This is a genomic window from Caballeronia sp. RCC_10, from assembly GCF_041360715.1.
GTDB classification, from domain to species: domain Bacteria; phylum Pseudomonadota; class Gammaproteobacteria; order Burkholderiales; family Burkholderiaceae; genus Caballeronia; species Caballeronia grimmiae.
In genome coordinates, this window is the sequence record NZ_JBFUPT010000004.1 from 285,005 (window position 1) to 340,413 (window position 55,409).

A 55,409-nucleotide genomic window follows, 5' to 3' on the forward strand; every position below is an offset into this window, starting at 1 on the left:
CGGCGGCATCGCGCGAAGCGTTGTCGAAGCTGGTTCAGGAGGACGATCCGGGCACTGCTTTCTCGCGCTGGCTGAAGATTCTCGGCCGCATGACGCTGCGGCTCGTGCCGGAGTACATCGTGCTGGTGCTGCTGCTGGGCGCGGCGCGGGCGTGGCTCTTTCCGCACATCGGGCCGGATATCGGCAATGCTGCGCTGTGGATCATCGCGTTCGCGGTAGCGGGCACGCTATTCGTGATCCCGACGGCGGGCGAGGTGCCCATCATTCAGGCGATGCTGTCGCTCGGCATGGCGACGGGTCCGGCGGGCGCGCTGCTGATGACGCTGCCGCCGGTGAGCGTGCCGTCGCTGGTGATGCTCGGGCGGTCGTTTCCGCCGAAAGTGCTGGCGTTCGTCGCGGCGTCGGTGGTCGCGTTTGGGGTGATCGGCGGCGTGGTGGCGGGGTGGTTGTTCTAGGCGATGAGTGAGCAAGGGTCCGATTGGCCGACCCGCTCAAGTCGATGACGCTGCGCTTCGTGCTGCTTTGCGTCGGTTCTAACCGGGCAAAGCGGCTCGACTGACGTTGAAGGCGATTCAGGGCTGCGTCAGGCTCGCTGTACTAAGCGCTAAGCATCGAACCGGAGCAGAAGCCAATGCGTCAAAACCTCTGGTCGACACCGCCGGGAACGCGGCTACTGCACTGAACCGCACGTAGCCGGCTCCCTCGCAGCGACAACTCAAAACCCCGCCGCAGTCCCCCACCGGATCAGCAACTTGAATGGCAGCGCGAGCAACATCGTCGCGCCGACGCCAGCGGCCCAAAGCGCAAAGAACCAGAAAACGCCGCGCATCCGCTTAGTGATAGTGATGTTCGCCATGGCGCACCTTCCCTCTGAATACCCAATACCCCAGCGTCGTGTAAGCGACGATCACCGGCAAGATCACCGCAGCGCCAACGATCGTAAATAGCTGGCTCGAACGCGGCGACGCCGCATCCCAGATCGACACGCCCGGAAAGATGTCGTGCGGCGAAATGCTCGCCACCAGTCCGGCATAACCGAGCAGCACGAAGCCGAGCGCCATCGCGAACGGCCGCTTCTCGTGACGCGAATCGATCGACCGGCGCATCGCCCACGCGCACGCCGCGACGAGCACCGGAACCGGCAGCATCCGGTAGAACAGCGGCGAATCGAACCAGCGCGACGCAATGCCCGCATCGAGCAGAGGCGTCCACACGCTGACGACAGCGATCGTCGCGAGCTGCAGCAGCGTCAGCGGCCACACGACGCGATACATCCGCCGCTGCAAGTCGCCTTCGGTCTTCGCGATCAGCCAGCAAGCGCCGAGCAGCGCATACGTGACGACGAGCGCGCCGCCGGTGAACATCGCAAAGGGCGTGAACCAGCCGAAGGCATCGCCGGAGAAGCGTCCGTCCGCAACGGGGATGCCTTCGAGAAACGCGCCGAGCGCCACGCCCTGAAAGAACGTCGCACCCGCCGATCCGCCGATGAACGCAAGGTCCCACAGATGCCGGGTGCGCGTGGCCTTGGACCGGATCTCGAACGACACGCCCCGGAAAATCAGGCATACGAGCATCAGCACGAGCGGCAGATAGAGCGCCGACAAGACAGTCGAATAGACCATCGGAAAGGCGGCAAAAAGCCCTGCGCCGCCGAGCACGAGCCAGGTTTCGTTGCCGTCCCAGACGGGCGCGACGGTGTTCATCATCACGTCGCGGTCGTGCTGGTCCGCAAAGAACGGAAAGAGAATGCCGATGCCCAGGTCGAAGCCGTCGAGCACCACGTACATGAAGAGGCCCAATGCGATGATCGCGGCCCAGGCAACTGTCAGGTCCATGTCGTTACGCTCCTTCGATGGACTGGGTAGGCAAGGAAAGCGGCCGGCGCGCGGTGCCTTCCGATGAAGGCTCGTGCGGCGTCTGTCCCGGCAGCGCGGGGCCCTGACGCAGCAGCTTCAGCAAGTAGTAGATGCCCGTGCCGAACACGATCGTGTACACGATCACGAACGCGAGCAGCGACACGCCCACTTGCTGCGCGGTGACGGGCGAGACGGCATCAGCCGTGCGCATCACGCCATACACGACCCACGGCTGACGCCCGGCTTCCGTCGTGACCCAGCCCGCAAGCAGCGTGATGAAACCGCTCGGGCCCATCAGCAACACGAAGCGATGAAACCAGCGTGCCTCGAACAACCGGCGCTTGCGATGCAGCAGCCACGACGCCACCGACATCACGATCATCAGCACACCGAGGCCGGCCATCACGCGAAAGCTCCAGAACACGATCGTCGAGTTCGGGCGCTCGTCCTTCGGAAATGACTTGAGACCGCGAATTTCGCCATCCCAGCTATGCGTGAGGATCAGGCTGCCGAGATGCGGGATTTGCACGGCGTACTTCGTGGTCTCCGCTTCCATGTCGGGGATGCCGAACAGGTTCAGCGCCGTGCCGCCTTTCTCGGTTTCCCAGATGCCTTCGATCGCCGCGATCTTCGCCGGCTGATGCTCCCGCGTGTTGATGCCGTGCGCGTCGCCGACGAGCGCCTGAAGCGGCGTCAGCGCGAGCAGCAGCCACAGCGCCATCGAAAAAGTCTTCTTGATCGCCGGGTCGCGCCGGCCTTTCAACAGGTGCCATGCGCCCGTCGCCGCCACCACCAGCGCCGCGACGATGAACGCGGCAATCGCCATATGCGCGAGCCGGTACGGGAACGACGGATTGAAGATGATCGCGAACCAGTCGACCGGCACGACATGATCGCCTTCGATTCGAAAGCCTTGCGGCGTCTGCATCCAGCTATTGGATGCGAGGATCCAGAACGTCGAGATGAGCGTGCCGATGGCGACCATCAGCGTCGCGCCGAAGTGCGCCTTCGGGCCGACCTTGTTCCAGCCGAACAGCATGATGCCGAGAAAGCCCGCTTCGAGGAAGAACGCGGTCATTACTTCGTAGGTCAGCAGCGGCCCCGTGATAGGGCCGGCGAAGGTGGAGAAGCCGCCCCAGTTGGTGCCGAATTCATACGCCATGACGACGCCCGACACCACGCCCATGCCGAACGCCACGGCGAAAATCTTCGACCAGAACAGGCAGAGTTCCTTGTAGACCGGCTTGCCTGTTTTGAGCCATGCGCCTTCGAGCACGGCGATGAAACTCGCGAGTCCGATGCTCAGGGCAGGAAAGATGATGTGAAACGATACGGTGAACGCGAACTGTATCCGCGCCAGGTCGATTGCTTCCGGAGTCGAGTGCATGATGACTTGTCTTTTTGAAATTCACGCGGCCGTTCGTGGAGGTCTGGCCGGTTGTGTGTCGCGACGAATGCGTCTGATCACGGCCGGAGCTTAGCGCCGAAAATGAACGACTGTTGCGCTGCGTCAGAGAGGCCGCATTGTGCGGAAATGCCGCAGTTTCAACGAGTTGCTGGCGTTATCCGCTTGATATTTATGCGTTTTCGAGGTGGCGACCCGCGTTGCGTGGCCGGGTGCGCGACGTGCTTCTCGCGACAATCGACCGCACTGCATCAGACGGACTGAAGCGGAATGCGCGGACGAAGTTTCACCTGTGTGCGGTGCAGAATCCGCGGAGCGCGCGGGTACGATACTGGCTTTCCAGAAACGCATGACGCGCGAACACAAGGAGAACCTACATGCGCCTCGATGATGAAAGTGAAAGTCAGAACGTCGAAGACCGGCGGGGGTCGGGCGGCTTCGGCGTCGGCGGGGGAACAATAGGCATCGGCACCATCGTGCTGGCGCTGGCTGCGTCGTACTTTTTCGGCATCAATCCGATGACGATCATCAACGGCGCGCAAGTGCTGCAAGGCAATGCGCCGCAACGTCAGGCCGCGCCAAGCAATGCGGAACCGGCGCACGATGCCGGCGCTGTGTTCGTCCGCCGCGTGCTCGGCAATACCGAACGCACCTGGCAGCACATCTTCCGCACGGAATTCAATCAGGACTATCCGGCGCCGAAGCTCGTGCTCTTTTCGGGCGGCACGCAGACCGCCTGCGGCACGGGGCAGGCCGCCATGGGCCCGTTCTACTGTCCGGCGGACCGCAACGTGTACATCGATCTTTCGTTCTATCGCGAACTGCGCGACCGCTTCGGCGCGAGCGGAGACTTCGCGCAGGCTTACGTGATCGCGCATGAAGTGGGGCACCACGTGCAAAACGTGCTCGGCGTCTCGGACAAGGTCGATCGCGCTCGCGCGCGAATGTCGCGTGAGCAGGCGAATGCGCTGTCGGTGCGAGTCGAGTTACAGGCGGATTGCTTCGCGGGCGTTTGGGCGGCAGTCGCGCAGCAGCAGAACGCGAAGCTGATCGAGCCGGGCGATTTCGAGCAAGGGCTGAACGCGGCGGCCGCAATCGGCGACGACCGCTTGCAGCAACAGACGCAAGGGCGGGTCGTGCCGGAGGCGTTCACGCACGGGACGAGCGCGCAGCGACAGAGATGGTTGAAGCGCGGACTGTCGTCCGGCGACGTTCGCCAATGCGACACATACTCGGCGCAGACGCTTTAATTTTTATGCGCATAACACTTCACCACGCAAAGGCGAACACGGTATCAATAACCGAAATTTGACGACGTTCCGTCCCGATATGTAATGATTTCCGAAAAAACACTTGACGAGTAAGCGAGCAACTAAGAGGATTGCACCAAACACTTAAGAATATTCCGACCAAATGCTCGCGGAACCCGTCTTTGACAAACGACCGGCTCTTGTCCGTCTGAATGCAGCCGATATCCCGCTGAAAGCGCCGCTCGAATGGCCGATCCTCGCACCCGATGGCGCGGTGCTGTTCGATAGCGGCACCGTCGTCCCCGACGAAGCCGCACGTGCTTTCCTCTATCGTCATTTCGAGCCGCATCGTCCGTCGCGGGAAGCGACGCTCGCCTCGGCCGCCATCGACACCGCCGCCGATGGAGCGCCGACACTCGAGGACATGGGCCTCGCCATTGGCGGACGCGTCGGCTTGCGCGGCGGCAGCATCTCCGGGTCCGCGATGTACGCGAGCCGCGTGATCGGCTTCTCGAATCCGCGTCGCAACGGCGAACGGTCGCTTTTCGTCACGCAGCCGGTCATGGCCGGTTCCGGTCCGCTCGAACTGACGCGCGGCGAGCAGGTCGATCTTGTCGCGCTGACGGGACGCGGCGTGTTCCGCTTCGCCTGCACCGTCGATGCAACCAGCCGGGAGCCGTTCAACTACGTGGTGTTATCGGCGCCGGGCGCGATCCGCCGCTTGCGGGCGCGCAAGTTCGCGCGGCTCCCGACCTGCCTCGGTGCGCGCTTCTCGACGGCAGCCGCAGCGAGCGCGGTGCCGCAACTCGGCCGCGTCGCCGATATCAGCCCGTACGGCATGTCGCTGTCGGCGCCCACGGCGACTGCCCGCGCCGGGGACCGCCTGAAACTTTCGTTCCGGTTCTGCACCGATGGCGTCGATGTCGAAATCGATACGACCGCGATCGTGCGTCACGTCGGCCCGGCTGAGTCAGGCGCGCCAGGCGCGGCCTACGGACTCGAGTTCGAAGCGCTCGATGCTTCGCAGCGCATCGCGCTGAAGTCGTTCATGGCGGAGCACAGCTAGACGGCTGCGCGCGCCGATGTCAGCTTCCCGGAAATCCGTCCGGGAACAGCCGCTCGATGGCGGCTTCGTAGTGCTGAATCGGCGCGGCGCCGCGCAGTGCGATCGGCGGCGGCGGTTCCTGGCCCGGCGCCGGTTCGCGCGACAGCACGGCGAACGGCACGCCGCTGATGCCGAGTTGCTTCGCGAATTCTTCGTCTTCGATGACGAGATCGGTATACGTGCCGTCGTCGAGCGATTCTTCCAGCAGTTCCGGGTCGATGCCGCAGGTGGCGGCGATGTCGATGAGCGCGTCCGGATCGCCGATATCGATGCCTTCCTCGAAGTAAGCCTTGAAGATGGCGCGATGCACGAGGTCGTATCGGCCGGACTCACGCGCGAACAAAACCGTTTCGAACGCCTTGCGGCTGCGCGGCGCGACGGACGGCAGACGCATCAAGAGGCCGCGTTCTTCGGCGAGCGGACGCACCGATTTTTCCCATGCCTCGTGGATCGTGTCGCTGTTCGGATCGAGCAGCGGCGCGGGTTCCGGGCGCAGCTCGAACGCGTGCCAGCGAACCTCGACGGCGTCCCCGTAGGCGTTGCGCAACTGGTCGAGCACCGGCGTTTCCAGATAGCAGAAAGGACACACGAAGTCCGACCAGACGTCGACATACAACAGCGGCGTGGATGCCATGAAAGCCTCTAGCGATGATTGCGGCGGCCAGCGCGCGTGCGCTGGCCGCAAAACCGGTATGTTAGCGCGCCGCCTCGCGCCGCGCCGCATCGTCCGATGCGCTCAGAAGCCGCCGTCCAGTTCGATGCGGCTGCCGTCGAAGAAGCGCGACAGGCGGAACGCATGCGGATCGACGAGGGGCGCATCGTTGGCGACGAGGTCGGCCATCAGCTTGCCCGCGCCCGGACCGATGCCGAAGCCATGCCCCGAAAAACCCGTCGCGATGAACAGCCCGCGCGTGCGCTCGACACCGGAAATGGCGGGCACCGCGTCGGGCGTCACGTCGATATAGCCGGCCCAAGCCTGCTCCACGGTGACCGGCGAGAGCGACGGGAAGATCGCGCGAAACTCGGCGAGCGCGGTCTCGTTGAACGCTTCGACGGGCGCGGGATCGAGCGTACGGACGGTTTCGAAGACCGTCGGCTGATCGAGCGGCCAGCGGCGCGGACGCCGCAGTTCTTCAAAAAAGCGCGCGTTGAAACTGAGCTTGATCGAGCCGAACTGGCTTTTGAGCGCGGGAAGGAATTTGGTGAAGAGCCGGAAACTGTCGGGCGTGATGTCGCTATAACTCCGGAAGGCATTGGCAAGCGTGTATCCGCCATCCATCCGCTTGCGATACCCCAGCGCCTGATTGCACGCGCTGACTTCGGGCCCGCCGGGAAGCGCGGCCGTACGCATGACCGACGAGCGCACCATCAGTTGCGGCACGTCCACGCCCAGATTGCCCGCGAACAGACGCGTCCACGCTCCGCCCGCGACAACCACGCTCTGGCAGCGAATCCGACCGTGTTCGGTCACCACCGCGCTTACCGCACCGCCGCTTGTTTCGACGCCGCGCACCGCGCACGGCATTGCGATCTTGACGCCGCGCTGGCGCAGCGCCGCGGCCATCGCGGGGACGGCGCGTTGCGGTTCGGCGCGGCCATCGCTCGGCGTGTAGATGCCGCCCGCGAATCGGCGCGCCGCGCCGGGCATCAGCGCGGCGGTTTCGTCGGGCGACACGATGCGTGAATCGATAGCGTCGCGGCCCACTTTCGCGACGGCGCGCGCCAGCCAGGCTTCGTGATCAGTGAGCGCCCGGGCGTCGTCGGCGGCGTAGAGGATGCCGCATTCGCGATAGCCGCTGTCGATGCCGAGATCGGCGTCCATGCGCCGCCACAGCTTCAGGCTTTCGAGGCTCAGTTCGAGTTCGCGCAAATCGCGATGCGTCGCGCGGCACCAGCCCCAGTTGCGGCTCGACTGCTCGCCGGCGATATGTCCTTTTTCGCAGACGGCGACCGACAAGCCCTTCTCCGCGAGAAAGCGCGCCGTGCTGATGCCGATGACGCCGCCCCCGACGACGACCACGTCGACGCTTTCGGGCAACGCCTTGTCTTCCGCGATGCGTTCGGTTGGCGGCCCCATCTTATGCGGCCTCTTCGCGTGCAGTGCGTGTCATGTGTTCCTTCGTTTGCGGTCGAACATCCGGCGAGGATGCTAAGGGAATCGGCGGGCTTTGACCATCGGCGCAAAAATCTCAGGCACCGGGTCCGCGACGCGGGCGCTGCATCGCCGGGTGCGATCCGCTACGATGAAAGCGATGCATCGCGTCATCGGCGCCGGGCACGGTGCGTGCAATGAGTCCGCGCTGCTGACGCAGTAGCTCGGCCGGCAAGGCCGGTCATCGCAATCTCATCTCTCATGGAGAACTCTCGTGCAAAAGACTGCATCGGCAAAATGGAGCGGCGGCATCAAGGACGGCAAGGGATTCATCTCGACACAGACCGGCGTGCTGAATGACGCGCCGTACGGGTTCAAATCGCGCTTCGAAGAAGGGCCGGGCACCAATCCCGAGGAACTGATTGGCGCGGCGCATGCGGGCTGCTTCACGATGGCGCTCTCGCTGCAACTCGAGCAGGCGGGCATGAAAGCCGAAAGCCTGGAAACGAAGTCGACGGTCACGCTCGAGAAAGACGGCGAAGGCTTCACGATCACATCGTGTCAGCTCGATCTGAAGGCGAAGATTCCCGGCGCCGACAAAGCCGCGTTCGACAAGGCCGCGCAAGCCGCCAAGGAAGGCTGCCCGGTTTCGAAACTGTTCGCCGGCAACGCCCAAATCACACTGAACGCGCAATTGGAGTCCTGATCGGGCCCGTACTGTCCGCGTCTCATCGCCGGCCTGCGCGCATCAATGCCGCAGGCCTTTTTTCTGCGCCATCTTGTGCGCGTACATCTGGCTGTCGCTCGCCGCGAGCAGATCGATGACCGTCGCATGCCGCGCGGGATCGTACTGCGTCTGCCCGACGCTGAAGCGAATGTCGTAGCCACGCTCCGCCGCCGCTTCGTGACCGGCAAGCGTCGCGCGCAGGCGATCGAGCGCGCGGGCTGTTTCGTCGTCGCCGGCATCGGTCAGGAGCGCGACGAATTCGTCGCCGCCGAGCCGGCCGATGACATCGGTCTGGCGAAACGAATTGCGCAGCGCGGCGGCGAAGGTCGCGAGCGCGCGGTCGCCTTCGGCGTGGCCGTAGCTGTCGTTGATCTGCTTGAAGCCGTCCAGATCGAAGAACAAGAGCGATGCGCGATGCCCCATGCGCTTGCAGACGTTCAGCGCATGTTGCGCGAGCGCCTCGAAGCCGCGACGGTTCGGAATCAGCGTGAGGTCGTCGACCGTGGCGAGTTCGATCGCCGCCAGTTCCTGCTCCGCGATACGCGCGAGGTCGAGCAGCAGTCCGCGCTGCTCGGCGTCGAGCGTGCGCGGGCGTCGATCGATCAGGCATAGCGTGCCGAGCCGCGCGCCGTTGGGCACCGTGAGCGGCTGGCCCGCATAAAAGCGGATATTCGGCTCGCCGACGACGAGCGGATTGTCGCGAAAGCGGCTGTCGGCGCGGGCGTCGGGAATCATCAGCAGGTCGTCCTGCAGGATGGCGTGCGAGCAGAACGACACATCGCGCGGTGTCTCGCGTGCTTCCAGGCCGGTACACGACTTGAACCACTGGCGGTTCTCGTCGATCAGGCTCACGAGCGCGATGGGCACGTCGAACAGATGCCGCGCGAGGCGGGTGAGCCGGTCGAAGCGTTCTTCGGGCGGCGTGTCGAGGATACGCAGCGTACGGAGCGTGGCGAGGCGGGTCGATTCGTTCTCGGGTTTCGGGGCGACGAGCATGAAGTCTCGGTTCCTCCTGCAGGATTGGTGCGTCGAGCGATGCAAGCGGACGTATTGTCCGGCAAATGAGGAATCTGCGGTTGGAAGACGGAAAATTCCACCGCGCAACCGCGCCGGCCGCATCCGGCGGCTATTATGCCGATGGCAGGCGGGCCTTTGCCGCAGCGCTTTCATCGCACGCTCACAGCGCGGGCGGGTCGGATTGTTTCGCCGACTCGCCCCGGGTCATGTACCGACCATCCCCTCCACCGATTCCCCCGGAACGCCGATGAAAAACAAGCTCAACTGGACCACCCTCGCGCCGATCGCCGCGATTGTCGTGCTCGCCGGCGCAGCGTTTGTCCATAACGCGTTGGCGACCGGCCTGTCCGCGATTGCGCTCGCGCTCGCGGTATTCGCAGCGGTGCATCACGCCGAAGTGGTCGCGCATCGCGTCGGGGAGCCGTTCGGCACGCTGGTGCTGGCGATCGCCGTGACGGTGATCGAAGTGGCGCTGATCGTCTCGGTGATGCTTTCCGGCGGCCCGGAGAAAGCCGCACTGCCGCGCGACACCGTGTTCGCCGCGATCATGATCTGCTGTTGCGGAATCGTCGGAATGTGTCTGCTCGTCGGCGGCCTGCGGCATCACGTGCAGGATTTTCAGCTGCAGGGCGCAAGCGCGGCGCTCGCGAATCTCTGCGCGCTGTCGGTGCTGACGCTCGTGCTGCCGAACTTCACGAGCACGGTCGTGGGTCCGGCGCTGTCGACTTCGCAACTGGTTTTCGTGGGCGTCATTTCGCTCGTGCTGTACGTGGTCTACGTGTTCGTGCAGACGATCCGGCATCGCGATTACTTCCTGCCCGCCGCCGCGAAAACCATCGTCGACGAGGACGAGGCCCCGCACGCGCCGCCGCCGACGAGCGGCGAAGCGTGGTTCGCGCTCGCCTTGCTGATGGTCTCGCTCGTGGCGGTCGTCGGGCTGGCGAAGCTGCTGTCGCCGGCGGTCGAGGCGGCCGTCGAGGCGGCGGGCGCGCCTGAGGCGGTGGTCGGCGTCGTGATCGCGGCGCTCGTGCTGCTGCCCGAGGGAGTCGCGGCGGTGCGGGCGGCTCGGCTCGACCGCATCCAGACGAGCCTGAATCTTGCGCTCGGCTCCGCGCTGGCGAGCATCGGCCTGACGATCCCGACGGTGGCCGTCGTGTCGATCGCCATCGGCCAGCCTATTTCGCTCGGCCTCGAGCCGAAGGAAATCACGCTGCTCGCGCTCACGCTGATCGTGTCGATCATCACGCTCGGCACCGGGCGATCAACGGTGCTTCAGGGCGTCGTGCATCTGGTGATTTTCGCGGCATTTCTGTTCCTCTCCGTGGTCCCTTGACGCGCTTTGACGCGCGCTCGCCGGCGTGCCGTTTTGTTACACTTCAGGGTTTTCCCGCAAGGGTTCCACTGCGCGCCCGCTGCCGGCTCGGCGCGCTTGCATTAACAGCAAGTATCGAAGGATCGGAATGTCGCAACAGAAGTTCGTCAGCAAGACTGCATCGTTCGCCCTGCGCGCGATGCTCGCCGCCGTCGCCGCCACGTCGTTCGCCGCGCATGCCAGGGAAATCACGCAGATCCGCTTTGCCGTCGATCCGTCGTATCCGCCGTTCGAATCGAAGCAGGCGGACGGCAAGCTGGTCGGTTTCGATATCGACTTAGGCAATGCGCTGTGCGCGCAGATGAAAGTCAAGTGCGTGTGGGTCGAGAACAATTTCGACGGCATGATTCCTGGCCTCAAGGCCCGCAAGTTCGACGCCGTGCTGTCCGACATGGGCATCACCGAAGAGCGTCTGAAGCAGATCGATTTCACGGTCCCGCTCTACGATACCCACGCGCAACTCGTCGCACGCGCCGGCTCCGGCATTCTGCCGACGGCGCAGGCGCTGAAGGGCAAGCGCGTCGGCGTCGAGCAGGGCACGGTGCAGGAACGCTACGCGAAGGCGAAGTGGGAAGCGCAGGGCGTGCAGGTCGTCGCGTATGGCGATCAGGAGCAGGTGGAGTCGGACCTCGTCGCCGGCCGTATCGACGCGATGTTCACCGACGCCGCGCAAGCCGCCATCGGCTTTCTCAAGAAGCCGCAAGGAAAGCCGTTCGCGCTCGTCGGGCCGATCGTCGAAGACAAGGCGATCATCGGTCCGGGCACGGCCATCGGCCTGCGCAAGGGCGACGCGGACCTGCAGAAGGGCTTGAATGATGCCTTCGGCGAGTTGAAGAAGAACGGCACGTTCAAGCGCATCATGGCGAAGTACTTCGAGACCGACGTCTCCATCCAGTAATCGCTGCGCAGCGCACCGACGCAATCACGGAAAGGCATCGCTTGCGGTGCCTTTCTTGTTTCTCACGCGGGTTTCACGGGGATTTTCGCCGATGCAGGTACACAGCCATCCGCTCGTCGGTGCGTCGCTCGGCACCGAGCGGGCGATCACGAGCTATCGGTTCGGACCGGACGACGACGCCGCGCCGAAGGTGTATATCCAGGCATCGCTGCACGCGGACGAACTGCCGGGCATCGTCGTCGCGTGGCTGCTCAAGCGGCGGTTCGCGGAACTGGAGGCGGCTGGCAGGCTGAACGCGCGCATCGTGCTCGTGCCGGTCGCGAATCCGGCCGGCCTCAATCAGCATTGGTTCGGCACGCACATGGGGCGCTTCGACATGCGCTCCGGACACGACTTCAATCGCCGCTTTCCCAATCCCGGCCCCGCCATCGCGATGCAACTCGATGGCCGTCTCACCGCTGACGCCGCGCACAACGCCAGCCTGATCCGCGCCGCGCTCCGGAATCATCTCGCGTGTTACGAAGGCACGACGGAACTCGAATCGCAACGCATCGCGCTGATGCGGCTTGCCTGCGACGCGGACCTCGTCATCGACCTGCATTGCGACTGGGAAGCCGTGCCGCATCTCTACACGACGCCGCAAGCGTGGCCGTCGATCGAACCGCTCGCGCGTTACCTTGGCAGCGAGGCGCAATTGCTCGCGGACGTTTCGGGCGGCGAGCCGTTCGACGAAGCGTGCGCGTCGGCGTGGCGCTATCTGCGCGGCGCGTTCGACGGCCGCTTCCCGATTCCGCTGGGGCTCACGCCCGTTACGCTCGAATTGCGCGGCGTGCGCGACGTATCGCACGAAACGGCCAACCGCGACGCCCAGGCGATCGTCGATTACCTGACGCACGCGGGCTTCATCTCCGGCGATGCGCCCGAGCCGCCTGCGCTGCGCCATCCCGCGACGCCGCTCGCCGGATGCGATTACGTGCAATCGCCATCGTCGGGCGTGATTCTGCATCTCCGCGACGTGGGCGACAGCGTCCGTGCGGGCGAGACCATCGCTCAAGTCCTCGATCCGTTCGACGACCGGCTCGTGCCGCTCATCGCGCAGACGGACGGCGTGCTTTACGCGCGGCACTGGACGCGCTTTGCGACGGCAGGGATGCTGGTTGCGCGGATCTCAGGCGAGGGCGCGGCGCGCAAGGGAGACTTGCTCGTGCCGTGAGCGGCGGCAAAACTGACCGGTGTGTTTTCAGCAACCGCTGTAGCTTTTTTGACAATTGGTTGCAATGCAGCATAAAAAGCGTATAGTTAGGGTTATCCCCTAGCTACTTACCCTGAGACACGCTCATGAAAACCACCGCTCAACAATCCGTCGTCGTTTCGTTCGGTTCGTGGGTGCGCGCAGCCAAGGCTGCGGTGCTTCGCGAGTGGAACCGTGCGCTTCAACTGCACCTGCAAAACTGCGAAATTCTCGTTGAATCGTATCGCCGCAAGTAAGCTGCGTTATACGCCCGGTCAGGCGGTTTAGCAGTTTCAAGCAGTATTGGACAAAGCCCCCGAAAGCTGATGCTTTCGGGGGCTTTGTCGTTTGGCAAATGGTTTTGAATGTCGATTGAATATGCGCAGGTTTGCTATTCGTCCGGAGAGGCTTGAGGCTGAGTCACCAGGATCATAAAACGGCGCGCTTTCGCAAAGCGCGCCGTTTGCAGATGCGAACCCGTCAAATCGCCCAGCCGCCCAGATAAAACACTGCCAGCACCACCGCGATCGCCACAGTCCCAACATTCAGCTTCCGGAATTCGCCCGCAACGAGCCGCCCAATGACCAGCGTGCAAAAGCCGAGCATGATCCCGGTGACGATATTCGCCGTAAGCACGATGAACACCGCGCATACGAGCCCGGACATCGTGTCGACGGTATCGTCCATATGCAGTTTGGCGACGTTGCCGAGCATCAGCAGCCCGACGTACATCAGCGCGGGCGCCGTCGCGTAGGAAGGCACGAGGCTCGCGAGCGGCGACAGGAACATCACCGCGAGAAAGAGCGCGCCGACGACACTGGCCGCCAGGCCCGTTTTCGCGCCCGCCGCCACGCCCACCGACGATTCGATATACGCCGCCGCCGGCGCACCGCCGAAGCAAGCCGAGAAGATCGAACTGAGCGAATCCGCGGTCAGCGCGCGGCCGCCGTTCACGATGCGCCCGTTGCCGTCGATCTGCCCGGCCTGGCCCGCGACGGCGCGGATCGTGCCGGTGGCGTCGAACACGGCCGTCATCACCAGCGCGAGGACGCTTGGCAGGACGGCCATCGACAGCGCGCCCTTGATGTCCATCGCGCCGATCAGCGACGCATGCCCCGGCGCGGACAGCGAGGGCAGCGCGAAAACGCCATGAAAGCGCACCGACGGGTCGAACGCGAGCCCGATGGCCGACAAGCCGACCACCACGAGCAGAATGCCGCCCGGCACGCGCCGGCGCTCGAGACCGAAGATCGCGGCGAGGCCGAAGACGGACATCAGCACCGGAAAGGCCGTGATGTGGCCGAGCGACACCGGCATGCCGGGCGCGGGATTCTTCACGATCAGCCCCACATCGTTCGATGCGATCAGCAGCAGGAACAAGCCGATGCCGATGCCCGTCCCGTGCGCGACGCCCGTCGGCAGGTTGCGAAGAATCCACGAGCGCACGCCGGTCACGGAGATCGCGGTGAAGACGACGCCCATCAGGAACACCGCGCCCAGCGCGACAGCGGGCGACAGTCCTTTGCCGAGCACGAGGCCGAACGCCGTGAATGCGGTCAGCGAGATCGCGCAGCCAATCGCGATCGGCAAGCGCGCCCATACGCCCATCAGCAGCGAGCCGAACGCGGTCGTCAGGCACACGGCGACGAACACGGCGCTCGTATCGAAACCCGCCTTGCCGAGCATGCCCGGCACGACGAACACGGAATAGACCATCGCGAGGAACGTCGTCACGCCGGCGACGACTTCGCGCTTCTGCGTGCTGCCGGATTGCGAGATGCCGAAATAACGGTCGATGAAGCCGTCGTGCGCCGGCTGAACCTCGTCTGTCTGATGAGCGGAAGAGATATCGCCAAGCTGCCGGGCGGGGGATTCCAACATGATGAGCTGCTCCTTTATCAGCACGCTGAAACGGATAGCCGTGCGCGCACGGCGGGTCCGTCGTCAGGGTCGTCTCGTATGATTTTCTTGATGTGGGCCGCATGCATCGCCGGAAGGCTGCACTCGGTCAGGCAAAGACTAGGTGAACGGGATACGCGGTCCAATCCCGTGAAAAACATTCCGCCCATGCGAGCATTCTTATATTTCTGAGAAGCCACGCAGGGCGGACGTGTGTGCAACGGAAGCGAGCACCGGACTAGGGCAAACGCCTAGTCCGGCAAGGCGGTTTAGCGGATGACTTGCGATACGCCGCGTCCGCGCGGATCGGACATCGGCTCGGGCGTCGTATCGTCGATGCGAATGGCCTGGATATCGCCATTGAAGCCCTGCATCGAGAACGTATAGCCCTTGGCTTCCAGTTCCTTCACGACTTCCGCGTCGAGCTGATGATACGGCTCCTGGTAGATCGTGTTCGGCGGCAGCAGTTGATGGTGAAAGCGGGTGGCGCCCACGGCATCGGCGAGCGGCATCTTGAAGTCGTAGACGTTCGACAGCACCTGGAAAATCGACGTGAAGATGCGCGAGCCGCCCGGTGTGCCGATCACCATCGCGACCTTGTCGTCCCTGGTGAGGATCGTTGGCGTCATCGACGAGAGCGGGCGCTTGCGCGGCGCGATGGCGTTCGCATCGCTGCCCACCACGCCGAACATGTTCGCGACGCCCGGCTTCGCGGAGAAATCGTCCATCTCGTCGTTCAGCACGACGCCCGTGCCTTCCGCGACCACGCCCGAACCGAAGTAGCCATTGATCGTGTACGTGTTCGACACGGCGTTGCCCCACTTGTCGACGACCGAAAAGTGCGTCGTCTCGGCCTTCTCCGGCATCGACGTGCCGAGGCCAGGCTGGACGCTCTTCGTGTCCGACGGCGCATCCGGGTTGACTTCCTGCGCGCGCTTGAGGATGTAGTCGTCGTCGGTCAGCTGCGCGACCGGCACCTTGTAGAAGTCCGGATCGCCGAGATATTGCGCACGGTCGGCGAACACGCGCTTTTCGATTTCCGCGACGAGATGGATGTATTGCGCGGAATCGAGTGGCACGCCTTCGAACTTGTCCTTCAGGTCCGCTTTCATCTTCAGCAACTGCACGAGGCCGATGCCGCCCGAACTCGGCGGCGGCGCGGTGATCACGCGATAGCCGTTCCAGCTCGCCACGACCGGTTGCCGCCAGACGGCCTTGTATTCCTTCATATCGCGTGCGGTGATGAGGCCGTGACCGGTCATCGACGTGGCGATCAGTTCAGCGGTCTTGCCTTCATAGAAGCCCTTCGAGCCCTTGTCGGCAATACGCTGCAAGGTGTCCGCGAGGTCGGGCTGCTTGAAGACCTGGCCCGCCTTCATGCTGCCGAAGTAGAGATCGAAATTCGTCTTGCCGGCAAATTCCTTCGATGCGCGGTCGCGCCGCTCGATGAGCTGATCGTCGACGACGAAGCCATCCGCCGCGTACTTGATCGCCGGCGCGAGGACCTGCTTCCACTTGAGCTTGCCGAAGCGTTTCTGTGCTTCCCACATGCCGTCGACGGTGCCCGGCACGCCCACTGCACGATGCCCGTAAAGGCTCATGCCCTTGATGACTTCGCCCTTGTCGTCGAGATACATGTTGCGCGTCGCGGTCATCGGCGCGCGTTCGCGATAGTCGAGGAAGTACGGGCGATGGTCCACGTACAGCGTCATGAATCCGCCCCCGCCGATGTTGCCTGCTTCCGGATACGTGACCGCCAGTGAGAACGCGATGGCCACGGCGGCATCGACGGCGTTGCCGCCTTGCCTGAAGATCTGCGCGGCGGTGTCGGCGGCGTATTTGTCAGCGACGGCGACCGCCGAGGCGGTCAGTACCTGGGGCTGCGCCTGCGGCGCCTTGGCATGAGCGGGCGTGCTTTCGACGAAGCTGGCCACGCTGAACGCGGCGGCGGCCATGGCCGTCAGCGCGAGGGATCGAAAGCGATATTGCTGATTCAACGGCATCTCCTGCGTTCTCCTTCCTCGACAATGGGTTAGCGCTTATACCACGATCACGGCATCAATTGACCGCCGTTCACGTCGATGATCTGCCCCGTCACGTAGCGCGACATGGCCTCCGACGCGAGATAGAGGAACGCGCCGCTGCAATCGTCCGGCTCGCCGACGAAACCCATCGGAATGGCTTTGCGGAACGCGTCCAGTTGCTCCGGCGTGGTAAATCGTTCGTGAAACGGCGTCTCGATGACGCCCGGTGCGACGGCGTTCACGCGGATGCGGTCCGCGACGAGTTCCTTCGCCATGCCCTTCGTGATCGTGCTGACGAAACCCTTCGATGCGGCGTACAGCAGCGCGCCCGGCCCGCCGCCGTTGCGCGCCGCAACAGACGTCACGTTGATGATCGAGCCGCCGCCGCCCTCGCGCAGCGACGGCAACGCGGCGCGCGTGAACGCCACGACCGAACGCGCGTTGATGTGCATGATCTCGTCGAAAAGCTCGTCGGTGACGGACGCGATCGGCTCGCGCTTCACGAGGCTGCCCGCGTTGTTGATGAGCACGTCGATCTTGCCGAAAGCCTCGACGGTGGCCGCGACGGCCGCGTCGATGGCTTTCGAATCGCGCACGTCCGCGCCGACCGTGATCGCCGAGACGCCGAGCGCGCGCACGTCCTTCGCGACTTCCTCGGCCTTGTCCTTCGAGCTGTTGTAGTGCACCGCGACATTCGCGCCGTATTGCCCGAACGCACGTGCCGCCGCCGCGCCGATGCCCGTGCTCGCGCCGGTGATGAGAACCGATTTACCTTTCAGATCGTGCATGTGTGCTCCGTGTTGAAGGATGTAAATGGGTGCTGCGAACCCGCAGTATGAGGCAAACCGGCACTTTGCCGTGCCCCTTAAAAAGCGGCAACATGACGGCAGCGGCGCGACGCAGCCCTGTCCGCGCGCTCAACCCTTGCCGAATCAGGAGGCACACATGAATGCACAAGTCGATCCCATCCCCGAAGGACGTCACGGCGTCATTCCGTACATCGCGGTGGCGGGCGGCGTCGCGGCCATCGACTTTTACAAGAAGGCGTTCGGCGCCACCGAAGTGTTCAGCATGCAGGACCCGGGCGGACGCATCGGGCACGCGGAATTGCTGATCGGCGGCAGTCCTTTCTATCTGAGCGACGAATATCCCGAGATGGACGTCAAAGGGCCGCTCGCTGTCGGCGGCACGCCGGTGATGCTGCATTTGTACGTCGATGATGTCGATGCCGTCGTGCAGCGCGCACTCGATGAAGGCGCGACCATCATTCGCGCGGTCGAAGACCAGTTCTATGGCGACCGTGGCGGCAAGCTGCGCGATCCGTTCGGGCACATGTGGTGGATCGCCACGCACAAGGAAGACGTATCGCCCGAGGAACTGCGTGCGCGCGCCGAGCGGCTGTTCGGCAACGGGGCGTAACGCGTCGTCATCGACTGAAGTCGGCCGGCGCAATGACCTCGCGTGCCGGCCTTCTGCGCGAAGTCAGCCATCTTTATCGCCTGGCCGGACGAATATTCGAAAAATTTGGTCATGTTTCGGCTCGGGTAGGTGGCATCCGCCTTGTTCATGCGAAATACTCGCGCCCAGCCGCAAGACGCTTTGAAGCCGCCACGATAACTTTGCGGACGGCAATTCGCTGGCACGTGTCGTTAGGCAGCCTAACGGTTGGATGCCGTCCGTCTCGCCTGCGTGCGATAAGTCAGGCGGCACGCGAAGCATCCACAACAACTAATAGAACGAGACAATCAGGAGGAACCCGATGAAGTCATTCGCCGCTGTCATGCCCTTAAAACGCACGGCGCTGGCCGCCGCCAGCATGACGCTCGCACTGGGCGCGCTGTCGCTGCCGGCCGTGGCCGCCATCGTGCCGCAGGGCGTCACGCTTGCCGCGAAGCAGGAACTCGTGCGCAACAACGGCTCGGAAGTCGAGACGCTCGATCCGGCGCTCGTCGAATCCGTCGGCGCGGCGAATCTCGGGCGCGATCTCTTCGAGGGCCTGACGGTCACGAATGGCGACGGGGCCGTGGAGCCGGGCGCCGCGGAGAAGTGGGAGCAGAAAGACCCGACGACGTGGATCTTCCACCTGCGCAAGAACGCGCGCTGGTCGAACGGCCAGAACGTGACGGCGAGCGACTTCGTGTACGGCTGCCAGCGTTTCATCGACCCGAAAATGGCGTCGCCTTACGGCAACGTGTTCGGCCCGTTCCTGCTGAACGGCGCGGAGATCGTCGCGGGCAAGAAGCCGGCGAGCGCGCTCGGCGTGCGCGCCATCGACGCGCTCACGCTCGAAGTCAGGACCGCCGGCCCGGTGCCGTTCCTGCCGGAACTGATGTCGAATCCCAATCTCGGGCCGGTGCATCGCGCGACGGTCGAGAAGTACGGCCGCGACTGGACGAAGCCGGGCAATCTCGTCAGCAACGGTCCGTTCCAGTTGAAGGACTGGCAGGTCAACAGCAAGCTCGTGCTGGCGAAAAACCCGAACTACTGGGACAAGGAGCACGTGCAACTGACGCAGGTGACGTATCTCCCGGTAGAGGACGAGAACACCGACGTCAAGCTCTTCCAGTCGGGCGACAACGACATGACCTATCAAATGCCAACCGGCAGCTATGCGAAGTATCGCCAGCAGTTTCCGAATGACACGCGCAATTCGCTGATTCTCGGCACGCGCTATTACAGCTTCAACAACCGCGATCCGCTGCTGAAGGACGTGCGCGTGCGCAAGGCGCTGTCGATGGTCATCGACCGCGATCTGCTCGCGCAGCGCGTGACCGCCGACGGCCAGACGCCGATGTACGGCCTGATGCCGAAGGGCGTGAGCGGCGCGGACGTGTCGAACTACGAGTGGGCGTCGTGGCCGATGGACAAGCGCGTTGCGGAAGCGAAGAAGCTGCTGGAGCAGGCGGGCGTGAAGCCGGGCACGAAGCTGCGTTTCGCGATGAATACGAGCGACTACAACAAGAAGATGGCGATTTTCGCGGCATCCGAATGGAAGACGAAGCTGGGCCTCGCCACCGACATCGAATCGATGGAATTCAAGGTGCTGCTCAAGAAGCGCCATGACGGCGACTATCAGATCGCGCGCAACGGCTGGGTGGCCGACTACAACGACGCGACGACCTTCCTGCAACTCGTGGAGTGCAAGTCGACGCAAAACGACAACTTCAACTGCAATCCGAAGGCCGACGCGCTGATTGCCCAGGCAAGCGAAACAACCGATCAGACGAAGCGCAAGCAACTGCTGACCGAAGCCGCGAAGCTCGTGATGGACGACTACCCGATGCTGCCGCTGCTGCAATATGGCCTGCCGCGCCTCGTCAAGAGCTACGTGGGCGGCTATTCGCTGAAGAACCCGATGGATCATTACGGCAGCAAGGATCTCTACATCGTCAAGCACTGACGCACAGGAGCCGTTCGCATGTGGTCCTATACGCTGCGGCGCGTGTTGCTCACGCTGCCGACATTGCTGATCGTCGTCACGGTCTGCTATCTGCTTCTGCACGCTACGCCGGGCGGCCCGTTCGACGGCGAGCGCAAGGTGTCCGTCGAAGTGCTCGCGAATCTGCAGGCCAAGTATCACCTCGGCGAGCCGTTGTGGAAGCAATACCTGCTCTATCTCGACGGCCTCTTGCATGGCGATCTCGGCGCGTCGTTCCGGTACGCCGACTGGAGCGTCAACGAACTGGTGCTGCGCGCGCTGCCGGTGTCGCTCGCCATCGGCGGGGTGTCGATGGCGCTGGCGATCGTCATCGGCGTGCTGCTCGGCGTCGCGGCGGCGCTGCGCCGCAACAGCATCGCCGATTACGCGCTGATGCTCGTCAGCAATGCGGGCAACGCGTTCCCGTCGTTCGTGATCGGGCCGGTGCTGATCCTCGTGTTTGCCATCGCGCTGAAGTGGCTTCCGGCGGGCGGCTGGAACGACTTCGACCCGCGCTACATGGCGCTGCCCGTCGCGCTGCTGGTGATGATCAACGTCGCGACGGTCGGGCGCGTCACGCGTGCGAGTCTCATCGAAGTGATGAACACGCCGTATATCCGCACCGCGCGCGCGAAGGGCCTCGCGATGCACACCATCGTGCTGCGTCATGCGCTGAAGCCGACGCTGATTCCGGTCGTCTCGGTGATCGGCCCGCTCGCGATCCAGTCGATCACGGCGGCGGTCGTAACCGAGTCCGTGTTCTCGCTGCCGGGCATCGGCAAGCTGATCGTGAATGGCGCGGCCAATCGCGATTACACGCTGGTGCTCGGCCTCGTCGTGCTCGTCACGGTCGTGGCCGTGCTCCTCAACTTGCTGGTCGATCTCGCTTACGCGTGGCTCGATCCGAAGATTCGCTACTGAGAGGGCGCGCGATGAAATCAGCATCTCTGAGCGCCACGCTCGAAAAAGCGGTCGCGGGCCGCAGTCCGTGGCAGGACGCCCGCGCGCGCTTCCTGCGCAACAAGGCGGCGGTCGTGAGTCTCGCGCTGCTCGCGATCATCACGCTTGCGTGCATCGCCGGTCCGTGGCTGTTGCCGAGTCAGTTCGATTCCGCCGACTGGAACGCGATGAGCGTGCCGCCCACGTTCGCTCACTGGCATCTGTTCGGCACCGACGAAACCGGCCGCGATCTCTTCGTGCGCTGTCTGATCGGCGGCCGCGTCTCGCTCATGATCGGCGCGCTCGCCACGCTCACGTCGGTCACGCTCGGCATCGTATGGGGCGCGGTGGCGGGGTTCATCGGCGGCCGCGTCGACAACGCGATGATGCGCTTCGTCGACATGATGTACGCCATTCCGTACCTGCTCATCGCCATTCTGATGGTGACGCTGCTCGGCCGCGAGTTCTATCTCGTCGTGCTGACCATCACCGTGTTCTCGTGGATGGACATGGCGCGCGTGGTGCGCGGCCAGACGCTCGCGATCCGCTCGAAGGAGTACGTCGAAGCGGCGCGCGCTATCGGCGTGCCGACGCGGCGCATCATCGTGCGGCATGTCGTGCCGAATCTGCTCGGCATCGTCGCGATCTATACGACCGTCACCGTGCCGGGCGTGATTCTCACGGAATCGGTGTTGTCGTTTCTCGGCCTCGGCGTGCAGGAACCGATGACGAGTTGGGGCGTGCTGATTCAGGACGGCGTCGGTGTCATGGAATCCGCGCCGTGGATCTTGCTGTTTCCGGCGGCGCTGCTCTCCATCACGCTTTACTGCATCAACTTTGTCGGCGACGGTCTGCGCGACGCGCTCGATCCGAAGGACAGGTGAGTCATGCCGCTACTCGAAGTCAAAGGCCTGCAGGTCGAATTCAGGACGCATGACGCCGCCGTGCGTGCCGTCAACGGCGTGAGCTTCACGCTGGAAAAGGGCGAGACGCTCGGCATCGTCGGCGAGTCCGGCTCGGGCAAGAGCCAGAGCGTGCTCGCCATGCTGGGGCTGCTCGCATCGAACGGACGCGCGACGGGCGAGGCGCGGTACCGTGGCGAGAACCTGCTCGGCATGCCGGCCAGGGCGCTCAATCGCATTCGCGGCAATCGTCTCTCGATGATCTTTCAGGACCCGATGAGCTCGCTCAATCCGTACCTGACCATCGAGCGGCAGATGACGGAAGTGCTCGAACTGCACAAGAACCTGACGCGCCGCGAAGCGAAGAAGCGCGCGATCGCCATGCTCGAAGCCGTGCGGATTCCCGAGGCGGCGCATCGCATCGGACAGTATCCGCACGAGTTGTCGGGCGGCATGCGCCAGCGCGTGATGATCGCGATGGCGCTGCTGTGCGAGCCCGAAGTGCTCTTCGCCGACGAGCCGACCACCGCGCTCGACGTGACCGTGCAGGCGCAAGTGCTGCAACTGCTGCGTGATCTGCAGCGCGACTTTGGCACGTCCATCGTGTTGATCACGCACGATCTGGGCGTCGTCGCCGGACTGTGCGAGAAGGTCATGGTGATGTATGGCGGCCGCGTGATGGAGCAGTGCGACGCCGCCACGCTCTTCGCGAAGCCGTCGCATCCGTACACCATCGGCTTGCTGCGCGCGTTGCCGCGGCTCGACCAGCAGGGCGGCGAACTCGCGGGCATCCCCGGCAATCCGCCGAACATGGCGCATCCGCCGGCCGGATGTCCATTCCACGAACGCTGCGCCGATGCGACCGCCGAATGCGCGGAGCGGGAGCCTGCGCTCGAAACGGTCCGCACGTCCGGCGCGCACGCTACGCACTGGCTGCGCGCGTGCCATCGTCCCGTCGATGCGATGACGACCCGCTATCAGGAGTCGAGCCATGTCTGACGCGACGATCCTTTCCGTGCGCGACATGCGCGTGCATTTTCAGGTGAAGGCGAAAAGCCGCCTGCCGTGGGCGGCTACGCGCACGCTGAAAGCGGTCGACGGCGTGAGCTTCGACCTGCGCGCGGGCGAGACGCTCGGCGTCGTCGGCGAATCGGGCTGCGGCAAGTCCACGCTCTCGCGCGCCATTCTCAACCTAATCCCGGCGACGCACGGTGAAATCGTATGGATGGGCGCGAAGCTGACGCGAGCATCGTCCCGCGAGTGGCATGCGGTGCGCGCCGATGTGCAGATGATTTTCCAGGACCCGCTCGCATCGCTCGATCCGCGCATGACGATCGGGCAGATCATCGCGGAGCCGTTGACGGAACATCGACCCGGCATGAGCCGCCAGGACATCGACGCCCGCGTGCGCGCGATGATGACGAAAGTCGGCCTGCGCGAGCAGATGATCAACCGTTATCCGCACGAGTTTTCGGGCGGGCAGTGTCAGCGCGTCGGCATTGCGCGGGCGCTGATCGTCGAGCCGAAGCTCGTCGTTTGCGATGAGCCGGTCTCCGCGCTCGATGTGTCCATTCAGGCGCAGATCGTCAATCTGCTGCAGGCGTTGCAGGCCGAGATGAAGCTGTCGCTGATCTTCATCGCGCACGATCTGGCCGTGGTTAGGCATATCTCGGACCGCGTGATGGTGATGTACCTCGGCCGCGTGATGGAGCTTGCGGACAAGCACGCGCTCTATGAAACGCCGCGCCATCCGTACACGCGCGCGTTGCTGTCGGCGGTGCCGGTGCCGGATCCGGCGATCGAGCGAGGCAAGGTCGTGCAGATCCTTTCCGGCGATATTCCGAGTCCCATCGATCCGCCCGCCGGATGCGTGTTTCATACGCGCTGCCCGATGGCGCAGGCGCGCTGCTCGCAGGAAGTGCCCGAATTGCGGACGCTAGTGCAGGGTGTTTCGGCTGCATGCCATTTCGCTTGATGGATCAGTTTCCTAACTATTTGGAATCGGAGACGCGAAGCCGCTTGAAAGAACGATAAGTCCACGCATCGCCCTTATTCACCAGAGTCGAACAAGCCGTCCGCCGACCTCTCCGGTCGCCGGGCGCGGATGGTTGCATCCATTGAGTCGTGAGTTGTTGTTTTGTCGTTAGCAGGTTGAGTCAGGAGCTTGGAGACACGTTTCATGAAAAAACAAAAAGCATCAGTTGCCCTTTCGATTCTGCTGTTCAGCGGCTTCATGGCTGCGAACGTTGCCGCCTACGGCGAGGAGACCGATACCGAGGCGCCCTCGCGCCACACAGAAGCCGTGCCGAGTTCGCCGCCCAATACCGAAGCCAATGCGCCGGTGAGCAATCAGGCCAAGGCAAAAGGCTTTATCGAGGACGCGCATTTGAATCTGCTCGGACGGTCTTTCACCGAGCACGACGAATTCAAGGGCGCTGGTAAGAAGGACGCCTGGGTGCTCGGCGCGCAGGCGGTCTTCGAGTCAGGCTATACGCGCGGCCTGATCGGGCTGGGCGCGGATGTATCGCTTTTCGGCGCGTTCAAACTGAACGGCGGCGATGGCGCGGGCAATCTCGTGCACGTCGGCACGGACGGCGGCGGTTCGCATCAGCTTGCCTGGGCGTATCCGGGCGTGTGGGACGTGAAGGCGCGCGCGTCGAACACGGTGCTCAAGTATGGCCAGCAACTCTTCGATAACCCGTTCCTGGTGCCGCACGACAACCGCGCGCTGCCGCCGACGTATCGAGGCTTCTCGCTTGCGAGCGAAGAGTTCAAGAACCTCACGGTGAAGGCCGGCACGGTGGATGGCGTGATCGCGCGCGGCATGACGACGGTATCGGGCCTGAAGACCCTATACGGCGGCACGCATGTCTCGCAGTTCACGTACTTCGGCGGCGACTGGACGCACGGCGACGATACGGCGGTGTCGCTCTACGGCAGCGTCGCGAACAACGTGTGGCGGCAGTACTACCTGTCGGCGACGCAGAGCATCGGCGATCCGAAGGCGGTTCGCTGGACCGGCGCACTGAACTACTACTACACGGGCGCAATCGGCGACAAACTGCAGGGGCCGATCAACAACAACGCATACAGCCTCGCGCTGGCCGGCACGCATGGCGCGCATACGCTGCAGTTCGCGTTCCAGCAGATTCTCGGCGATCAGATGTTCGACTACATGGGCCAGTCGGGTGGTGATTACCTGTCGAACTCGCTCGACGTGGACTACAACCAGCCGCATGAAAAATCCGTGAGCCTGTCGTACTCGCTCAACATGAAGGACTACGGCGTGCCGGGCCTCAAGGTGACGATGTGGACCGCGTACGGCTGGGGCGCAGACGGCAGCGCAATGGCCAATAGCGGCACCGCGAACGCGGGCAATTACATCGTGAACGGCCGTCCGTTGCAAGGCTCGCATTACGAGTTCGGCATCATCCCCGGATACACCGTGCCGGACGGCAAGTTCAAGAACACGTCGGTCAAGTTCTACTACATGCATCATCACGGCAGCGAGTTTTATCCGGACGGGACGAGCAACGTCTATCGGCTGATGGTGAACGTGCCGTTCAAGGTCTTCTGACGGCAAATCTCGCCACTGGCGCGCTTCATGTAACCCCTACAAAATCTCATCTTTACATTACGTTTAACTTTCATATATAACGTGAGTGCGTGTAGCGGATTGCCATGTCTCGCCCACGCTCATCGCCCGGCAGGCTTTGTTCCTGCCGGGTTTTTTTTTGCCCGCATCGCCGCCCGACGCGCCTTTCAGCGCCTTACGAAAAGCGCCGTCCTAAGTGAAAACCCCGCCGTTTCTTTCGCTTGACTTACTTGATATATCACATACTGTGTATATGCGATGACCCTTCCGCGGCGGCATCGTAAGAGGCGTCGCTCGACGTCCGATTACACAAAGGCAGAAGTGCCAAGGAGACAGGCATGGACCAGATGAATCGCCAGGAGGGGGCGTCGCGTCTAGCGTCGCCGTGGGTGCAGTTGGTGTTCGGCGTGATCTGTATGGCGATGATCGCCAACATGCAGTACGGGTGGACGCTCTTCGTCAATCCGATCGACGAGAAATATCACTGGGGCCGCGCCGCGATTCAGGTGGCGTTCACGATCTTCGTCGTCACTGAAACATGGCTCGTGCCGGTGGAAGGCTATCTGGTCGACAAGTACGGGCCGCGTCCGGTGGTCGTCGGCGGCGGCTTGCTCTGCGCGATTGCATGGGCGATGAACTCGGTCGCGTCGTCCTTGCCGCTCTTGTACCTCGCGGCTGCGATCGGCGGCGTCGGCGCGGGTGCGGTGTACGGGACGTGCGTCGGCAATGCGCTGAAGTGGTTCCCCTCGCGGCGCGGCCTCGCGGCGGGCATCACGGCGGCGGGCTTCGGCATGGGATCGGCGGCAACCGTCGTGCCGATCGCGCACATGATCAAGTCGAGCGGCTACGAAGCGACGTTCCTGTGGTTCGGGCTTGGACAGGGCCTCGTCGTGTTCCTGCTCGGCATGGCGCTCTACGCGCCGCCCGCGCACATGCTCGCGGCGGTAAAGACCACATTGAAGCGCGCGGTCTACAACGCGAGTCCGAAGCAGGTGCTGGCATCGCCGATCTTCTGGGTGATGTACCTGATGTTCGTGATGATGGCCGCCGGCGGCCTGATGGCGACGGCGCAGTTGGGGCCCATCGCGAAGGACTTTGGCTTGCACGATTCGCCCGTGTCGATACTCGGCCTGACGCTGCCCGCGCTCACGTTCGCGCTGACCATCGACCGCGTGCTGAATGGGCTGACGCGGCCGTTCTTCGGCTGGGTGTCCGACAGGATCGGACGCGAAAACACGATGTTCATCGCGTTCGCGATCGAGGCGGTGGGGATCGTCGCGCTATCGAAGTTCGGGCATAACCCGGTGGCGTTCGTCGTGCTGACGGGCATCGTGTTCTTCGCCTGGGGCGAAATCTACAGCCTGTTCCCGGCGACGTGCGGCGACACCTTTGGCCCGAAGTTCGCGGCGACGAACGCGGGGCTGCTGTACACCGCGAAGGGCACGGCTGCGTTGCTGGTGCCGTTCTCGAGCGTGCTCACGAAGGCGACCGGAAGCTGGCAGGCGGTCTTCATGCTGGCAGCGGGGATGGCCGCGATTGCCGCGCTGCTCGCGCTCTTCGTGCTGAAGCCGATGCGCAGCGCGCATACGCAGAAGCATGCACGCGATACGGGCGTGGAGATGGGGTATTCGCCAGCCGTGAAGGAATGATCGCGGGGCTTTTGGGGTTCCCGCGAACGGGAATGTAAAGCCGGTCCGCGCGGCGTGCGTCGCGCGGACCGGTTTCTGCTTGTTCGCTTCGGATGTCGAAGCTCCGTCTTTTCGACGTCAGCGCGTAGTCCGCGTCCGCTGAACTCATGCACGTCGATAATCTGCGTCGCATCACGCCGTCCTTCAACGAAAACTCAGAACCGCGTGCCGACGCTGCATCCGCCGAGACTGCCGCCGTTGGTGGCCCATCCCGCGCAGCCGAAGAGACCGCATCCGCCGAGCATGAGCGTTGCAACGATAAGAAGGGCGACAGCGCCGGAGGCGTTTCATGGCAATAAGCAGGTTGCTGACGATGGCGCGCATTGTCCCCGACGCGGCGAGCATGACTGTCAAAAACCGTCGTCAGCCGGGCTTGCATCCGCACGCGGCCGGATGAGCCGTCGCGCGTGAGCCGCGACGTAGATCGCGAAGGCGAGAATCCAGCACGATCCGGCGCCGACGATCCAGAACCATGCGCCGATGGCGCAGCGATCGGCCCGAGCACCCGCACCGCGCGCGCTGAAATCACGAGTGCATAGCACGCCACGTCCCATCTTTCCGCCACGATCCGCAAGCCGGTATGACCGCTTGCGGTCCGCTTGATCATCGCGATGACCGCGCCGCCGATGACAGGACTCTTCATGTTGTCCTCAATCAGCGATGAAACGTGCGCGTGCGGTCAACGCGGAATCGGCGACTTGACTGCATCGCCTTCGCCGGCGATCGCAAACACGAGCAAAACGGCCTTCTCCGTCCCGCTCGCGTTCTTTGCGACGACGTGATGCGCGCCCGGCGGTTCGTACCACGATTCGCCCGGCCCGTACGTCTTCGCCGCCGATCCTTCCAGCTGCGACACGACGTGCCCTTCGAGCACATACGCGAAAATCGACCCCGGATGCTGGTGCGCCTCCGATGCCTGCCCCGGCTTGAATGCGACCGTCGCCATCAATACGTTCTTGCCGGGCGCTTCGGGCAAGGCTTGCTTCATCAAGGGCGTGACCGTTTCCTCATCGCCGCCGTGCGCCCACGCGCCGGACGCGCCTGACGCTCCAACGACGAGCGCCGCCACCACTGCCACACATCGACGAATGTTCATGGCGCGCGCTCCTCACTCGGGCATCTTGCGAAACGCGATCGAAAAGCGGTTCCAGCTATTGATCGCGGAGATAAGCAAGGTCAGATCGGCGATTTCCTCGTCGCTGAAATGCGGCTTGACGGCTTCCCAGACGGCATCCGGCACATGATCCTGCGCGATCAGCGTGAGCGCCTCGGTCCATTCGAGCGCGGCGCGTTCGCGGTCGGTGAAGAAGGGCGTTTCGCGCCACGTAACCACCGTCGCGAGACGCCGGTCCGTTTCGCCGCCCTTGCGCGCGTCGGTCGTGTGCATGTCGACGCAGAACGCGCAGCCGTTGATCTGCGAAGCGCGCAGCCGGACCAGTTCGGCCAGCGACTTTTCGATCGATGACTTGCCGATGCGCTCTTCGACGCCAATCATGGCCTTGATCGCGGCGGGGCTGGCTTTGTAGAAGTCGAGACGGGGTTGCATGAATAGCTCCTTATCGGTTGAGAGACTGTGCGAACTGCGTTGCCACATCGACAGATTACGCGAGCAGGTGGCGTGATCCCATGACCGATTCCGGAGGATTTCAGGTGACCAGTGACGCTGTCCTTCTTGCAGCGACCGGGGCCCGAGCGATAGCGCACGCGCCCCGGCTTGCCGCGATTCTCAACAAGCCAGACGCGGCTTAATCCAGCGACGAAGCCGGCCCGAAAAACTCATAGCGGCTCTGCGACTCCGGCACGCCGAGCGCCTTCAGTTGCTTCTTCACCGCCTTCATGAACGACTTCGGACCGAGGAAGTACGCATCCACGTCGCGGCTCTTCGGCAGCCACTTGTCGAGCAGCGCCTCGGTGACGAAACCAAAGCCGTGCGCCTCGCGATCGCCTTCGCGCTGTTGCTCGTAGCAGTAGAAGTGCTTGAGCTGCGGATGACGCGCCGCCAGATCCTCGATGACCGCGCGGAACGCGTGCACGCCGCCATGCCGCGCCGCGTGGATGAAGTGGATCGGACGCGTGGTCGCGGTGAGCGCGGCCTGCAGCATCGCGAGCGTCGGGGTGATGCCCACGCCGCCGCTGATCAGCACGAGCGGCTTTTCGCTGTGGTCGAGCTTGAAGTCGCCGGCGGGCGGATAGAGGTCGAGCGTGTCGCGCTCGTGCACCTGATCGTGCAGGAAGCCGGAGACCTTGCCTTCGGGCTCGCGCTTCACGCTGATGCGGTATTCACGGCCGTTCGGTGCGGCCGACAGCGAGTAATTGCGGCGCACTTCCTCGCCGTCGATGACCATGCGCAAACCGATGTACTGGCCCGGATGGAAGTCGAGCAGGGCGCCGCCATCCTCAGGCACGAGATAGAACGACGTGATTTCCTCGCTCTCCGCGACCTTGCGCGCGACAACGAAACGCCGCGTGCCGCGCCATCCGCCCGGCGCATTCTCGCGCTCGCTGTAGATGCCTTCCTCGAGGCCGATCAGCAAGTCGGCCAATTGCTGATACGCGGCAGCCCATGCTTCGATCACGGCATCGGTGGCGATCTCTTCGCCGAGCACTTCACGGATCGAGCGCAGCAGGCACGCTCCGACGATCGGGTAATGCTCCGCCTGAATATTGAGCGCGACGTGCTTGTTGATGATCTGCCCCACGAGGCCGCCGAGTTTTTCGAGCTCGTCGATATGCCGCGCGTACATCAACACGCCGTTAGCCAGCGCCCGCTGTTGCGCGCCACTCGCCTGATGCGCCTGGTTGAACATCGGCCGCACTACCGGATACTCGTTGAGCATCATCGCGTAGAAGTGGCGGGTGAGCGCCTCGCCGCCGCTTTCCAGCAGGGGAACGGTTGCTTTGATGATGGCGCGGTGTTCTGCTGACAGCATGGTGTAGTCCTCGTGACAATGGCGAAACGTGTGCTTCGCGTTCGGCCTGTTCCTATACAGTTTCCATGCCAGTGTAGAATCTTCACATAATCAATGGCTTAATCAACGTCATGGTCGATTCGACTCTAGTCAAACGGACTGCCGATGTAGTCGCAATGACCTCGCGCGTCCTGCTCGATGCGCTCGTGCCGCTCATCGAAGACCTGTCCCGCGATATGCCGGACACCGAACGCTACCGGCGCTTGCTGAGGACGCTGCGCGCGCTCTTCCCCGGCGATGCCGCCGCGCTCTTGCGCCTCGACGGCGAGACGCTGGTGCCGCTCGCCATCGACGGTTTGTCGAGCGATACGCTGGGCCGGCGCTTCCGCGTGAGCGAGCATCCGCGATTCGCGCGCATTCTCGCCCGTCCCGAACCGACGCGTTTTCCGGCGAACTCCGATCTCCCCGATCCCTACGATGGCCTCGTCAAACACGCGGGCGCGCGCCTCGAAGTGCACGACTGCCTTGGCAGTCCGCTGTTCGTCGATGGCCGGCCCTGGGGCTTGCTGACTCTCGATGCGCTCGATCCCGCGCGTTTCGACGGTATCGACATGGCGTCGTTGCAGGCGTTTCTCAGTCTCGCGGCGGCGACCGTGAGCGTCGCGGAACGCATCGACAGACTGGCGCAGACGAGCGAGGCGGAACGGCAGCGCGCCGAGGTGTACCGGCAGGCGAGCGGGCCCCGCCGACGCGAGATGATCGGCAGCAGCGCGAGCCACAAGCATCTGATCGACGAGATCGCGATCGTCGCGTCGAGCGATCTGACCGTGCTCGTGACCGGCGAAACGGGCGTCGGCAAGGAACTGGTGGCGTCCGAGATACACGCGCTGTCGCCGCGCGCCGACAAGCCGCTGGTCAGCCTCAACTGCGCGGCGCTGCCTGACACGCTCGTCGAAAGCGAACTCTTCGGGCATGTGCGCGGTGCGTTCTCCGGCGCATCGGCGGACCGGCGCGGCAAGTTCGAACTGGCCGATGGCGGCACGGTGTTTCTCGACGAAGTGGGCGAATTGCCGCTCGCCATTCAGGCCAAGCTCCTGCGCGTGCTGCAGAACGGCCAGTTGCAGCGAATCGGATCGGATGGCGAGCATCGAGTCGATGTGCGGCTGATCGCCGCGACCAACCGCGATCTCGCCGATGAAGTGCGCGCCGGACGGTTCCGCGCGGACCTGTATCACCGGCTGTCGGTTTATCCGCTCGTCGTGCCGCCGCTGCGCGAGCGGGGCCGCGACGTGCTGCTGCTCGCCGGGTACTTCCTCGAGGAGAACCGCTCGCGGCTCGGGCTGCTGAGCCTGCGGCTGTCGGCGGATGCACAGTCCGCGCTGCTCGCCTACCGGTGGCCCGGCAACGTGCGCGAACTTGAACATCTGATCGGACGCAGCGCGTTGAAGGCGCTCGCGGCGCATCGCGAGCGGCCGCGCATCCTCACGCTGACGGCTGCGGACTTCGGTATCGCCGATACCCCGAACGCCGCGTCTGCAACCGCGCCCGAAGCGGCCGCGCCGGGCACCGACTTCCGCGAAGCCGTGACCGCCTACGAGCGCACGCTGATCCTCGATTCCCTCGCGCGCAACGGTCAGAACTGGGCGTCGACGGCGCGGGAACTGGGCATCGATCGCGCCAATCTGAATCGGCTCGCACGGCGGCTCGGTCTCAAGTGATGCGCTCCGCCCTGTCTCGCTAAAGCCAACACCGAGTCCGCAGCACAACACCGGCGCGGCAGTCGCGATCAACTGCTCAGTTGAGCATCTCAAAATAATGCGTCTCTTTGTCTAAACGCAAAGAAACGTGTCGTCTTGTCACGCGTATCGATAGCAGGTATTGAGACAATCTCCGGGCTGGAGAAAACGGGGACTTCCTCCTAACATTCGAGAAGCCAGGCACCACCCGTCATCGGCAAAACCATTGCAGTGCTCTCAACAATCGCGCGGGCATGGATCGAACGTGAGATCGAACCGTGCGCGGCGAGTCAAAAACGGCAACGCGGCACGGGGGATACGTGGGAAACGTGGGATACGTGGCTCAACGCAGCGCCAGGATCGCGTGCTCCGCGCTCTTCGCGTTTTGCGGCATCGCGGCGTTCGCCGCGGACGCTCCGCCGGCTACTGCCGCCGGCGCGCCCCTCGAACGCGCACCGGACACGATGCAGGCCCGCGTGATGGGATGCGCCACGTGTCACGGCGCGCACGGCGAGGGCACCGGCAACGACTACTTCCCGCGTCTTTCCGGCAAGCCCGCAGGCTACCTCTACAACCAGTTGCTCGCGTTTCGCGACGGGCGCCGCAAGTACCCGCCGATGAACTACCTGCTCGCGTATCTGCCCGACGCCTATCTGAAGCAGATCGCCGATTACTTCGCCGCCGAACGTCCGCCGTTCCCGCAGCCGAGCCCCGTCACCGTCGACGCGAGGACGCTCGATCTCGGCAAGACGCTCGTCATGAAGGGCGATCCGTCGCGCAAGGTGCCCGCGTGCGTCAGTTGTCATGGCGCGTCGATGACCGGCATGGAGCCCGCGATTCCCGGCTTGCTCGGCCTGCATGCGGACTACATCAGCGCGCAACTGGGCGCCTGGCGCTACGGCACCCGCACGACGGTCGCGCCCGACTGCATGCGCCAGGTTTCGCAGCTTCTGAGCGAGCGCGACATCACCGCGATTTCCGCCTATCTCGCTTCGCTCCCCGCGCCCGCGAATCCGACGCCCGTTGCGGCCGGCTCGTTCAAGATGCCGCTTGCATGCGGCAGCGTTCACAACTGAAGAGGACCCGACGTGCTTCGTTTCCGACAACTTGGGGCGCTTGCCGTAACGGTCCTCGCGGCTTTCGTGGCAGCTTTGGGCGGGCCTGTCCGGGACGCGGCAGCACAAGCGAAGACTTACGACGCCGCGACCGTCAAGCGCGGCGAGTATCTGGCGCGCGCCGGCGATTGCATCGCGTGCCACACCTTGCCTGCGGGCAAAACCTTCGGCGGCGGCCGTCCGATGGAGACGCCGTTCGGCACGCTCTTCACGCCGAACATCTCATCGGACAAGGAGACGGGACTGGGCCAATGGACCGCCGACGAGTTCTACAAGATGATGCACACGGGCCGCTCGCGCGACGGCTCGCTGCTTTACCCGGCGATGCCCTTCACGTCCTATACGAAGGTCACGCGCGCCGACTCCGACGCGATCTACGCCTTTCTGATGTCCACGCCGCCCGTGCATCAGCCGAACCGCCAGCATGAACTGCGCTTTCCGTTCAACCGGCGCGAATTGCTGCTCGGCTGGCGGTCGCTGTTCTTCAAGCAGGGCGAGTACGAGCCGGACCCGAAGCAGTCCGTCGAATGGAACCGGGGTGCGTATCTCGTCGAAGGACTCGGGCATTGCTCGATGTGCCATACCGCGATCAACGCGCTGGGCGGCAATGTATCGTCGAAGGCGTTCGAAGGCGGGCTGATCCCGATTCAGAACTGGTATGCGCCTTCCCTCACGTCGAACCGTGAGGCGGGCCTCGGCGACTGGAGCATCGACGAAATCGTCGGCCTGTTGCATGCGGGCGTGAGCAATCGCGGCGCGGTGTACGGGCCGATGGCCGAAGTCGTCTATGACAGCCTGCAACATCTGAGCGAAGAAGACGTGCGCGCGATGGCGGTCTATCTGAAGGCGCTGCCCGCACGCGCCGGCGACAAGTCCGAGCCGCCGAGCCAGGCTGTCGCCGAGCAGCGCACGAGTCTCTCGCCGCTCGGCAAGAAGATCTACGACGCGCAATGCGCCGAATGCCATGCCGCGCAGGGACAGGGCAAGCCGCCCGATTTCCCGCCGCTTGCGAACAATCAGTCGATCGTGATGAGTTCCGCCGTGAACCCGATCCGCATGGTGCTCAACGGCGGCTATCCGCCGGGCACATTCAAGAACCCGAAGCCTTACGGCATGCCGCCGTTCGCGCAATCGCTGTCGGATGTGGAAGTCGCGGCGGTCGTGACGTATATCCGCACGGCGTGGGGCAACCGGGGCGCGCCGGTCTCGGTGAAGGAAGTGAACGAGTTGCGCTCCGCACCACTTTATTGAGCATCGACGACACCATGAATGAAGATCCCAACGAAGACGCAGTCGACGAAATCGTGAGAAGCGGCCCCGGCGGGGCGCTCGCGGTCGCGGGCGTCGCGACGGCCATCGTCATTGGAAGCTGGTTCGTCTTTTACTTCGCCGTGTTTCTGCCGCGCGGCGTCATTCAGTGAATTTATGGCCATCAATCCGCATTCACACGAAGTCGCTGAGCGCGTCGAAAAACGCTGGGCGATGCTCGTCATCGCGATCGTCGTCGTGCTCGTGGCGATGGTGGTCTACACCGGCCTGCACTGGGCGATGATGCCGCCGTCGCGCGTCGAAACCGTGCGGCCCGAAACGCTGCACGTGTCGGGAGAATTCATCGAAAGCAATCTCGGCACCGCGCCCGAAGCGGACGGCTCGGTGACGGTGCGTGTCGTGGCGCAGCAGTACTCGTTCACGCCGCAATGCCTGCTCGTGCCCGCCGGCGTCCCGGTCACGTTCCGCGCGACGAGTTCGGATGTCGTGCATGGCTTTCTCATCACCAAGACGAACATCAATTCGATGCTGGAGCCGGGGTATGTGTCGACCTTCAAGACCACGTTCGACGAACCCGGCGACCATCTGATGCCGTGCCACGAGTTCTGCGGCGTCGGGCATCACGGCATGTGGGCGCATGTGAAAGTGATCGATCGCACCGAGTTCAAGCAGATGGCCGACAAGCTGCCGGCCGATTCGCGGAGACTGTCCTGTGTTAAATAGCAAGCGCCTCATCCTCGCGCACTTCTGGCTTGCGTTCATCGCGTTCGGCGTCGCGCTGCTGCTCGGCGCGTGGCAGATGTTCGCGCGCAGCCCGCTTTTCGCGGGGCTGCAGAATCCCGAGATCTACTATCGCTCGGTGACGGCTCATGGTTCCGCGATGGGCTATGTGTTCCCGACGCTCATCGCAATGGGCTTCGGCTATGCGGTAACGGAACTGTCGCTTAAGCGCGCGCTCGTGGGCCTGCGCTGGGCATGGATCGGCTTCTGGCTCGTCGCGGTGGGTTCCGTCATGGCGATGATTCCGGTCGCAATGGGCCTCGCCTCCGTGCTCTACACGTTCTATCCGCCGATGATCGGCAGCGCGTTCTATTACCTCGGCGTGGTGCTCGTCGTGGTCGGATCGTGGATCTGGGTCGCGCTGATGTCGGTGAACCTGCACGCATGGAAGCGCGACAATCGCGGCAGGACCGTGCCGCTGCCGATGTTCGCCACCGTCGCGGGCGCATATTTGTGGGGCTGGACGGCGGTCGGCGCGGCGATTGAAGTGCTGTTCATGATCTTGCCGGTCGCGCTCGGCTGGAAGTCCACGATCGACGCCGGCCTCGCGCGCGTGTTCTTCTCGTGGACGCTGCACGCGATCGTCTATTTCTGGCTGATGCCCGCGTATATCGCGTATTACACGATCATCCCGCGCGCTATCGGCGGACGCCTCTATAGCGATGCGATGGCGCGCATCTCGTTCATCCTCTTCCTCGTGGTCTCGATGCCGATCGGCATTCACCATCTGTTCGCCGATCCGCAAGTGGGCTCGGGCTTCAAGTTCATGCATTCGGTGTTCACCGCGCTCGTCGCCGTGCCGACGCTTCTGACCGTGTTCACCATCTGCGCATCGGTGGAGATCGCGGCGCGGCTGCGCGGCGGCAAGGGCGCGTTCGGCTGGGTCAAGGCGCTGCCGTGGAGCAATCCGATGATGCTCGCCGTCGCGTTCTCGTTCGTAATGCTGGGCTTCGGCGGGGCGGGCGGCCTCATCAACATGAGCTATCAGCTCGATTCGACCGTGCACAACACGCAATGGGTCACCGGCCACTTCCACCTGATTTTCGCGGGCGCGATCGTCATCATGTACTTCGCGATTGCCTACGACCTGTGGCCGCATCTCACCGGGCGCGCGCTGCAAAGCATCCGCCTGATGCGCTGGCAACTGTGGCTGTGGTTCATCGGCATGATCGTGCTGACGTTCCCCTGGCATTACACCGGCATTCTCGGCATGCCGCGCCGCATGGCGTTCTATGACTACGGTGATCCGCAGATTGCGCATCAGGCGGCATCGGTCATCATGTCGGTGATTGGCGGCTTCATTCTCGTCGTGTCGGCGGTGCTGTTCTTCGTCGTGCTGATACGCGGGCATCGGGCGCCGCAGGTGAGCGTCGAGCAGTACACGTTCAGCCGCGCGGTGCATGAGCCGCGCACGATACCGGTCGCGCTGAACAGCTTCGCGCTGTGGCTTGCGCTGATGATCGGCCTCACGCTCGTCAATTACGGCTATCCGATCGCGCAGCTTCTCGCACGCTCGGACACGTCGGTGCCCGCCGTACCCATCGGAGCGCAGCGATGAGCGACGAGCGCCTCTTCACCTTCCGCAATCGCTGGTTCGCGACCAGCGTGCTCGGGACGATCGGCATCGCGGCGGTATCGGCGGTGATCGGCTTCGTGTGGCTGCCATCCGTTCAGCGCGATGCGTCGTTCACCGGCATCTGGAATGCGATCTGTAGCGCCGCGGGCGTGCCGCGCAACTGGTATTCGGGCGATACGAACGTCGAGCCGAAACGCAAGCTCAGTGCTGTCGAAGTGACGCCGCAACTGCTCGTCAACGCGAGCGCGAATTCGATCGGGCGCGGTGCGACGCTCGCCCTGCGATGCACGATGTGTCACGGCGAACGCGGCATGAGCGAGGCGAATTCGCCGAATCTCGCGGGGCAGTATGCATCGGTCATCTACAAGCAACTGATCGATTTTCAGACGGGCGCGCGCAACAACGCGGTGATGTCCCCGATGTCCGCCAACCTGAGCGATCAGGACATGCGCGATCTTGCCGCCTATTACGCGAGCCTGCCGAGGCCACCCGCGCAGCGCAAGGTGAGCGATGCGCTCGCGCCGACGATCGTTTCGCACGGTGCGCCGATGCGCAACATCGCGCCGTGCGCGGCGTGTCACGGCGGCATCGACAACAAGGCCGGCAGTCCGTGGATCGATGGCCTGCCGGCGGCTTACACCAAGTCGCAACTGAGCGCGTTCGCCAACGGCACGCGCACGAACGACATCAACGAAGTCATGCGCAACGTCGCGCGCAACATGACGCCCGAAGAAATCGACGCGGCTTCGAACTACTATGCGCGAGAGTTGACCAAGCAGTGAGCATGGCGTTCGATATCCGATGCGGGCGGCCATCGCGGCGGTGACGGAGGCCGCCTTTCTTGATCGTCGATGCGCTTCGTGCAGCCGGGCGCTTGTCCGTGCCGATGGTAGCGCTGTCGCCGGTGCTGATCGACGGCCGCGATGAACGATGGTTCGGGCTCGGGCCGCTTTCGGTCGCGCCGATGCGTCAGCGGCAGCGCATCGGCAGCGCGCTCACACGAAATGCGCTCGCGCGGTTGCGGGCGTCGGGCGCGGCGCGATGCTTCGTCCTCGGCGATCCCGCGTATTACGCGCGCTTCGGCCTTCGCACGGAAGGAGGGCGCTGATCCTGCCCGACATTCCCGCGCCGTACTTCCACACGAACCGATTCCACGGCGCGACGCCCTCTGGCATCGTCGCTTTCCACGCCGCTTTGAACGTCGCTAGCTAAAGCGAGCGGGCAATCGCCGCTTGGCGGGCAGGGGCTTCGTTGCCCGGTGCCGACGCTTTCTGTATCGTGACCGAAGAATGCTGTGCAAAAGCGAAACGGCATGCACAGCCGCATTCACGGAAAACGATCACATGGAACCACAAAGCAGCCCTATTCGCACCGACGTATTGATCATAGGCGCGGGCCCCGTGGGCCTATTTGCGGCGTTCGAGGCGGGCGTCATCGGGCTTTCGTGCCATATCGTCGATGCGCTCGGGCGTATCGGCGGGCAATGCATCGAGCTGTATCCCGACAAGCCGATCTACGACATTCCCGCGATTCCATCATGCACGGCGCGCGAACTCGTCGATCGTTTGATGACGCAAATCCGGCCGTTCGATGTGCCGATCCATCTCTCGCAGCGCGTGCAGACGGTGATTCAGCGCGAAGATCATCGCTGGACCGTGCACACCGAGCAGGGCCTCGTATTCGACGTGGCCGCCATTCTCGTCGCGGCGGGCAACGGTGCGTTCGTGCCGCAGCGCCTGCTGGTGGCGCAGGCGGATGCGCTCGAAGATCGCGACGTGCATTACAGCGTGCCGCGCATCGACGACTTCCGCGATCGCGACGTCGTGATCGCGGGCGGCGGCGATTCGGCGCTCGACTGGGCGCTCGCGCTATGCGGCGTCGCGCGCAAGCTGACGCTCGTGCATCGGCGCAACGGATTCTCGGCGGCGGTGGCATCGGTGGCGGCGATGAAAAGCAAGGTCGAAGCGGGCGAGATGGACTTCGTCGTCGGCATGATCGATTCGCTCGACGCCCCCGATAACGCGCTGCGCGCCGTGCGCATCAAGCACATCGACGGGACGACGGACATCCCCGCCGACAAGCTGCTCGTGCTGTACGGGCTGGTCGCGGATCTCGGGCCGATCGCCGAGTGGAATCTCGATATACGCGGCGGGCGCATCGAAGTCGATACTTCGAACTACGAATCGTCGCGTCCGGGCATCTTCGCGGTCGGCGATATCGCGCAGTATCCGAACAAGCAGAAGCTGATTCTGTCGGGGTTCCACGAGGCATCGCTTGCGTTGCGCAAGGCTTATGCGTATGCGTATCCCGACAAGAAGCGCGTGCATGTCCATTCGAGTTACGACGCCAAACTGGCCGAACGCGTGCAGGCCAGTGCAGCCGGATAAAACACGGTGCCGGCGATGATCGCGCGAATCGCCGGATGGCTGTTGTTGCTGGCGTTCGTCGCGGCGCTGGGCTTCGGCTATGCGGTGTATTCGCGGCGCATCGCCGTGCCCGAGCGATACGATTCGTTCGCTCCGCTCGATGTGCGCGCCCCACGCGGCCCGCTCACCGCGTACAAGCTCTGGCGCACGACGCACGACGCGCAACTGTGCGACGCCGCGCTCGCGCAATCCGGCTTCGCCTATCGGCCGATGGCCGATACGGCCGGCGCAGGCGGCTGTGAACTGAAAGACGTGGTGCGCGTCTCGCAGTCGGAAGACGTGCGCTTCAGCGCGCCTTTTCTCGCAACGTGTCCGCTCGCGGTCGGCATGGCGTTCTTCGAGCATCAGTATCTTCAGCCGGCAGCGATCGAAGTGTTCGGCAAGCGCGTCGCGCGCATCGAGCATGTCGGCAGCTATGCGTGCCGCAACGTGAATCATCAGAAAGACGCGGCGCTGAGCCAGCACGCGAGCGCGAACGCCATCGACCTGACGGGCTTCGTGCTCGCGGATGGCCGGCGCATCACGCTCGACGACTGGAACGACACAGGCTCGCTCGACGCGGACTTTCTGCGCCGCGTCCATGACGGCGCGTGCCATTCGTTCGATACGACGCTCGGTCCCGACTACAACGCGCTGCACAGAACCCACTTTCACGTGGACATGGGACCGTATCGAATCTGCCGATGAAACGCGTCACATGGCGCGCGGCTTCAGGTTCGCTAGAATCGTCATGAATGCGGCGCTCGAGCATGACCGGCGCTCGCCCTTGTTCACCCTTTACGAAACGGAAGAGCGAATGACGAAAGAGGCCGCCACGCAAGAACCCTACGAACGCCGCGCACTGCTGCTGCATCTCGGCGATGTGCTTGAGACGGTCTTCTGCCTGAGCCAATGCGCCGACGATTACGCGAGCATCGGCGATGCGGTTCGCGGCAACGACGCGCTCGCGAGCTTCACGCTGCTCGGCTTCGTCGATCAGCGCATGACGCCGCGCGATTTCATCCGGCGGGCATCCGGTGCGTTCTTCATCTGGCCGAAGGCGCTGCTCGACGAAACGCTCAATCGCCCGATGCTCGCGAGCACGGTCAAATCCGATCTCTTCGATGACAACGCGGCGGGCTGGCGCTCTTACGTCGAAGAGCGGCGCGCGGACGTGCCGTGGTTCGGCGAGGACGTGCCGGAAGTCGCCGAGAGCGCCGCGCCTGCGCATCCGGCGGCGCTTGAATCGACGCCAACGCCGTCGCCATCTTCAACGCCAGCGCCATCGGCCGAAGCGAAGACGGAGGCGATCGCGCCCAAGCGCAAGCCAGTTGAGCCGAGCGTCAAGAAGGAAGTGAACGCGAAGAAGGAGCCGTCGCGCTACGCGACGTGGCCCTGGCCGGACAAGAAGTAAGCGCAAGCGGCAACGCGCCGCTTGCATCGATCAAGGCTCAGGGCTTCTTGCCCATGCTCCCCGCATCGGTGTCGAAGCCGATGCCATTGGGCCGCTTCGGTGGCGGCTCTTTTCCCGCCGATGTCTTTCCCGGGTCCGTTTTCAACGCACCGCTTGCGGCAGTGGTCGCATGTCCCGGCGGCGTGACGTTGCGCTCCTGATAAGCCGGCGTGCTGTCGGTATCGAGCCGGCTTGGCTTCGGTGAATTCGGTTGCGTTTGCTGCTGCCCGGACGGCCTGGGCGTCGGCGTGGCTGTCGGATTCTGTGCGCTCGCGGTCATCGCGAACGTGCCGGCAACGAGCATCGCCGCGACGCCGCCGAGCGTTGTCGATATGGGTCTCATCTCGTCCTCCCTATGTTCTGCGGTTTGTTGTTTCGAAGCAAACACCGGTCCTGCCGTGCATATTGTTTGTCGCTGCGCAATGTTGCGCGTTGTGCGTCTATCGGCTGAAACGGCGTTTTGTCGGCCATCAAAAGCTCGTTCGCTTACCCCCGGACAATCAGACTTTCAACGGGGAAAGCAAATGAGAAGAAGTCTCGGAGCAATGTTTCTGGCCTGCGCGGCACTCTTCGCTGGTGCGGCGCATGCGGACAATGGCCCATCCAATGTCGATACGACGGGCGGCATTCACGCCGGCGATGTTCTCGTGCGATTGCGCGCCATCAGCATTCAGCCGCATGTCAGCGCGGGCGGTGCGCTCGGCTCGCTGGGTGTCGATGTGAACAACGCGATCGTTCCCGAGCTCGACTTCACGTATATGATCCGCGATGACATCGGCGTCGAACTCATCCTCGGGACGTCGCGGCATCAGGTGACGTCGAATATCGGCGGGCTGGGCGGCGTCGGGGTGCTGCCGCCGACGCTGCTGCTGCAGTATCACTTCAATCATCAGGGACGCGTGCGGCCGTATGTCGGCGCGGGTCTCAACTACACGTACTTCTATAACGACAAGCTCAAGGCCGGCGATACGCCCGTCTCGATCAAGCGCAGCAGCTTCGGCCCCGCGTTGCAGGCGGGCGTCGACGTGCAGGTGACGAAGACACTGTTCGTCAATGCGGACCTCAAGAAGATCTGGATGCGCACGAGCGCGTCGGCGGGCGGGGCCGATCTCGGATCGCTCAAGATCGATCCGTGGGTGCTCGGTCTGGGCGTCGGCATGAAGTTCTGACGCGGCGCGTTTCCCCGTGAGACGAATTTGGCGGAAGAAGCCGGTGCTTCTGGCGTGGCGCGCGCAGCGGCGTGCACGGTATCCTTGAAAGCAGGCCCGGCGCAGGTTCGCGGCCGTTCGCTGAACAGCGAACGGCGGGCGGGACTGCAACGACTAAAAACACCGCATCGGGGAAACGCACGCCAATGAAACCTTCCACTTACGCGGGATTCGCGTTGCTCGCGGTGTCCTGCACCGCGCTCGCACAGCAGCCGTTGACCTTGCCCGGCCGCAGTCAGAGCACGTGGCAACAGTCCGTCGACACGGCCGCCTGCTACGCCTTTGCCAATCAGACGACGAAGGTCAACGTAGCGCGCGAATCGCAGACGCCGCCGAAGCACAGCGCGACGGAGACGCGCACGCTGGCTTCGCCGCGTCCGGTCGAGCCGCCGCTGCCGGCGGTTCCGTCAGGCGCGCTCGCCGCATCCGGCGCTTCGGCTGCCGTCGCGGCGTCGGGCGCTTCGGCCACGGTGGCTGCGGGCGCATCCGCGCCGCACGGCGCATCGGCGGCGATGCCGTCGTCGGATGTGGCGATGCCTTCGGGGGCCTCGGATGCCATGCTCGGCGGCGACATGAAGATGCCGCCGCTGCCGCCGCCCGAACCGCCGATGGTCCGCTACTGGCGCGCCTATGGCGACTGCATGCAGGGCAGAGGGTATTTCGTGCGCTAAGGGCGGGTTATCCTGCGAGGGCGGCAACATCGGGAGCCCCGCATGAACCGAACGCCGATTCACCAGGGACACTGCGCATGCGGCGCAGTCAGCGTGAGCGTCCTCGCGGAGCCGAAGGACGTGAATCTCTGCCACTGCGTGACCTGCCGCCGCATCCACGGCGCGCCGTTCGCCGTCTATGCCATCTTCGAACGCGATGCGGTGGAAGTCAGCGGCGACACCATCGCCTGGGCAAGCTCGCCGACAGGGCGGCGCCATCATTGCCCGGCCTGCGGTTCGCCCGTCTATCTTGTTTTCGACGGCGTGCCTGAGATCGAAGTGCCGGCTGGCATCTTCGATGAAGCCGGGCTTTATCCGCCCGCCTATGAAATCTGGTGCAAGACAGCCGAGCCGTGGCACGACGCTCAGGGACGGCCGCGCTATCCGCACAGCCGCCCTGACTAGCGCCGCTCAGCCGCCGGACTTCAGCATTCGACGATCGCCTTCACCACGCCCGCCTTCGGATCGAGCAGCGTCGAGAACTTCTCGGGCACGTCGTTGAGCGTGAGGCGGTGCGTGTTGAGCGCATCGGTCGGGACCTTGCCCGCGCGCATCGCGGCGAGCACGGTTTCGAAGTCTTCGGGCGTCGCGTTGCGGCTCGCGAGCAGGGTCGCTTCACGCTTGTGGAATTCGGGATCGGCGAACGACAGACGATCCGGCACGATCGACACCAGAACGTACTTCCCGCCATGCGCGATGAACTCGAAGCCGCGCTCCATCGCGCGCGGATTGCCGGTCGCATCGAAGACGACATCGAAGAATTCGCCGTTCGTTAGTTGCGACAGCTCTTCCTTGTCGCGCTCGCCGATCTGCACCGTGGCATCGACACCCAGCTCGCGACGGCAGAACGCCAGCCGGTCCTCGCGCGTATCGAGCGCCGTGACGTTCGCGCCCCGCAGCCGCGAGAACGTGATCGCCGCCATGCCGATCGGCCCGGTGCCGACGACCAGCACGCGCTGGCCCGGCTGCACGTCCGCGCGACGCACCGCGTGCGCGCCGATCGCCAGAAATTCGATCATCGCGGCCTGATCGAGCGTGACGCCTTCCGCCTTGTGGACGAATTGCGCGGGCAGGTTCAGATATTCGGTGAACGCGCCGTCGCGATGCACGCCGAGCACCTGGATGTTCACGCAGCAATTGGTCTTGCCCTGACGGCACGCGACGCACTTGCCGCACGAGAGATAGGGCATCACGTAGACGGTGTCGCCCGCCTTGAGACCGCTCGATGCATCCGCTTCCTCGATCACGCCGGACAACTCGTGGCCCATCACCCGCGGATACGACAGGAACGGCTGATTGCCGGTGAAAATGTGCAGGTCCGTGCCGCACACGCCGACGCGCTTCACGCGCAGCAGCACTTCGTTTTCGCCGCGCTGCGGTTTGTCGCGCTGTTCGGCCTTCAGGGTTCCGGGGGTTTCGCAGATGACGGTCAGCATCGTGGGTCTCGTTTCTGTGTGAGGGCGGGGAAGCGTATCAATCTATCGGTGTGACGGAGTTTGGTCAAGCCAGTTATTCCACCGATACAAGTGGTAAGGCCACTTCGACGCCGAGCCCGCGCCGAGCGCGCCCGCGCATTTGCCCGTATATTTTCACGATACTTCGGCCTCAGGGACCGCACGTGCTTTCACTTCATGACTTCGTCGAGCGCCATCCGCGGCTCTTCGTGCTTTCCGGTGCGGGCATCAGCACCGAATCCGGCATTCCGTGCTATCGCGATCGGGAGGGCCAGCGCACCGGCCGCGCGCCGATCATGCTCAAGGACTTTCTCGATTCCGACTACGCGCGCCGGCGATACTGGGCGCGCAGCATGATCGGCTGGCCGGTGGTGGCCAATGCGCAGCCGAACGCCGCGCATCATGCGGTGCGGGCGCTCGCGGCGCGCTCGCGGGTGCATCGGCTGGTGACCCAGAATGTCGATGGACTTCACACGCGCGCCGGCAATCCCGACGTGATCGAGCTGCACGGCAACATCGGCCGGGTGCGCTGCATGGCGTGCGGCGCGCGGCACGAGCGCGCGGCGCTGCAGCGGCGGCTCGAAGCGGCGAATCCGGATTTCGTCGGCTACACCGCGCCCGCAGTTCCGGATGGCGACGCGCTGATCGAAGACCTCGACTTCGCAGCCTTCGATGTCCCCGGCTGCACGCATTGCGGCGGCATGCTGAAGCCCGATGTCGTGTTCTTCGGCGAGAGCGTGCCGCGCGAACTGGTCCACGACGCCGCGAGCGCGCTCGACGCGGCGGACGCCGTGCTCGTCATCGGCTCGTCGCTGATGGTGTATTCGGGCTTTCGCTTCTGCGAATGGGCGGCGAAGCGCGGCAAGCCGATCGCGGCGATCAACATCGGCAAGACGCGCGCCGATTCGCTGCTCACGCTGAAGGTCGAAGCGCCTTGCTCGGAGGCGCTGGGCGAACTGATCGAGCGTCTCGACGCGCGGGCCGCAGCGGTCCGCTAACCCGCTTCGCGTGCGAGCACGGTCAGCGCTTCGACGAGTTTTTCGACATCGGAGACGCGCGTGAACAGCGCCGGCGTGACACGCACGACTTCGCCCGCATCCGGCCCCGGCCGCGTCACCGTGAACACGCCGAAGCGCTCGCGTAACGCATCGCACGTGGCTTTCGGCGACTGGCCGTGCAGCCGGAACGCGCTGATGCCGGCTGTCATCGACGGACCGTCCGGTGTCAGGATTTGCACGCCCGGCAGCGCGCGCGCAGGTCCGACCCACGCATCGCGCAGCGCGCGCAGGCGCGCTTCCTTCGCATGCGCGCCGATTCGCCGATGGACTTCCAGCGCCGCCGGCAGCGTGAGCCACGCCGCGAAGTTCGGCGATCCGGTATGTACGCGCGCGCGGATGTCGCCGGCGGGCCAGGTGCGGTCGCCGAGATAAGGATCGATGGCGTCGACATGGCCCCGGCGGATATACATCGCGCCACAGCCGAGCGGCGCGCCGATCCACTTGTGCAGATTCAGCGCGACGAACGGCGCATCGAGCGACGGCACGTCGAAATCGAGCATGCCCCAGGAATGCGCGGCGTCCGCGATGACGTCCGCGCCCGCATGCTTCGCCATCGCCGCGATATCTGCCACGGGCATGACGAGCCCGGTCGCAAAGCAGACATGCGACACCAGCACGAGCCGGGTGCGCGGACGCGCGCGCAGCGCCGCCGCGTAAGTGTCGATCACGCGTCGATGGAATTCGTCCTGCGACGCGCCCGGTTCGGGAATCGTGATCCGCACCGGCGTGACGCCGCGCCGCTCGCGCAGCCATTCCATCGCGTCCTTGCCGCAGGGGTAATCGAGGTCGCTATAGAGCACCGTGTCGCCGGGCGCGAGGCGGTTGTAGCCGCTGATGAGCGCGAGCAGCGCCTCGGTTGCGTTGCGCGTCAGCTCGATCTCGTCGACGCCGCAGCCCATCGCCGCGGCTGCGCGCTCGCGCAGGCCATCGTGGATGGCGGACCAGTGCCGGCGCACGAGCGTCGTCGTTTCGTGATTCACACGGTCGGTCCAGTAATGGAACACCGACTTGACCGGCTCGGTCATGGCGCCCCAGTAGCCGTTTTCTAGATTGAGTAGCGCATCCGACTGTCGATAAAGGCCGCGCACGTCGTCCCAATAGGTTTCGTCGCCGGCGAGCGCGGGTGCAGGGGGAAGCGTGGCAATGGCGGCTTCGAATTCCGGGGTGCGGATGTCGAGCAAATCGGACATGGGCTGTTGTCTGGAAGAGGAAGTCGCTCAGTATCGCCGAATCTCCGAAGCGCCGATGCGCGGAAGCGAAGGTTGGACAGATTATGTTCTTTCGCGCGGTGAGGCATCAAGAGCGACGCGAACGCGCCGTAATAGGGAAAAGAAGAGCGTCCCGCGTTCCCATACAGGCAAACGTTACCGCATGCGGTTGCGCGTGTCCGGGGACGACTGGCGCCAGTCCATTCCGACCCATCCAGGGAAAAGGCCACAAGTGAATCTGCAGAACGTTACGATTAAGAACAAGCTGATTGCCGGCTTCGGCGTGCTCGCCGTCCTCGTCATGGCGGTCGCAGGCATGTCCCTGCACGCGCTGTCCGTCGCCACCGACGACTTCTCGCACTATGTCCACGGCATCACCGCGCGGGCGAATATGGCGGTCCAGGTGCGCACGGCCGTCGACCGTCGCGCGATTGCGGCGCGCAATCTCGTGCTCGTCACGAAGCCCGCCGACATCGACATGGAAGAGGCCGAAGCGCTGCGCGCGCACGACGACGTCAAGACGCGCCTGAAGCAACTGGACGACATGATCGCGGCCGCGCCCGACGCGCGCCAGCAGGCGCGCAGTATGGTCGACGAGATGATGCGCGTCGAGGCGCTCTACGGGCCGGTCGCGACGGACATCGCGAATCTGGCGCTCTCCGGGCATCGCGAGGAAGCCATCGTCAAGCTCGACGAAGCCTGCCGGCCGCTGCTCGCGCAACTGGTGAAGGCCACGGACGATTACCTGACCTACACGGACCACCGCCGCGACGAGATGGTCCGCGCATACGAGGCGAACTTTCGGACCCAGCGCAACATGCTGATCGCGCTCTGCACGCTCGGCGCGCTCTTCGCGGTGCTCGCGGGAATGGCAATCACGCGTTCGATCACGGCGCCGATCGGCGTTGCCGTCGATATCGCGCAGACGGTGGCGCGCGGCGATTTGCGCAGCCGCATCGATGCGCGCAGGAAGGACGAAACCGGCGACCTGTTGCGCGCGCTGGCCGAGATGAACGCGCGCCTGACCGAGACTGTCGGCCGCGTGCGCGAAAGCAGCGGTGCGGTCGGCGGTGCGGCGAAGGAACTGGCGAGCGGCAACACGAACCTGAGCCAGCGCACGGAAGAGCAGGCCGCGTCGCTCGAGCAGACGGCGGCGAGCATGGAAGAATTGACGTCGACGGTGCGTCAGAACGCCGAGAACGCGCAGCAGGCGAGCGCGCTGGCGTCGAATGCGTCGGAGGTGGCGAGAAAGGGCAGCGATGTCGTGGATCGCGTGGTATCGACGATGCAGGGCATCAGCGCGAGTTCGACGAAGATCGCGGAGATCACGGGAATGATCGAGGGCATCGCGTTCCAGACGAACATTCTGGCGCTCAACGCGGCGGTGGAAGCGGCGCGGGCGGGCGAACAGGGACGCGGCTTTGCGGTCGTTGCGAGCGAGGTGCGCAGTCTGGCGCAGCGTTCATCGACGGCGGCGAAGGAGATTCGCGAACTGATCGCGAACTCAGTGGATCAGGTGCGCGGCGGATCGACGCTGGCGGGCGAAGCGGGCAACACGATGAGCGAAGTCACGAAGGCAATCGCACGCGTGACGGACATCATGGAGGAGATCGCGGCGGCGTCGGCGGAGCAGGGGCGCGGCATCGAGCAGATCAATCAGGCGATCACCCAGATGGACGAGGTGACGCAGCAAAACGCGGCGCTGGTGGAAGAGGCAGCGGCGGCCTCGCAGGCCCTGGAGGATCAGGGGCGCAAGCTGAACGAGGTGGTGAAAGTGTTCGTGGTGTGAGGGGCGCGGGGCGAATGCGCGGGAACAGACGCGGCGCGGACGATTTTTGGTCCGCGCCGCGTTTTGAGAACGGGCAGTTACGCGAACAGGCTCGCTGGCAGCGCAATTCGCCCGAAGCGAGCCTGTCAGCGGGCGGCAAGCCGTCAATCAGTTGGCCATTGTGTTTGACGAGCGATTTACCAAAGCCATAAGCTGAGATTATTTAAGCGGCCTCGGGACAAAAGATCTGTGGCAGGTCCGCTGACATAAGCTGAAACCCTCCGCACACGAGACCTCTGACCGTTCCTCCGCGCCGCGTTGCCCGCAGCGCGAACCGATCAACGATTGACATCGACGACGACGCGCCCTTTGATCTCCCCGCGCAACAACTGTTCAGCGACTTCCACGGCCTGAGAAAGCCCGATCGTCGCAGCGACGCCTTCGATCACCGCCACCGGCAGTTCATTCGCAATCGCATTCCAGGCCGCCATGCGCCGTGCGCGCGGCACATAAACGCTATCCACTCCCAGCAGCGCGACACCGCGAAGAATGAAAGGCGCGACCGTCGCCTGAAGATCCATCCCTTGCGCGAGTCCGCACGCGGCAGCCGCGCCGCCATAACGCAAGCTCGCGCACACGTTCGCCAGCGTGTGACTGCCGACGCAATCGACCGCTGCCGCGAAACGCTCCTTCTGTAGCGGCTTCCCTGGCTTTGAGAGCGTCGCCCGATCGATGATATCCGCCGCGCCGAGTTCACGCAGCCGCACGGCTTCCTCCGGCCGTCCCGTCGATGCGATCACGCGATACCCGCGCTTTGCCAGAATCGCCACCGCGAAGCTGCCGACGCCGCCGTTTGCGCCCGTCACGAGCACGTCGCCATCCTGCGGCGCGACGCCGTACTTCTCCAGCGCCTGCACGCACAACATCGCCGTATAGCCGGCCGTGCCGACGGCCATCGCGTTTTGCGTCGTGATGCCGGCGGGCAGCGGGATCAGATGATCGCCCGGCACGCGCGCCTTCTGCGCGAGCCCGCCCCAATGCGTTTCGCCCGCGCCCCAGCCGTTGAGCACGACCGCGTCGCCCGGCTGGTAGTCCGCGTGCGTGCTTTCCTCGACGATGCCCGCGAAGTCGATGCCCGGCACCATCGGAAAGGTGCGGACGACCGGCGCTTGGCCGGTGATCGCGAGCGCGTCCTTGTAATTGAGTGTCGAATACTCGACGCGCACGAGCACGTCGCCCGTACCCAGCCGCGATTCGTCGATCGACTGAATGGACGCGACCGTGCGATCTTCCTGTTTGTCGAGCAAGAGTGCGTTGAACATGAACAGATTCCCGTTGGCGATTGAAGGACGGCGATGCGAAAGCAGCGGCGCCCCGCGCCGCTGCCCGCACACATCGCGTGCGTATCAATGATGCTCGAATTGCGCGCGCGCGACCGGCGTTGCCTTGACCTTCGTGTACTCGAATTCCGGCAGCGCCTTGATGGCGTCCTTCGTCGCGCCCGCGAGCACGAGCTTGCCGTTCTTGAAGTCGAGTTGCTCGATTGGAATCGCGACATCGTGGCGCGACACGCCGAGGAACTGGTTTGCCGCGATGATCGCGAAAGAAACCGAACGGTCGGGCGCGACGATGATGTCGTGTATCACGCCGACGCGCGCGCCCTGATCATTGACAACGGGCTTGTTGAGAATGGACTTCCTGACGCTCCATCCGTCGATGATCGCGGTCGATACTTCGACGGACACGCCGAGCGGCTGTGCGCCTGCAACTTGAGCCAAGGACGGTGTGGAAACGAGGCCAATGGCCGACGATGCGACGAGCGATGCCACGAGTTTCAAGTTCATGTGTTGTTCCTCAAAAGATTTGGCAGACGGTTCTCGACTTGACGCGCACGGTGCTCGCCCACCCTTCATCGATGAGCAAGCCTGTAGCGCGGTAGCAGTGTGACCGTTTACCGTGGCTTTTGCAGGATTGGTGACGCACCGCACCGTACCGGGCGCGGCGGCGAGGCTCAGTGCGAGATTCGCTTCAGCGCATCGCCCTTGTGCACCGCGTGTTTGCCGCTTTTGTCGCTTTCCACTTCGTAGTGCGGATCGTCGTGCGATGCGTTGATCGTGTGGCCGTCGACCTTGGTGCGCTCGGAAATCACGCGCACGATGCGGCCGGTCGTTTCGCCCTGCGGCGTGTTCCAGCTCACGTGATCGTGCAGCTTCAGGCTGTGACTCATGACGTTTTCCCAGAATGATCGTGACGCTGCAGCCGGCGCAACGGTTGTGCCCGTCAATGCAGCCGCGCGAGCGTCGCGTCGTCCGTGCGGCCGCCGAAGTATCGGCGCAGGGCTTCTTCGAACGGGGCGGGGTCGGGCGTGCAGCGGGCGAAGAGCGTCATCGACGAATGAAACTTCATGTCGTCGGGATACCCGAAAATCTGGTCGACGCTGCGGTCCCGCACGCCATTGACGATACCGGTCAGCTCGACGAGGCGCGCGCCCAGCACCGGATGCGCGAGATAGGCCTCGGCTTCCGCGCACGACTGTATCGCGTAATGCTGCGCCATCTGGCTATGCCCGAGCCCCGCGATCTGCGGAAACACGAACCACATCCAGTGCGTGCGTTTGCGGCCGGCCTGGAGTTCGGCGCGCACGTCGTCGATGACGCTGGCTTGTGCATCGACGAAGCGCTGAAGGTTGAACGGATCGCTCATCGTAAGTCTCCCGTCACGCGTGCGTTCGTTCACGCGACCGCTTGCGCGATGCGCTCGCGCAGCCCCGCATCCGGATAGACGCCGATGCCCGCGCGCACGTTGTCGATCATGTATTCACGCCGTCCCGTGCCCGGAATCACGCACGTGACGGACGGATGGCCCAGCACGAATTTCAGCAGAAGCTGTGCCCAGCTCGTGCAGCCGAGTTCCGCCGCGAAAGGCGGCAAGGGCCGGCCGCGCAAGCTCGACAGCAGCGAGCCGCCGCCGAACGGCTGATTCACGATGACTGCGACGCCGCGTTCCGCCGCCAGCGGCAGGAGCCGCGCTTCGGCGTCGCGGTCGTTGGCGGCGTAATTGATCTGCACGAAGTCGACGCGCTCGGAGCGCAATACCGCTTCGACCTGCGGAAAGGCACTCGACGTGTAATGCGTCACGCCGATGTAACGGATGTGTCCCGCCGCCTTCCAGTCACGCAGCGTGGCAAGCTGCGTGCGCCAGTCGAGCAGGTTGTGAATCTGCATCAGGTCGATGCGCGGGGCGGCGAGGCGTTGCATCGATTGCCGCATCTGCGCGATGCCTTCCTCGCGGCCCTCCGTCCAGACTTTCGTGGCGATGAACGCCTTGTCGCGCGCGTGAAGCTCCGTGAGCAGCGCGCCGGCGACGGCTTCGGAACTGCCGTACATCGGCGAGGAATCGATGACCGAACCGCCAGCCGCGAACAGCACGCGCAACACGGCGGCGAGCTCGGCGCGGCGGGCGGGATCGTCGCCGACGTCGAAGGTGCGCCAGGTGCCGCATCCGACGATCGGCAACGCTTCGCCGGTCGATGGAATCGGGCGCTCGAGCATGAGAGAGGGTTCGGCGGACGCCGCCGGCGACGGGCGGGGCAATTGCGCATAGAGCGCCGCGCCGGTCGCGGCGCGCAGAAAGCCGCGCCGGGCGGCCTGGGTTCGGTTGCAAGCGGTCGGTTTCGCGGCGCGGCTCATGGTGTCAGGTTCGTTCGCGGTCGAACCTCAGCATAAACCGCCCCGGCAGACCGGGCGCGCTACTTCTTCTTCGCTTCTTCCAGGCAAGCGGCGAGCTGCTCGAAGTACGCGAGCGCCTTGCGCGTCGGCACGACGGACTTGGTGCGCAGATCGGCGCCGGTTTCGTCCAGCGTGACGAGGCCTTGCTCCTTGAGCCGCGTGAGCTTGCGATGCACGGTGGCCGGCGCGCCCGCCGTCGAGAGCGCCATCGTCTCGGTCACGGTCAGCGCGCGGCCCGCGTGCCATGCGGCGGTGAGCGCTTCGAGCAGCCGTTCCTCGGCGGCATCCAGCTTCGGTACGGACGGCAAGGCCTGCACCGCCTGCGCGAGGTTCAGGAATCGGAAATAGGCGTCGACAAGGTGTTTATTCGCCATGATTTTGCGCTTCCTTAGGCGCTGCGTTTCGTTGCTTAGCGGGTGCGGCTCATCATACTCGTTCGCGTCCCGACACAAAATAACTTATCAAAATGATAAGCAACTGTTATCATGCGGTGATCCGTCTGGCGATGATGTTCACGCATGATCGTCTACCGAGAACCTGAGAGAACAGAGAAAAAGTGGTGGACTGGACGCCGCCTCGCTTCGAGCGAGGCGGCGTTTTTTTGCATGCGCGCTTGGTCTATTGCGGCTTCATGCGGTCAGTAATCGGTCGGGCGGCGGCGCCAGGGTGCAAGCCTGACCATCAGCCACAAGGTCACCTTGATCGTATAGATGACGATCAGGCTGCCGGATAAATCACCGACGACCATCACGACGAAGCGCTTGCCCGTCCCGGCGATTTCGTCGTGCATCGCCAGCCACAACTGATGCAGCAATGGAATACCGGCGCGGCGCATCTCGCGGGCGCGCTGAATCGTCCGGTATGGGTGCTGCTCTCGCAGGCATGCGACCACCGCTGGTACGACTGCCGGCGCTACACGCCGTGGTACGCGTCGATGCGGCTCTATCGTCAGGAACGTCTCGGCGACTGGCCGGTTCCGCTCGCCGACATGTCGGCGGAACTCGCGCAGCGCGCCACGGCAAAGCGCGCCTAGGACTTCTTCAGCGCCTGAGCGCGTCGAAACGTCCTGAACCGTTCCCGCCGATGCTCCTCGTCGAAGTGCGCGCGCGCCGGCTTCACCAGATCGCTGCGCGACACGATGCCCACGAGCCGCATCGACGCCGTGTCCGTCACAACAGGCAGGCGTTCCAGTTCATGCACGGCGAGACGCGTCGCGGCGAGGCGGCACGGTTCGCCGGGAAGCGCGACGACCGGCGGCGCATCCGCGCGGCGCGACAGCACTTCGCCGGCGGTCGCCGCACCGGACGCATCGAGCAGGGCCGCGCGATCCAGCATGCCGACGAGCGCGCCGTCGCGCACGACCGGATACGCCCGGTGCGCCTGCTGCGGCCCGAAGTGCTGCGCGAGCACGTCGTCGATCCGCGTGGCGGCGTCGATGGTGCGGACATCGCGCGTCATGACTTCATCGACGTGATGACGCTCCAGCGGATCGACACCATATTCGCGATAGATGTGATAGCCGCGCCGCGCAATCTTCTCCGTCATGATCGAACGCCGCATGACGACCGTCGCAAAGCCGTGCGCGACGAGCGTCGCCGTGAGCAGCGGCAGGAGCGCGTTGCTGTCGTGCGTGAGGCCGAACGCGAAGACGATGGCGGTCAGCGGCGCGCCCAGCGTGGCGCCGAGCGTCGCGGCCATGCAGACGAGCGGCCATAGCGCGGCGTCGTGGCCGGGCAGGACCGCGCCGAGCACGGTGCCGAGTCCCGCGCCGAGCATCAGGAGCGGCGCGAGCACGCCGCCCGATGTGCCGGACGCCAGCGCGACGACCCAGATCACCGCTTTCACGGCGAGAATCGCGAGCGCGACCTGAATCGCAATGTGCTGATGCAGCAGGTCGCCGATCACGTCATAGCCGACGCCGAGGGCGCGCGGTTCGATGAATCCGCCAATCCCGACGACCAGTCCGCCGATCGCCGGCCACCACATCCAGTGCAGCGGCAGTCTGCCGAACGCATCCTCGAGCTTGTAGAGCGCCGCGGACAATCCCGACGCGAGCGCGCCCGACAGCAATCCTGCCAAGAGACAGGACAAGAGCGACAGCATCTGCGGCGGTTCGGTCTGCATCGGAAAGAGGGCGCCGGTGCCGAACACCATCGCGCGTGCGAAGCCCGCGACCGCGCACGCCAGCGCGACCGGCAGAAAACTGCGCGGCCGCCATTCGAACAGCAGCAGTTCGACGGCCAGCAGCACCGCCGCGACCGGCGTGCCGAACACCGCCGTCATGCCGGCCGCCGCGCCCGCGACGAGCAGCGTCTTGCGCTCCGCGGCGGTCACGTCGATGCATTGCGCAATCAGCGAGCCGAGCGCGCCGCCCGTCATGATGATCGGCCCTTCCGCGCCGAACGGTCCGCCGCTGCCGATGACGATCCCCGACGACAGCGGCTTGAGCACCGCCACTTTCGGCGACATGCGGCTCTTGCCGAAGAGAATCGCCTCGATCGCCTCGGGAATGCCGTGACCGCGAATCTTTTCGGAGCCGAAGCGCGCCATCATGCCGACGATCAGCCCGCCGATCACCGGAATCACGATGACCCACGCGCCCAGCGTGTTCAGCGCGGGCGAGCGGTCCGCGATGGACAACGTTCCGAAGAAGAACAGGTTGGTGAACAGGTGGATGAGCGCGAGCAGCACGACCGCCGCGAGCGTGCTGATGCCGCCGATGATCGCCGCGAGTCCGCATATGCGCAGCAACCTGTCGTTGACGGAGAAATCGCGTTTGTGATGATTCATGCCTTCGCTCCCGAACCAGAAAACTGCGGGTGACTCAGAGGTCGATCTGCGGCACGCGAAACGCGCCTTCCAGCGACTTCAGCTCCGCGCGATGCAGCGCCGCCAGCCGCGCGAGCACTTGCTCGCCGCGCGGCTCCAGATGCACCAGCACTTGCCGCCGGTCTTCCGCGCTCGGTTCGCGCCGCACGAGGCCGAGCGCCTCGCAGCGCGTGACCAGCGCCACCACGCCGTGATGCTGCGATTGCAGCCGCTCGGCCAGCTCGCCGACCGTCGCCCAGGCGCGGCCGGGATAGCCCTTGATATGCAAGAGCAGCAGATATTGCAGCGGCGTGATGCCTTCCTCCTGCGCCGCGCGCTCGGAGAATCGTTCGAATCGCCGCATCTGATAGCGGAATTCGGATAGCTGCTCGAAGTCGGGCTTGGCGAGGGTGCGGGGCGGTTTCATCGTTGCATCAGGCGCTCCGGCGCTCGCCCGCAAAACTCTGGCGATACAGCCCGGAAATAAGGTCGGTTTCGGTGATCATGCCGAGGAGGCGCTCATCGCCATCGACGACCGGAATGTGGTGATGGCCGAAGTCCGCGAACATCGGCACGAGGTCGGCGATGGCCGTGCGCGCGTTCACGGTGCACACGTCGGTGGTCATCAGCGAGGCGATGCGCGGCGGCGTCGCCGATGGCCCGCGCATCAACCGCTCGACGGCGCGTCTGAACGGATGGCGCGGCGTCGCGCGATGCGCCGGCGCGAGATCGGCGCGCGTCACGATGCCGATGACGCGGCGCGTCGCATCGATCACGGGAAGCGCCTTCACGCGATGCCTGGCGAG

At 64.5% G+C, this 55,409-nt stretch carries 57 protein-coding genes and 1 pseudogene (2 of these 58 running past the window's edge); 33 read left to right on the forward strand and 25 right to left on the reverse strand.

Translation table 11 applies throughout. From position 1 onward, the window contains the following. On the forward strand, positions 1-455 hold the end of the coding sequence (locus tag AB6804_RS11060; protein WP_370886492.1) for a permease. It extends 595 nt beyond the left edge of the window; the window shows 455 of its 1,050 coding nt (coding positions 596-1,050); its start codon lies off the left edge, out of view; the stop codon is at positions 453-455. Between the two features lie 378 nt (positions 456-833). On the opposite strand, the gene cydB is transcribed toward AB6804_RS11060, so the two are convergent. Both cydB and AB6804_RS11070 read right to left on the reverse strand, forming a co-directional pair. Continuing rightward, a complete protein-coding gene (gene cydB / locus AB6804_RS11065; RefSeq protein ID WP_370886493.1) occupies positions 834-1,835 on the reverse strand; it encodes a cytochrome d ubiquinol oxidase subunit II in 1,002 nt (333 codons plus the stop codon). A gap of 4 nt (positions 1,836-1,839) precedes the next feature. After that, complete coding sequence (locus AB6804_RS11070) at positions 1,840-3,243, reverse strand: cytochrome ubiquinol oxidase subunit I (RefSeq protein WP_035964308.1); 1,404 nt, start codon at positions 3,241-3,243, stop codon at positions 1,840-1,842. A gap of 395 nt (positions 3,244-3,638) precedes the next feature. Here AB6804_RS11070 and AB6804_RS11075 point away from each other — a divergent pair, with 395 nt between their 5' ends. Next, complete coding sequence (locus AB6804_RS11075; protein WP_370886494.1) at positions 3,639-4,511, forward strand: neutral zinc metallopeptidase; 873 nt, start codon at positions 3,639-3,641, stop codon at positions 4,509-4,511. A 163-nt stretch (positions 4,512-4,674) separates the two neighbouring features. Next, entirely contained in the window at positions 4,675-5,577 is a 903-nt protein-coding gene (locus AB6804_RS11080) for a flagellar brake protein (protein ID WP_370886495.1), read from the forward strand. Between the two features lie 19 nt (positions 5,578-5,596). Here AB6804_RS11080 and AB6804_RS11085 read toward each other — a convergent pair whose 3' ends face one another. Beyond that, the gene (locus AB6804_RS11085) at positions 5,597-6,250 is read right to left on the reverse strand and encodes a DsbA family protein (RefSeq protein WP_370886496.1); all 654 of its coding nucleotides are present in this window, start codon (positions 6,248-6,250) and stop codon (positions 5,597-5,599) included. A 102-nt stretch (positions 6,251-6,352) separates the two neighbouring features. Then, positions 6,353-7,693 carry an NAD(P)/FAD-dependent oxidoreductase gene (locus tag AB6804_RS11090; protein ID WP_370886497.1) on the reverse strand — a complete coding sequence of 447 codons (1,341 nt, stop codon included), beginning with the start codon at positions 7,691-7,693 and terminating at the stop codon, positions 6,353-6,355. A 289-nt stretch (positions 7,694-7,982) separates the two neighbouring features. Here AB6804_RS11090 and AB6804_RS11095 point away from each other — a divergent pair, with 289 nt between their 5' ends. Beyond that, entirely contained in the window at positions 7,983-8,414 is a 432-nt protein-coding gene (locus tag AB6804_RS11095) for an OsmC family protein (RefSeq protein ID WP_035964282.1), read from the forward strand. A 42-nt stretch (positions 8,415-8,456) separates the two neighbouring features. Here AB6804_RS11095 and AB6804_RS11100 read toward each other — a convergent pair whose 3' ends face one another. After that, positions 8,457-9,431: a diguanylate cyclase gene (locus AB6804_RS11100; protein WP_370886498.1), complete on the reverse strand. Its 975-nt coding sequence runs from the start codon at positions 9,429-9,431 to the stop codon at positions 8,457-8,459. Between the two features lie 268 nt (positions 9,432-9,699). Between AB6804_RS11100 and AB6804_RS11105 the strand changes: the two genes are divergently transcribed. The 4 genes from AB6804_RS11105 to AB6804_RS11120 all read left to right on the forward strand — a co-directional run bounded on the left by AB6804_RS11105 (position 9,700) and on the right by AB6804_RS11120 (position 13,210). Then, positions 9,700-10,785: a calcium:proton antiporter gene (locus tag AB6804_RS11105; protein WP_370886499.1), complete on the forward strand. Its 1,086-nt coding sequence runs from the start codon at positions 9,700-9,702 to the stop codon at positions 10,783-10,785. Between the two features lie 127 nt (positions 10,786-10,912). Further along, positions 10,913-11,722 (forward strand): ABC transporter substrate-binding protein, encoded by an 810-nt coding sequence (locus tag AB6804_RS11110; RefSeq protein WP_370886500.1) that lies wholly within the window; start codon positions 10,913-10,915, stop codon positions 11,720-11,722. A 91-nt stretch (positions 11,723-11,813) separates the two neighbouring features. Further along, the gene (locus AB6804_RS11115; RefSeq protein ID WP_370886501.1) at positions 11,814-12,935 is read left to right on the forward strand and encodes a succinylglutamate desuccinylase/aspartoacylase family protein; all 1,122 of its coding nucleotides are present in this window, start codon (positions 11,814-11,816) and stop codon (positions 12,933-12,935) included. A 125-nt stretch (positions 12,936-13,060) separates the two neighbouring features. Then, a complete protein-coding gene (locus tag AB6804_RS11120) occupies positions 13,061-13,210 on the forward strand; it encodes a hypothetical protein (protein ID WP_160174730.1) in 150 nt (49 codons plus the stop codon). A 223-nt stretch (positions 13,211-13,433) separates the two neighbouring features. On the opposite strand, the gene AB6804_RS11125 is transcribed toward AB6804_RS11120, so the two are convergent. From AB6804_RS11125 to AB6804_RS11135, 3 genes are all read right to left on the reverse strand, one after another. Beyond that, complete coding sequence (locus AB6804_RS11125; RefSeq protein ID WP_370886502.1) at positions 13,434-14,834, reverse strand: NCS2 family permease; 1,401 nt, start codon at positions 14,832-14,834, stop codon at positions 13,434-13,436. Positions 14,835-15,121: 287 nt separating this feature from the next. Next, the gene (gene ggt / locus AB6804_RS11130) at positions 15,122-16,849 is read right to left on the reverse strand and encodes a gamma-glutamyltransferase (RefSeq protein ID WP_370886503.1); all 1,728 of its coding nucleotides are present in this window, start codon (positions 16,847-16,849) and stop codon (positions 15,122-15,124) included. A 53-nt stretch (positions 16,850-16,902) separates the two neighbouring features. Beyond that, entirely contained in the window at positions 16,903-17,664 is a 762-nt protein-coding gene (locus tag AB6804_RS11135) for an SDR family NAD(P)-dependent oxidoreductase (protein ID WP_370886504.1), read from the reverse strand. 157 nt (positions 17,665-17,821) lie between these two features. Between AB6804_RS11135 and AB6804_RS11140 the strand changes: the two genes are divergently transcribed. The 8 genes from AB6804_RS11140 (at position 17,822) to oxlT (ending at position 27,379) form a co-directional block, all read left to right on the forward strand. Continuing rightward, positions 17,822-18,295: a VOC family protein gene (locus tag AB6804_RS11140; RefSeq protein ID WP_370886505.1), complete on the forward strand. Its 474-nt coding sequence runs from the start codon at positions 17,822-17,824 to the stop codon at positions 18,293-18,295. Between the two features lie 340 nt (positions 18,296-18,635). Further along, complete coding sequence (locus tag AB6804_RS11145; RefSeq protein ID WP_370886506.1) at positions 18,636-20,276, forward strand: peptide ABC transporter substrate-binding protein; 1,641 nt, start codon at positions 18,636-18,638, stop codon at positions 20,274-20,276. Positions 20,277-20,294: 18 nt separating this feature from the next. Next, complete coding sequence (locus AB6804_RS11150) at positions 20,295-21,215, forward strand: ABC transporter permease subunit (RefSeq protein ID WP_370886507.1); 921 nt, start codon at positions 20,295-20,297, stop codon at positions 21,213-21,215. An 11-nt stretch (positions 21,216-21,226) separates the two neighbouring features. Then, positions 21,227-22,117: an ABC transporter permease gene (locus AB6804_RS11155; protein WP_370886508.1), complete on the forward strand. Its 891-nt coding sequence runs from the start codon at positions 21,227-21,229 to the stop codon at positions 22,115-22,117. 3 nt (positions 22,118-22,120) lie between these two features. Further along, a complete protein-coding gene (locus AB6804_RS11160) occupies positions 22,121-23,134 on the forward strand; it encodes an ABC transporter ATP-binding protein (RefSeq protein ID WP_370886509.1) in 1,014 nt (337 codons plus the stop codon). After that, the gene (oppF, locus tag AB6804_RS11165) at positions 23,127-24,110 is read left to right on the forward strand and encodes a murein tripeptide/oligopeptide ABC transporter ATP binding protein OppF (RefSeq protein ID WP_370886510.1); all 984 of its coding nucleotides are present in this window, start codon (positions 23,127-23,129) and stop codon (positions 24,108-24,110) included. Before AB6804_RS11160 ends, oppF begins: the two co-directional genes overlap by 8 nt. A 204-nt stretch (positions 24,111-24,314) precedes the next feature. Continuing rightward, positions 24,315-25,712: an OprD family outer membrane porin gene (locus AB6804_RS11170; RefSeq protein ID WP_370886511.1), complete on the forward strand. Its 1,398-nt coding sequence runs from the start codon at positions 24,315-24,317 to the stop codon at positions 25,710-25,712. A gap of 356 nt (positions 25,713-26,068) precedes the next feature. Continuing rightward, a complete protein-coding gene (gene oxlT, locus AB6804_RS11175; protein WP_035964217.1) occupies positions 26,069-27,379 on the forward strand; it encodes an oxalate/formate MFS antiporter in 1,311 nt (436 codons plus the stop codon). A gap of 571 nt (positions 27,380-27,950) precedes the next feature. On the opposite strand, the pseudogene AB6804_RS11180 reads toward oxlT, so the two are convergent. The 4 genes and pseudogenes from AB6804_RS11180 to hmpA form a co-directional block, all read right to left on the reverse strand. Beyond that, positions 27,951-28,061: pseudogene (locus AB6804_RS11180) on the reverse strand (hypothetical protein); the annotation flags it as partial. 36 nt (positions 28,062-28,097) lie between these two features. Further along, entirely contained in the window at positions 28,098-28,514 is a 417-nt protein-coding gene (locus AB6804_RS11185) for a cupin domain-containing protein (protein WP_370886512.1), read from the reverse strand. A 12-nt stretch (positions 28,515-28,526) separates the two neighbouring features. Then, complete coding sequence (locus AB6804_RS11190) at positions 28,527-28,964, reverse strand: carboxymuconolactone decarboxylase family protein (RefSeq protein ID WP_244795809.1); 438 nt, start codon at positions 28,962-28,964, stop codon at positions 28,527-28,529. Positions 28,965-29,163: 199 nt separating this feature from the next. Next, positions 29,164-30,348: an NO-inducible flavohemoprotein gene (gene hmpA, locus AB6804_RS11195; protein WP_370886513.1), complete on the reverse strand. Its 1,185-nt coding sequence runs from the start codon at positions 30,346-30,348 to the stop codon at positions 29,164-29,166. 110 nt (positions 30,349-30,458) lie between these two features. On the opposite strand from hmpA, the gene norR reads away from it, so the two are divergent. From norR to AB6804_RS11250, 11 genes are all read left to right on the forward strand, one after another. Further along, the gene (gene norR, locus AB6804_RS11200; RefSeq protein WP_370886514.1) at positions 30,459-32,045 is read left to right on the forward strand and encodes a nitric oxide reductase transcriptional regulator NorR; all 1,587 of its coding nucleotides are present in this window, start codon (positions 30,459-30,461) and stop codon (positions 32,043-32,045) included. 482 nt (positions 32,046-32,527) lie between these two features. Then, a complete protein-coding gene (locus AB6804_RS11205) occupies positions 32,528-33,139 on the forward strand; it encodes a cytochrome c (RefSeq protein ID WP_370886579.1) in 612 nt (203 codons plus the stop codon). A 12-nt stretch (positions 33,140-33,151) separates the two neighbouring features. After that, positions 33,152-34,429 (forward strand): cytochrome c, encoded by a 1,278-nt coding sequence (locus tag AB6804_RS11210; protein WP_370886515.1) that lies wholly within the window; start codon positions 33,152-33,154, stop codon positions 34,427-34,429. Positions 34,430-34,443: 14 nt separating this feature from the next. Then, entirely contained in the window at positions 34,444-34,599 is a 156-nt protein-coding gene (locus tag AB6804_RS11215; RefSeq protein ID WP_370886516.1) for a hypothetical protein, read from the forward strand. A gap of 4 nt (positions 34,600-34,603) precedes the next feature. After that, a complete protein-coding gene (locus AB6804_RS11220) occupies positions 34,604-35,170 on the forward strand; it encodes a cytochrome C oxidase subunit II (RefSeq protein ID WP_370886517.1) in 567 nt (188 codons plus the stop codon). Continuing rightward, a complete protein-coding gene (locus AB6804_RS11225; RefSeq protein WP_244795814.1) occupies positions 35,160-36,785 on the forward strand; it encodes a b(o/a)3-type cytochrome-c oxidase subunit 1 in 1,626 nt (541 codons plus the stop codon). The genes AB6804_RS11220 and AB6804_RS11225 overlap by 11 nt, the downstream gene beginning before the upstream one ends. Next, positions 36,782-37,585, forward strand: a complete 804-nt coding sequence (locus AB6804_RS11230; protein ID WP_370886518.1) for a cytochrome c — start codon at positions 36,782-36,784, stop codon at positions 37,583-37,585. Before AB6804_RS11225 ends, AB6804_RS11230 begins: the two co-directional genes overlap by 4 nt. A gap of 59 nt (positions 37,586-37,644) precedes the next feature. Beyond that, complete coding sequence (locus AB6804_RS11235) at positions 37,645-37,911, forward strand: GNAT family N-acetyltransferase (RefSeq protein WP_370886519.1); 267 nt, start codon at positions 37,645-37,647, stop codon at positions 37,909-37,911. Between the two features lie 235 nt (positions 37,912-38,146). Beyond that, positions 38,147-39,190, forward strand: a complete 1,044-nt coding sequence (locus AB6804_RS11240; RefSeq protein WP_370886520.1) for an NAD(P)/FAD-dependent oxidoreductase — start codon at positions 38,147-38,149, stop codon at positions 39,188-39,190. Between the two features lie 15 nt (positions 39,191-39,205). After that, positions 39,206-39,916 carry an extensin family protein gene (locus tag AB6804_RS11245; RefSeq protein ID WP_370886521.1) on the forward strand — a complete coding sequence of 237 codons (711 nt, stop codon included), beginning with the start codon at positions 39,206-39,208 and terminating at the stop codon, positions 39,914-39,916. Between the two features lie 109 nt (positions 39,917-40,025). After that, positions 40,026-40,622 carry a hypothetical protein gene (locus AB6804_RS11250; protein WP_370886522.1) on the forward strand — a complete coding sequence of 199 codons (597 nt, stop codon included), beginning with the start codon at positions 40,026-40,028 and terminating at the stop codon, positions 40,620-40,622. Between the two features lie 37 nt (positions 40,623-40,659). Here the strand turns inward: AB6804_RS11250 and AB6804_RS11255 are convergent, their stop codons facing one another. Then, positions 40,660-41,004 carry a hypothetical protein gene (locus AB6804_RS11255; RefSeq protein ID WP_370886523.1) on the reverse strand — a complete coding sequence of 115 codons (345 nt, stop codon included), beginning with the start codon at positions 41,002-41,004 and terminating at the stop codon, positions 40,660-40,662. Positions 41,005-41,185: 181 nt separating this feature from the next. Between AB6804_RS11255 and AB6804_RS11260 the strand changes: the two genes are divergently transcribed. The 3 genes from AB6804_RS11260 (at position 41,186) to AB6804_RS11270 (ending at position 42,984) form a co-directional block, all read left to right on the forward strand. Next, a complete protein-coding gene (locus AB6804_RS11260; RefSeq protein WP_370886524.1) occupies positions 41,186-41,830 on the forward strand; it encodes an OmpW family protein in 645 nt (214 codons plus the stop codon). 185 nt (positions 41,831-42,015) lie between these two features. Further along, on the forward strand, positions 42,016-42,540 hold the full coding sequence (locus AB6804_RS11265; RefSeq protein WP_035964125.1) for a hypothetical protein: 525 nt from the start codon (positions 42,016-42,018) through the stop codon (positions 42,538-42,540). 42 nt (positions 42,541-42,582) lie between these two features. Continuing rightward, positions 42,583-42,984: a GFA family protein gene (locus AB6804_RS11270; protein WP_370886525.1), complete on the forward strand. Its 402-nt coding sequence runs from the start codon at positions 42,583-42,585 to the stop codon at positions 42,982-42,984. A gap of 20 nt (positions 42,985-43,004) precedes the next feature. On the opposite strand, the gene AB6804_RS11275 is transcribed toward AB6804_RS11270, so the two are convergent. Then, a complete protein-coding gene (locus tag AB6804_RS11275) occupies positions 43,005-44,015 on the reverse strand; it encodes a zinc-binding alcohol dehydrogenase family protein (protein ID WP_244795822.1) in 1,011 nt (336 codons plus the stop codon). Between the two features lie 182 nt (positions 44,016-44,197). Between AB6804_RS11275 and AB6804_RS11280 the strand changes: the two genes are divergently transcribed. Then, positions 44,198-45,031: an NAD-dependent protein deacetylase gene (locus tag AB6804_RS11280; RefSeq protein WP_370886526.1), complete on the forward strand. Its 834-nt coding sequence runs from the start codon at positions 44,198-44,200 to the stop codon at positions 45,029-45,031. Here AB6804_RS11280 and AB6804_RS11285 read toward each other — a convergent pair. Beyond that, on the reverse strand, positions 45,028-46,281 hold the full coding sequence (locus AB6804_RS11285; RefSeq protein WP_370886527.1) for an aminotransferase class V-fold PLP-dependent enzyme: 1,254 nt from the start codon (positions 46,279-46,281) through the stop codon (positions 45,028-45,030). The genes AB6804_RS11280 and AB6804_RS11285 overlap by 4 nt on opposite strands. A gap of 250 nt (positions 46,282-46,531) precedes the next feature. Between AB6804_RS11285 and AB6804_RS11290 the strand changes: the two genes are divergently transcribed. After that, the gene (locus AB6804_RS11290) at positions 46,532-48,088 is read left to right on the forward strand and encodes a methyl-accepting chemotaxis protein (RefSeq protein ID WP_370886528.1); all 1,557 of its coding nucleotides are present in this window, start codon (positions 46,532-46,534) and stop codon (positions 48,086-48,088) included. A gap of 317 nt (positions 48,089-48,405) precedes the next feature. On the opposite strand, the gene AB6804_RS11295 is transcribed toward AB6804_RS11290, so the two are convergent. The 7 genes from AB6804_RS11295 to AB6804_RS11325 all read right to left on the reverse strand — a co-directional run bounded on the left by AB6804_RS11295 (position 48,406) and on the right by AB6804_RS11325 (position 52,585). Then, positions 48,406-49,389 (reverse strand): MDR family oxidoreductase, encoded by a 984-nt coding sequence (locus AB6804_RS11295; RefSeq protein ID WP_370886529.1) that lies wholly within the window; start codon positions 49,387-49,389, stop codon positions 48,406-48,408. An 84-nt stretch (positions 49,390-49,473) separates the two neighbouring features. Further along, a complete protein-coding gene (locus AB6804_RS11300; RefSeq protein ID WP_370886530.1) occupies positions 49,474-49,911 on the reverse strand; it encodes a PRC-barrel domain-containing protein in 438 nt (145 codons plus the stop codon). Positions 49,912-50,078: 167 nt separating this feature from the next. After that, positions 50,079-50,294 carry a DUF2945 domain-containing protein gene (locus tag AB6804_RS11305; RefSeq protein WP_244795828.1) on the reverse strand — a complete coding sequence of 72 codons (216 nt, stop codon included), beginning with the start codon at positions 50,292-50,294 and terminating at the stop codon, positions 50,079-50,081. Positions 50,295-50,347: 53 nt separating this feature from the next. Beyond that, entirely contained in the window at positions 50,348-50,770 is a 423-nt protein-coding gene (locus AB6804_RS11310) for a DUF1810 domain-containing protein (protein WP_370886531.1), read from the reverse strand. 29 nt (positions 50,771-50,799) lie between these two features. Further along, positions 50,800-51,756 carry an aldo/keto reductase gene (locus tag AB6804_RS11315; protein WP_370886532.1) on the reverse strand — a complete coding sequence of 319 codons (957 nt, stop codon included), beginning with the start codon at positions 51,754-51,756 and terminating at the stop codon, positions 50,800-50,802. Positions 51,757-51,815: 59 nt separating this feature from the next. Then, positions 51,816-52,169: a winged helix-turn-helix domain-containing protein gene (locus AB6804_RS11320; RefSeq protein ID WP_370886533.1), complete on the reverse strand. Its 354-nt coding sequence runs from the start codon at positions 52,167-52,169 to the stop codon at positions 51,816-51,818. A gap of 263 nt (positions 52,170-52,432) precedes the next feature. Beyond that, positions 52,433-52,585, reverse strand: a complete 153-nt coding sequence (locus AB6804_RS11325; RefSeq protein WP_370886534.1) for a hypothetical protein — start codon at positions 52,583-52,585, stop codon at positions 52,433-52,435. Here AB6804_RS11325 and AB6804_RS11330 point away from each other — a divergent pair. Continuing rightward, the gene (locus tag AB6804_RS11330; RefSeq protein ID WP_370886535.1) at positions 52,580-52,828 is read left to right on the forward strand and encodes a hypothetical protein; all 249 of its coding nucleotides are present in this window, start codon (positions 52,580-52,582) and stop codon (positions 52,826-52,828) included. The two genes, AB6804_RS11325 and AB6804_RS11330, sit on opposite strands and share 6 nt — an antisense overlap. On the opposite strand, the gene AB6804_RS11335 is transcribed toward AB6804_RS11330, so the two are convergent. The 3 genes in view from AB6804_RS11335 to AB6804_RS11345 are tightly spaced (at most 34 nt apart) and all read right to left on the reverse strand, a layout consistent with a single transcriptional unit that may run on beyond the window. Continuing rightward, positions 52,825-54,585, reverse strand: coding sequence for a chloride channel protein (locus AB6804_RS11335; RefSeq protein ID WP_370886536.1), 1,761 nt, complete (start codon positions 54,583-54,585; stop codon positions 52,825-52,827). The genes AB6804_RS11330 and AB6804_RS11335 overlap by 4 nt on opposite strands. Positions 54,586-54,619: 34 nt before the next feature. Further along, positions 54,620-55,030 carry a MarR family winged helix-turn-helix transcriptional regulator gene (locus AB6804_RS11340; protein ID WP_370886537.1) on the reverse strand — a complete coding sequence of 137 codons (411 nt, stop codon included), beginning with the start codon at positions 55,028-55,030 and terminating at the stop codon, positions 54,620-54,622. A 7-nt stretch (positions 55,031-55,037) separates the two neighbouring features. Next, a protein-coding gene (locus AB6804_RS11345; RefSeq protein ID WP_370886538.1) for an HPP family protein crosses the window boundary here: on the reverse strand, positions 55,038-55,409 show its 3' end. Its footprint extends 774 nt past the window's final position; the window shows 372 of its 1,146 coding nt (coding positions 775-1,146); its start codon lies off the right edge, out of view; it ends in the stop codon at positions 55,038-55,040.

Excerpts from the sequence above, each read along its gene's own strand:
- cydB (WP_370886493.1), bottom strand. The coding sequence starts at position 1,835 with ATGGACCTGACAGTTGCCTGGGCCGCGATCATCGCATTGGGCCTCTTC.
- AB6804_RS11070 (WP_035964308.1), bottom strand. The coding sequence starts at position 3,243 with ATGCACTCGACTCCGGAAGCAATCGACCTGGCGCGGATACAGTTCGCG.
- AB6804_RS11075 (WP_370886494.1), top strand. The coding sequence starts at position 3,639 with ATGCGCCTCGATGATGAAAGTGAAAGTCAGAACGTCGAAGACCGGCGG.
- AB6804_RS11080 (WP_370886495.1), top strand. The coding sequence starts at position 4,675 with ATGCTCGCGGAACCCGTCTTTGACAAACGACCGGCTCTTGTCCGTCTG.
- AB6804_RS11085 (WP_370886496.1), bottom strand. The coding sequence starts at position 6,250 with ATGGCATCCACGCCGCTGTTGTATGTCGACGTCTGGTCGGACTTCGTG.
- AB6804_RS11090 (WP_370886497.1), bottom strand. The coding sequence starts at position 7,693 with ATGGGGCCGCCAACCGAACGCATCGCGGAAGACAAGGCGTTGCCCGAA.
- AB6804_RS11100 (WP_370886498.1), bottom strand. The coding sequence starts at position 9,431 with ATGCTCGTCGCCCCGAAACCCGAGAACGAATCGACCCGCCTCGCCACG.
- AB6804_RS11105 (WP_370886499.1), top strand. The coding sequence starts at position 9,700 with ATGAAAAACAAGCTCAACTGGACCACCCTCGCGCCGATCGCCGCGATT.
- AB6804_RS11110 (WP_370886500.1), top strand. The coding sequence starts at position 10,913 with ATGTCGCAACAGAAGTTCGTCAGCAAGACTGCATCGTTCGCCCTGCGC.
- AB6804_RS11115 (WP_370886501.1), top strand. The coding sequence starts at position 11,814 with ATGCAGGTACACAGCCATCCGCTCGTCGGTGCGTCGCTCGGCACCGAG.
- AB6804_RS11120 (WP_160174730.1), top strand. The coding sequence starts at position 13,061 with ATGAAAACCACCGCTCAACAATCCGTCGTCGTTTCGTTCGGTTCGTGG.
- AB6804_RS11125 (WP_370886502.1), bottom strand. The coding sequence starts at position 14,834 with ATGTTGGAATCCCCCGCCCGGCAGCTTGGCGATATCTCTTCCGCTCAT.
- AB6804_RS11135 (WP_370886504.1), bottom strand. The coding sequence starts at position 17,664 with ATGCACGATCTGAAAGGTAAATCGGTTCTCATCACCGGCGCGAGCACG.
- AB6804_RS11140 (WP_370886505.1), top strand. The coding sequence starts at position 17,822 with ATGAATGCACAAGTCGATCCCATCCCCGAAGGACGTCACGGCGTCATT.
- AB6804_RS11145 (WP_370886506.1), top strand. The coding sequence starts at position 18,636 with ATGAAGTCATTCGCCGCTGTCATGCCCTTAAAACGCACGGCGCTGGCC.
- AB6804_RS11150 (WP_370886507.1), top strand. The coding sequence starts at position 20,295 with ATGTGGTCCTATACGCTGCGGCGCGTGTTGCTCACGCTGCCGACATTG.
- AB6804_RS11155 (WP_370886508.1), top strand. The coding sequence starts at position 21,227 with ATGAAATCAGCATCTCTGAGCGCCACGCTCGAAAAAGCGGTCGCGGGC.
- AB6804_RS11160 (WP_370886509.1), top strand. The coding sequence starts at position 22,121 with ATGCCGCTACTCGAAGTCAAAGGCCTGCAGGTCGAATTCAGGACGCAT.
- oppF (WP_370886510.1), top strand. The coding sequence starts at position 23,127 with ATGTCTGACGCGACGATCCTTTCCGTGCGCGACATGCGCGTGCATTTT.
- AB6804_RS11170 (WP_370886511.1), top strand. The coding sequence starts at position 24,315 with ATGAAAAAACAAAAAGCATCAGTTGCCCTTTCGATTCTGCTGTTCAGC.
- oxlT (WP_035964217.1), top strand. The coding sequence starts at position 26,069 with ATGGACCAGATGAATCGCCAGGAGGGGGCGTCGCGTCTAGCGTCGCCG.
- AB6804_RS11185 (WP_370886512.1), bottom strand. The coding sequence starts at position 28,514 with ATGAACATTCGTCGATGTGTGGCAGTGGTGGCGGCGCTCGTCGTTGGA.
- AB6804_RS11190 (WP_244795809.1), bottom strand. The coding sequence starts at position 28,964 with ATGCAACCCCGTCTCGACTTCTACAAAGCCAGCCCCGCCGCGATCAAG.
- hmpA (WP_370886513.1), bottom strand. The coding sequence starts at position 30,348 with ATGCTGTCAGCAGAACACCGCGCCATCATCAAAGCAACCGTTCCCCTG.
- norR (WP_370886514.1), top strand. The coding sequence starts at position 30,459 with ATGGTCGATTCGACTCTAGTCAAACGGACTGCCGATGTAGTCGCAATG.
- AB6804_RS11205 (WP_370886579.1), top strand. The coding sequence starts at position 32,528 with ATGCAGGCCCGCGTGATGGGATGCGCCACGTGTCACGGCGCGCACGGC.
- AB6804_RS11215 (WP_370886516.1), top strand. The coding sequence starts at position 34,444 with ATGAATGAAGATCCCAACGAAGACGCAGTCGACGAAATCGTGAGAAGC.
- AB6804_RS11220 (WP_370886517.1), top strand. The coding sequence starts at position 34,604 with ATGGCCATCAATCCGCATTCACACGAAGTCGCTGAGCGCGTCGAAAAA.
- AB6804_RS11230 (WP_370886518.1), top strand. The coding sequence starts at position 36,782 with ATGAGCGACGAGCGCCTCTTCACCTTCCGCAATCGCTGGTTCGCGACC.
- AB6804_RS11240 (WP_370886520.1), top strand. The coding sequence starts at position 38,147 with ATGGAACCACAAAGCAGCCCTATTCGCACCGACGTATTGATCATAGGC.
- AB6804_RS11245 (WP_370886521.1), top strand. The coding sequence starts at position 39,206 with ATGATCGCGCGAATCGCCGGATGGCTGTTGTTGCTGGCGTTCGTCGCG.
- AB6804_RS11250 (WP_370886522.1), top strand. The coding sequence starts at position 40,026 with ATGACGAAAGAGGCCGCCACGCAAGAACCCTACGAACGCCGCGCACTG.
- AB6804_RS11255 (WP_370886523.1), bottom strand. The coding sequence starts at position 41,004 with ATGAGACCCATATCGACAACGCTCGGCGGCGTCGCGGCGATGCTCGTT.
- AB6804_RS11260 (WP_370886524.1), top strand. The coding sequence starts at position 41,186 with ATGAGAAGAAGTCTCGGAGCAATGTTTCTGGCCTGCGCGGCACTCTTC.
- AB6804_RS11265 (WP_035964125.1), top strand. The coding sequence starts at position 42,016 with ATGAAACCTTCCACTTACGCGGGATTCGCGTTGCTCGCGGTGTCCTGC.
- AB6804_RS11270 (WP_370886525.1), top strand. The coding sequence starts at position 42,583 with ATGAACCGAACGCCGATTCACCAGGGACACTGCGCATGCGGCGCAGTC.
- AB6804_RS11275 (WP_244795822.1), bottom strand. The coding sequence starts at position 44,015 with ATGCTGACCGTCATCTGCGAAACCCCCGGAACCCTGAAGGCCGAACAG.
- AB6804_RS11285 (WP_370886527.1), bottom strand. The coding sequence starts at position 46,281 with ATGTCCGATTTGCTCGACATCCGCACCCCGGAATTCGAAGCCGCCATT.
- AB6804_RS11295 (WP_370886529.1), bottom strand. The coding sequence starts at position 49,389 with ATGTTCAACGCACTCTTGCTCGACAAACAGGAAGATCGCACGGTCGCG.
- AB6804_RS11300 (WP_370886530.1), bottom strand. The coding sequence starts at position 49,911 with ATGAACTTGAAACTCGTGGCATCGCTCGTCGCATCGTCGGCCATTGGC.
- AB6804_RS11305 (WP_244795828.1), bottom strand. The coding sequence starts at position 50,294 with ATGAGTCACAGCCTGAAGCTGCACGATCACGTGAGCTGGAACACGCCG.
- AB6804_RS11310 (WP_370886531.1), bottom strand. The coding sequence starts at position 50,770 with ATGAGCGATCCGTTCAACCTTCAGCGCTTCGTCGATGCACAAGCCAGC.
- AB6804_RS11315 (WP_370886532.1), bottom strand. The coding sequence starts at position 51,756 with ATGAGCCGCGCCGCGAAACCGACCGCTTGCAACCGAACCCAGGCCGCC.
- AB6804_RS11320 (WP_370886533.1), bottom strand. The coding sequence starts at position 52,169 with ATGGCGAATAAACACCTTGTCGACGCCTATTTCCGATTCCTGAACCTC.
- AB6804_RS11325 (WP_370886534.1), bottom strand. The coding sequence starts at position 52,585 with ATGCACGACGAAATCGCCGGGACGGGCAAGCGCTTCGTCGTGATGGTC.
- AB6804_RS11335 (WP_370886536.1), bottom strand. The coding sequence starts at position 54,585 with ATGAATCATCACAAACGCGATTTCTCCGTCAACGACAGGTTGCTGCGC.
- AB6804_RS11340 (WP_370886537.1), bottom strand. The coding sequence starts at position 55,030 with ATGAAACCGCCCCGCACCCTCGCCAAGCCCGACTTCGAGCAGCTATCC.